This window comes from Streptomyces sp. NPDC007901 (genome assembly GCF_042959465.1).
In the GTDB taxonomy this organism is placed as follows: Bacteria; Actinomycetota; Actinomycetes; order Streptomycetales; family Streptomycetaceae; genus Streptomyces.
Map to the genome: position 1 here is coordinate 55141 of NZ_JBIBKW010000024.1, position 56205 is coordinate 111345.

Below are 56205 nucleotides of genomic sequence, written 5' to 3' on the forward strand. Positions count from 1 at the left end.
GGCAGGCGACGCGGACGATCTGGCAGCCGGACGCGGTGAGTTCGGCGATCTGCTGGAGAGTGGCGCCGACGTCCGAGGTGCGGGTGGTGGTCATCGACTGCACCGACACCGGGGCACCGCCGCCGACCGCCACCGGCCCGACCTGGATCCGCCGGGACACGCGGCGCTCGGCGACCGGGCGGGCCGGGACCTCGGGGAGGCCCAGGGGAATGGCGGTCATGCGGTCACTCCCGGTTCCCGGAGACCGTCTCGCGCATGGCGCGGAGGGACTCCTTGAGGGACCCCATGGTGGCGAGGACGGCGGTGGGCTCGTAGCCGCAGTGCGCCATGCAATTGGCGCACCGCGGGTCCTTGCCGCGGCCGTACTTGTCCCAGTCGGTCTTCTCGATGAGTTCACGGTACGTCGGCACGTACCCGTCGCTCATCAGGTAGCAGGGGCGCTGCCAGCCGAAGAGCGAGTAGTTGGGGATCGCCCAGGCCGTGCAGGGGAAGTCGACCTTGCCCTCCAGGAAGTCCAGGAAGAGCGGGGAGTGGTTGAGCCGCCACTTCTTCCGGTTGCCGCCCGCGAAGGCCTTCTTGAACAGCTCGCGGGTCTGCTCCACGCCCAGGAAGTGCTCCTGGTCGGGGGCCTTCTCGTAGGCGTAGGCGGGCGAGATCATCATCTCGTCGACCTTGAGGTCGTCGTTGAGGAAGTTGAGCACCTCGACGATGGTCTGCGGGGTGTCCGTGTTGAAGAAGGTGGAGTTGGTGGTCACCCGGAAGCCGCGCCGCTTGGCCTCCTTGATGGCCGCCACCGCCTCGTCGAACACGCCCTCCTTCGCCACGGACTCGTCGTGCCGCTCGCGCAGCCCGTCGATGTGCACCGCGAAGGCGAAGTACGGCGAGGGCGTGAACTTGTCCATCTTCTTGCGCAGCAGCATCGCGTTGGTGCACAGGAAGACGTACTTCCGCTTCGCCACCAACTGCCGGACGATCTCGTCGATCTGAGGGTGCATCAGCGGTTCGCCGCCCGCGATGGACACCATCGGCGCACCGGACTCCAGCACCGCCCCGACGGCCTGGGCGACCGGCATGCGCTGCTTCAACACCCCGGCGGGATGCTGGATCTTGCCGCAGCCTTCGCATTTCAGGTTGCATGCGAAGAGGGGTTCCAGCTCCACGATCAGCGGGAACTTGTCCCGCTTGCGAAGCTTCTGTTCAGCCAAGTAGGTAGCGACCTTGATCGACTGGCGCAGCGGCATGGCCATCTGGGCTCACCTCCGGGGGAGCAGCAAAGAACGGTGCCATTCGAAGAAAGCTGGAAGAACGGATCGAAGAACGCGGAAAGCAGATATTCCACCGCGGACCGTGCCGATCCGGACGAGTTCATGTTCAGGAGCGTCCACGACCACCCTGACGGCCGCAACGGGGCGCTCGCCCGCGCGCACGGCGCTCAGGAGTGTGGCCGCCGATTCCATGTCGACCGCGATCGCGCCGGTCGCGAGCAGGTCGGACCGTTCGTGACCGCGGACGACATGGTCGGAGCCGGTGAGGGGGCCGGTGTGGACGGTGCGGCCGGGTACGGTCCGCACGAGCTCCTTGACGAGGAGTTCGGTGGCGACGCAGGGCACGCTGCCGCGCGGGTCCCGGGTCTCCTCGGCGACGACCAGGTCGCCGGGGTGCATCCCGGGGGCGAGGCCCGCGCAGAAGCCGGTGGCCAGCACGGCCGCGCCGGCGAACGCGGGGTCGGCCAGGAGCCGGGTGACGGACCGTTCCGCCGCCTTGGGGCCCATGCCGGTGCGCAGCACGGTGACCGGCCCGTCCGCACCCCCGCGTTCGCCGGCGCGCAGGGCGAGGTGCTCGATGCCGAGCGCGCAGGCGATCAGCAGCGGGGCCGGAACGGGCGTGGTGCTCAATTCAGCTCCTCTCGGCCTCGGGGAACGGCTCGCCGTGGACGTAGCGGCCGAGCGCGGTGAGCGGGAAGACCTGTCGGTAGAGGTGGTAGTTGATGGAGAAGTCCCAGGGGAAGCCGGTGCCGGTGAAGTACGGCTCGTCCCAGGAGCCGTCCTCGGCCTGTGTCTCGGCGAGCCACCGGACACCCCGCTCGACGGCCTTGGAGTCCTTCTCCCCCGCCGCGAGCAGCGCCATCAGCGCCCAGGCCGTCTGGGAGGCGGTGGAGGCGCCGCGCCCGCTCCATTCGCCGACGTACTTGTAGGAGCGCAGGTCCTCGCCCCAGCCGCCGTCGTCGTTCTGGACGTTCTCCAGCCAGGTCACCGCGCGCCGGATCGCCGGGTGCGAGGCGGGCAGCCCGGCCGCGGTGAGCGCGGGCACCACGGAGCCGGTGCCGTAGACGTAGTTGACGCCCCAGCGGCCGAACCAGGAGCCGTCCGCCTCCTGTTCGGCGAGCAGCCACTCGATGCCGCGCCGGGTGCGCGGGTCGTGGGACATGCCCTCGAAGGCGAGCATCTCCACCACGTGCGCGGTGACGTCGGCCGAGGGCGGGTCGATGACCTCGCCGAAGTCGCAGAACGGCAGCCGGTTGGGGAACGGGCTGGTGTTGTCGACGTCGAAGGCGCCCCAGGCCCCGTTCTTCGACTGCATGCCGAGGTTCCAGCGCACCCCGCGTCCGATGGCCTTCTCCATCCGCTCGGGGTCGTGGTGCCGGACCCGGCGCAGCGCGAGGACCACCTCGGCGGTGTCGTCGATGTCGGGGTAGTTGTCGTTGTGGAACTCGAACGCCCAGCCACCCGGCGGGAGTTGGGGGCGCTTCACGGCCCAGTCGCCGCGCCGGACGATCTGCTCGCCGAGCATCCAGTCGGCGGCCCTGACGAGTTGCGGGTGGTCGGCGGGGAGCCCGGCGTCGGCGAGCGCGATGGTCGCCAGACAGGTGTCCCAGACGGGCGACTGGCAGGCCTCGATCATCCGGGCGCCGTCCTCGCGCCACACGGCGTAACGATCCAGCGACTCGAGCCCGGCGCGCATCACGGGGTGTTCGAGGTCGTAGCCGAGCAGGTACAGGGCGATCACCGAGTACACGGCGGGGGGCTGGATACCGCCCCAGGCGCCGTCGTTCTCCTGGCGTTCGACGATCCAGCGGGCGGCGGAGTTCAGGGCGGAGCCGCGCAGCCGGCGCAGCGCGACCTTGCGGTAGCCGCGGACAACCTTGTCGAGCCGCTGGAAGACACCCTCCCAGCTGGCCACCGGGGCCAGGGGCTGCGGCGGGTTCGGAACGGCCGGGTCGGTGTGGAGCTCGTCCAGCGGGAAGGGGGCCGGGCGCACCGGGCGCTTGGCCGAGACGACGGTGAGCGGCACGATCGTCTGCCGGGCCCACTGGCCGAAGTTGTAGATGCTGAGCGGGAACCACTTGGGGAAGTAGAGGAGTTCCGGGGGGAGTTCTGGCAGGTCCTCCCATTTCCACCAGCCGAACAGGGCCAGCCAGATCCGGGTGAACACCCGGGAGGCGGCGATCCCGCCGCGCTCACGGATCCAGGCCGCGGCCTTCGCCATGTGGGGGGCGTCCGGCGCGTCCCCGGCCAGCCGCAGGGCGACGTACGCCTCGATGGTGGTGGAGAGTTCACCGGGGCCGCCGTAGAAGGTGGCCCAGGTGCCGTCCTCGCGCTGCTCGCCGCGGATGAAGAGGGCGGCGGCGGACGCCGTCGACTCGTCGAGGGTGCCGAGGAACTGACGGAGCAGCAGGTCCTCGGCGTCCATGGTGACGTTGGTCTCCAGGTCGCCCTTCCACCAGCCCTGCGCGTCCTGCTGGGCGAGCAGGTGGTCGGTGGCGCGCCGGACGGCGCGTTCGGCGGCTTCTTGTACCCCGGCCGCCACGGGGGTGGTGAGGTCGGTGGTGGCCGAGTCGGCCCGGGGCGGAACGGTGGCCCCGGTGCTTCCGTCGGTCGTCGCTGTCATGGCTTCCCCTTCTTGCAGTCGTACGAAATCGTTCTGCTGTGGGTCCGCCGTCGGCCGGTGCTGGCTGCGCGCTCGCACCGGCCGGCGACTACGCGAGGGCTATTCGACCGATAGTGATCATCTCTTTCGTACGACGACGAAGTCGGCCAGCGCCGTGAACTGCGCCCGTACCCGGTCGGGCATCTCGACCGCGTGCAGGGCCTCGATGGCGATGGTGTGCTGACGACGCGCCTCTTCGGCGGTCCACTCCCGGCCGCCGGCCTCCTCGATGAGGGCGGCGCGGGCGGCGAACTCCTCCTCGGAGAAGTTCTCGAAGTCGCTGCTCTTGGCGTCGGCGGCGAGGATCTCGCCGAGCCGCTCGGAGGCGGGCCCGCCCGCGGCGAGGGCGGCGACGACCGGCAGGGACTTCTTGCGCTGGCGCAGGTCGCTCCAGGTCTGCTTGCCGGTGGCGTCCGGGTCGCCCCAGATGCCGAGCAGGTCGTCGACGGCCTGGAAGGCGAGGCCCAGGTGGTAGCCGTACTTCTCCAGGGTGTCGGCGGTGCGGTCGTCGGCGCCGCCGAGCACCGCGCCGATGGAACTGGAGGCGGCGAGCAGGGCGCCTGTCTTGTTGCCCTCCATCTCCAGGCACTCCTCGACGCTGACCCGGTCGCGGTGCTCGTAGGAGATGTCCTGCGCCTGGCCGTCGATCAGGGCCCGGGTGGCGGTGGTGATCCGGCGGGTGGCGCGGCCGGCCTCGACGGTGCCGAGTTCGAGGAGCACCTCGTTGGCGAGGGCGAACAGGGCGTCGCCGACCAGGATCGCCTGGGCCGGGCCGTGCACCTTCCAGACGGTGTCGCGGTGCCGGCGCTGTTCGTCGCCGTCCATCAGGTCGTCGTGCAGCAGCGAGAAGTTGTGGACGAGTTCGACGGCGACGGCGCCGGGGATGCCGACCTCGGGGGCGGCCCCGGTGACCTCGGCCGACAGGACCGCGAGCGCGGGGCGTACGGCCTTGCCGCCGTCGCCGTCGGCGGGGTTGCCCTCGGCGTCGATCCAGCCGAAGTGGTAGGCGGCCACGGTGTCCATGGGAGATGCCAGGCGGTCCACGGCCGCCCGCAGTACCGGTGTGGCAAGGGTCCGGCCGCGCTCCAGGAGCGCGGTCACGTCCACCGCGTCGGCAGCCGTCTCGGCCGGTGGCACAGTGGGCACAGTTTCTCCTCTTGTTGCGGTACCGGGGGTGCGGGGGCCTGCCGCCTGCTGATCGAGCGTCACGCCGCCTCCTCGAACTCGAAGAGGCGACGGGGGCGGGGCCGACCCAGGGTGTTCAACGCGGCGTCGGCCGCGAGGACACCGCTGCGGACCGCACTCTCCATGGTCGCGGGCCACCCGGTGGCGGTCCACGCTCCGGCCAGGTACAGGCCGGGTGTTCTGGTGCGGGCGCCGGGCCGCAGCCGCCCGACGCCGGGGGTGGGGGCGAACGTCGCGGTGCGCTCCCGGGTCACGAAGAAGTCCGACACCTCGGCGCCGCGCGCGCCGGGCAACAGCCTTTCCAGCTCGGGCAGATAGCGCTCGCGCAGGTCGGCCACGGGGGTGTCGATCTCGTCCTGGGCCGCCGACTGGGACAGCGCGAGGTACTGGCCCGCGCGCAGCCCGGAGGCGTGGGTGCGGTCGAACACCCACTGGACCGGGGTGCCCAGGGCCGCGAAGAACGGCTTGGTGAGCACCTGACGGTCGTAGACCACATGGACGTTGAGGATCGGCGCGGTGCCGATCTCCAGCAGGTTCTCCGGGGCGTCCAGGGCGCCGGCCGGCAGCAGGTCGTGGGCCTCGCGCTGGGCCACGGCGAGCACCACGGCGTCGGCCGTGAGCGTCTCGCCGGGAACCTGAACGCTCCACGTCCCGTTCTCGTTGGTGGAGACGGAGGTGACGCGTGTACGGACCTCGGTACGCACGCCCGCGGAGTCGAGCGCCTTGCGGGCGAGCCGGTCGTGCAGTTCTCCCAGCGGCACATGGGCCCAGCCGATGTCGGCCGCGCCCGGGTCGGACAGCAGACCGGTCTTGAACACCATCGCGGCGAGCCCCAGCGAGGCGTCGCCCGCGACCGCGTTGAGGGTGGCGACCCCGACCAGGTCCCACAGGGCCTCGACGGCACGCGCCGACTGGCCGTGGGCGGCCAGCCAGCTGCCGAAGTCCTGTGCGTCCAGGCTCGGATCGGCGAGGTCGAGCCCCTTGAGCGCGAGCGCGGCACGCCCCACCCTGGCCCGTTCGGCGAGCGAGAGGTGCGGATAGGCGGCCAGGCTGCGCCCCAGATGCAGGGGTACGGGCAGCGGGTCGCGACGGAGCCTGCCCAGGCGCCGCCCCTCCGGCTTGGCGAGGTCGAGCACGGGCACGTCGAGGCGGTCCTGCAGCGGTGCCAGCTCCGTGCCCTCGATGCGGTCGAGGAACCAGCGGTAGGCGGTGCAGCAACGCAGGTACACGTGCTGGCCGTTGTCCACGGTCAGCTCGCCGCGCTGGAAGGAGAAGGCGAGTCCGCCGAGCCTCGGCCTGCCTTCGAGAAGGGTGACCTGGACGCCCGCGTCGGCGAGCGCGAGCGCGGCCGTGATCCCGGCGAGCCCGCCGCCGATCACGACGGCGGTGCGCCCGGACGTGATGTCGTCCTGCGTCCGTCGGGATCCCGTGCCGTCGGTCATCGTGCGCCCTCCCCCGCCTGCCCGCCGCCCCTGCGGAACGGGACAGGGCGGGCCGTCGCAGTCAGGGACGCGGCGCCGCACCGGAGGGTTGCCTGCCGTTTTTCTCCGGTGGAGTCACCTTGGCCCACTTTGTCCATCAGGCGCGCCTCCTGACGGTCAGGCGGGAGGTGTGACGCCGGGTGTCGATCCCGGAGAGGCCGCGCACGGCGACGTACGCCTTCTCGCGCCCGGGCAGCGAGACCCGGCCGCGCAGCACCGCCTCGGGTTCGCGCTCGATGCGGTCGAGCAGGCGGCGGTAGATCCCGGCCATGGCGGCGACACAGGCGCCGCTGCGCCGGTCGAGCATGGGCAGCAGCCGGTAGCCCTCGGCGAAAAGGGCACGGGCGCGCCGTACTTCGAAGTGCACCAGGCCCGCGAAGTCCGAGCCCTCCGGCGGGGTCGGCCCGTGGAACCCGGCCGAGCAGCCGAACTTGGCGAGGTCGTCGGCGGGGAGGTAGGTACGGCCGTTGCCGGCGTCCTCGCGGACGTCCCGGAGGATGTTGGTGAGCTGGAGCGCGAGCCCGAGCGTGTCGGCGTACTCCGGCGCGCGCTCGGCGCCGCGCGCCCCCGGTTCCGTGCCGAACACACCGAGCGAGAGCCGGCCGATGGCGCCGGCCACGCAGCGGCAGTAGACCTTGAGGTCGTCCCAGGTCTCGTAGGTCTCGCCGCGGACGTCCATCAGCACGCCGTCGATCAGCTCGTCCAGGCCGCCCAGCGGGATCGGGAAGGCCTGGGCGGAGTGCGCGAGGGCGACCGCGACCGGGTCGGTGTCGTCCTCGGCGACCGCGCCCTCCTGGACCCGGGCGAGCAGTGCCCGGGTGTCCTCCAGGCGGGCCACCTTCACCTCGTCGGCCAGCGCGCCGTCGCCGATGTCGTCGACGCGCCGGGAGAAGGCGTAGAGCGCGGACATGGCGCGCCGCTTGGACGTCGGCAGCAGCCTGATGCCGTAGGCGAAGTTCCGTGCCTGCTGTCCGGTGACGGTCTCGCAGTAGCTGTAGGCGGCGAGTACCGGTGCGGACACAGGTGTGGGAGAGTCCACGGTCCGGATCACCCCTCTCCTCGCAGAGTCACGCCCACCTCACGCAGCAACCGGCCCTTGCCGGGCTTGGGCGGGCCGGGAAGTACGTCGTATTCGGCGGCGGCGATCGCGTGGACCGCCGCCCTTCCCCCCGCCACGAACCCCGCGAGCAGCAGCTTCAACCTGCCGTGGACGCTACCCACAAGGGGGGCGCCTTCATTCAGGAGATCGCGGGCGCGTTGTGCTTCATATGCAACCAGTGCACGCACCGATGCGCCCGCGGATTTCCTGGCGAGATCCGCCTCCTGGACGTGAAAGCGCTTCATGTCCTCGGCGGGCAGATAGATCCGGTCGCGGCCGAGGTCCTCGGCCACGTCCTGGAGGTGTTCGACGATCTGGAGTGCGGTGCAGATCGCGTCCGAGAGGCCGATCCGCTCGGGGGTCGAGGTGTCGGTGACAGCGAGGACCAGGCGGCCGACGGGGTTGGCGGACAGCTCGCAGTAGGCGAGGAGGTCGTCGTAGGTCTCGTACCGCTTGACGAGCTGGTCCTGGCGGTTGGCGGCGATCAGGCCGAGGAAGGGCTCGGGGGTCAGCGCGCGGCGGCGGACCGTGGGCTGCAGGCGGCGCAGCAGGGGGTGGTGCGGGGTGGCGTCGAAGACGCGGCGCAGATCGGCCTCGAAGGCGTCGAGGAGGACCAGCCGGTCCTCGGCCTGCGCGTCGGGCACTCCGAGCAGGCGGGCGTCGGCGCCGCCGGGGGCCAGGTCGCCGTCGCCGATGTCGTCGACGAGACGGGCGAAGCCGTAGACCGCCATCAGGTCGTCGCGCCAGGCCTTCGGCAGGAAGAAAGGGGCCACCGGGAAGTTCTCGTCCGCGGCCTTGTCGAGGGTGCCGCGCTCCGCGTCCGCGGTGCGCTCCGAGGCGGTCGCCGTCACCGTTCGCTGCCCGGGGCGGGGACGGCGCGGCCTGCGTTGAGCTGGGGAGTTTCCGTAGCCATTGCCGTCACATCTCCCGTTCTACACTGCCGACCCAATACACACTATTTCGGACACGCCGCCCAGCAATCCACGGGGCGGCCCGGCGGAGGGTGTCGCGCATTATCGCCCCACTTGCCGCTTTCCGGGACCGGTACAGCTTACGTTGTACAACGCGTCGAGGTTCGTCGGGGTGTCCCGCAGATCACAACAACACACCGATTGGTGTCAAGATTCCTAAGGCGAGCCGGAGTTGACGTTTCCTTTGCAGACGCCGGGCCCCGCCGGAAAGGTTCCGGCGGGGCCCTGGGCGTGGCGGACTACTTGCCGGTGAACTTCTCGTACTCCTTGAGCACCTCTTCGGTCGGGCCGTCCATGCGCAGTTCACCGCGCTCCAGCCACAGGACCCGGTCGCAGGTGTCGCGGATCGACTTGTTGTTGTGGCTGACCAGGAAGACCGTGCCGGCGTGCTCGCGCAGCTGGCGGATCCGGTCCTCGGAGCGCTTGCGGAAGGCCGCGTCACCGGTGGCCAGCGCCTCGTCGATCATGAGGACGTCGTGATCCTTGGCGGCGGCGATGGAGAAGCGCAGCCGGGCCGCCATGCCGGAGGAGTAGGTGCGCATCGGCAGGGTGATGAAGTCGCCCTTGTCGTTGATGCCGGAGAACTCGACGATCTCCTCGTAGCGGTCCTTGATCTCCTCACGGGTCATTCCCATGGCGAGACCGCCGAGGATGACGTTCCGCTCGCCGGTGAGGTCGTTCATCAGGGCCGCGTTGACGCCGAGCAGCGAGGGCTGGCCATTGGTGTAGACCCGGCCCTTCTCGGCGGGCAGCAGGCCGGCGATGGCCCGCAGCAGCGTCGACTTGCCGGAGCCGTTGGAGCCGATCAGGCCGATGGCCTCGCCGCGGTAGGCGACGAAGGAGACCCCGCGCACCGCGTGCACCTTGCGCACGCCGCGGTCGTCGCCGCGCTTGACGATCCGGCTGAGGGCGGAGGTCGCGCTGCCCTTGCCGCTCTTGGCGCCGTTGACGCGGTAGACGATGTGCACGTCCTCCGCGATGACGGTGGGGATCCGCTCCCCGATGGTCTGCTCAGCCACGGCCGTAGCGCTCCTCAGCCTTCCAGAAGTACACGAACCCGCCCACGAACACGGCCACGGCCCAGGACAGGGCGACGGCCCAGACGTGCGGCGGGAGGTTCGAGGCGCCGTAGCCGTCGATGAGCGCGAAGCGCATCAGGTCCATGAAGACGGTGGCGGGGTTGACCTGGAGGAGCGTGCGCGCCCACTCCGGGCGGCCCTCCATCATCTTGGTGATCGAGAACATCACGCCGGACATGTACATCCAGGTCCGCAGCACGAACGGCAGCAGCTGCGCGAGGTCCGGCGTCTTGGCGCCCAGCCGGGCCACGATCAGGGCCAGCCCGGTGTTGAAGAGGAACAGCAGGAACAGGATCGGGACGACCAGCACCCAGGACAGGCCCGGGCGGCTGCCGAAGCCGACCACCACGGCGACCATGACGATCATCGAGAACAGCAGCTGCTGGAGCTGCTGGAGCGCGAAGGAGACCGGCAGCGCGGCACGCGGGAAGTGCAGCGCGCGCACCAGACCGAGGTTGCCGGAGATCGCGCGCACACCGGTCATGATCGAGCTCTGGGTGAACGTGAAGGTGAACACGCCGGTGACCAGGAACGGGATGTAGATGTCCTGCGGCATACCGCGGCTGGCGTGCAGGATGACGCCGAAGATGAAGTAGTACACGGCCGCGTTCAGCAGCGGGGTGGCCACCTGCCAGAGCTGGCCGAGCTTGGCCTGGCTGTACTGGGCCGTGAGTTTCGCCTGCGAGAAGGCGAGAACGAAGTGCCGGCGTCCCCAGAGCTGGCGTACGTACTCGACGAGCGAGGGCCGGGCGCCGCTCACCGCGAGCCCGTACTTGGCGGCGAGCTGCGCCGCCGTGAGGCCCTCGTCGGGCGACGGCACCGCGCTCACCGCGATCCCGCCGTCATGCGTTGTCTCACTCAAGGGTCGGAGCCTTCGTCCTCAGATTCGTCTTACGTTCGTCTTACGGAATTGTGCTACTGGACGCGACAGGTATCCGCCATCGGACACGGCCCAGGGGCGTCCGCGTGCCACGCACGCGGACGGCGCACACCTTCGAGCTTGTCAGATCACCGGGGGACGGCCCAGTCGCGTGAGCTTCCACACGGTCCGCCAGCGCATCGGGCGGCGGGGTCCGCAGGGGGTGGTCCAGCCCTCCCGGAAGCCGGCGAACCAGGCGTGCAGGGCCGGACGGGAGGGGCGGCGCACCAGGGTGAGCAGCATCCACACGCCGAGGTAGACCGGGACCAGCGGGGCGGGCAGGTTGCGGCGGGCCAGCCAGACCCGGTTGCGGGCGACCATCCGGTGGTAGACCGCGTGCCGGGAGGGGGCGGTGGTGGGGTGGTACAGCACCATGTCGGAGCGGTAGTCGATCATCCAGCCGGCGTCCAGCGCCCGCCAGGCCAAGTCGGTCTCCTCGTGGGCGTAGAAGAACTCGTCCGGCAGGCCGCCGACCTCGGCGAGGACCTGGGTGCGGACGGCGTTGGCGCCGCCGAGGAAGGTGGTGACCCGGGAGGAGCGCATCGGGTCGGAGGCCCGCAGCCGCGGCACGTGCCGGCGCTGGGTGACGCCGGTGTCCGGGTCGGCGATGCGGAAGCTGACGATGCCGAGCCTCGGGTCGGCGTCGAAGGCCTGCCGGCACAGCTCGGCGGTGTCGTGCTCGGGGAGCAGACCGTCGTCGTCGAGGAAGAGCAGTATGTCGACATCGCGGCCGCTGGGGCCGAAGGCCTCTATGCCGACGTTGCGGCCGCCGGGGATCCCGAGGTTCTCGGGCAGTTCCAGGGTACGGACGCCGTCCGGCACCTCCGGGACCGGCGAGCCGTTGCCGACGACGACCACCTGGACCCGCTCGCCGTCCTGCTTGGCGACCGAGTCGAGGAGGGCGCGCAGTTCGTCGGGGCGGTTGCCCATGGTGATGACGACCGCGCCGACCTTCAGCCCGGCGCTCACCGCAGCCTGCTCGACGCGAGGACGGAGACCAGGTGCAGCAGGGTCTGCAGCAGCGCGATCCCGGCGAGCACGGCGGTGCCGAGGCGGGTCCAGAACAGGTCGCCGTGGAAGTGGTCGGCGACGGCCAGCAGCAGGATCAGCAGCGAGGCCTCGATGCCGAGGATCAGCCGGTGGAACCGGAACAGGGCGGCGGCCCGGCGGGCCAGCGCCATCCCGGAGGACCGCATCTCGGCGGCGGCCTCCTTGACCACGGGCAGACCGGCCTGGTGGCGGGCCACGCCGACCAGGTCGGTCTCGGCCTTGATCAGGATCGCGCCGAGCGCGGCCAGGGTGCCGAGGAAGGCCCACAGCCAGTCGATACGGCCGCTGCCGAACAGGTCGGCGGCGCGCAGCCCGAGCCCGACCAGGACGGCCGCGTCGGTCAGATAGGCGCCGACCCGGTCGAGGTAGACCCCGCCCAGCGAGTACTGCTGCTTCCAGCGCGCGACCTCGCCGTCGACGCAGTCCAGGAGCAGGTACATCTGGACGCACACCACGCCGAGGACGGCGCCCCAGACGCCCGGCACCAGCAGGGCCGGGCAGGCGAGGACGCCGAAGAGGGTCATCAGGTACGTGAGCTGGTTGGGCGTGACCCTGGTGTTCACCAGGTAGCGGTCTACCCGCAGGGACACCTCACGCATGTAGAGGCGCCCCATCCAGTGCTCACCGCTGCGCCGGTCCTTGACCCCAGCGGGGTGCACGACCGGACGGAGTTCAGCTACCGATGGCCTTGACATAGTCGACGTAGAAGTCCTTGATCTGGTGGGTCTTGAGGTCGAGGTGTTCGAGGATGGTGTAGCGGCCGGGGCGGGTCTCCGGGGCGTACTCGACGACCCGGACGAACTCGTCCACGGTGAAGCCGATCTCCTCCGGCAGCACCGGCAGTCCGTGCCGGCGCAGCACATCGGCCATGTACGCGGACTCCTCGTGGGCTCCGCGCAGGTACATCGCGAAGGCCGCGCCGAGCCCGCACTGCTCGCCATGGCTGGCGGCACGCCTCGGGAACAGCAGGTCGAAGGCGTGGTTGATCTCGTGGCAGGCGCCGGAGGACGGGCGGGAGTCGCCCGACACCGACATGGCGATACCGCTGAGCACCAGCGCCTCGGCGAGCACCTGGAGGAAGTCGTTCTCCCCGATGCCGCCGGGGTGGCGCAGCACCGCCTCGCCGGCCTGCCGGGCCATGGCGGCCGCCAGACCGTCGATCTTCTCGCCGGTGACGCGGTGGGACAGCTCCCAGTCCGCGATCGCCGAGATGTTGGAGACGGCGTCGCCGATGCCGGAGCGCACGAAGCGCGCCGGGGCCTCCCGGATGACGTCGAGGTCGATGACGACCGCGATCGGGTTCGGCACGCCGTAGGAGCCGCGGCCCGCGTCGTTGTCGAGGGTGGCGACCGGCGAGCACAGGCCGTCGTGGGCGAGGTTGGTCGGCACGGCGACCAGCGGCAGGCCCACCCGGGCCGACGCGAACTTCGCGCAGTCGATGATCTTGCCGCCGCCGAGGCCCACGACCGCGTCGAAGCGGCCGGCCCTGATGTCGCCGGCCAGCCGGATCGCGTCGTCGAGGGTGCCGCCGCCGACCTCGTACCAGGTGGCGCCGGGCAGGCTCGGCGAGACGCGCTCGCGCAGCTTGGAACCGGAGCCGCCGCTGACGGCGACGGCCAGCCGGCCCGAGTGCGAGATGCGTTCGTCGGCGAGCACGCCGGCGAGGTCGTCGAGGGCACCCGGACGGATGTCGACGACGACCGGCGAGGGGATCAGCCGGGTCAGTACTGGCACGCGATCTCCCGTCCCCGGGCGAGATCGTCGTGGTTGTCGATCTCGACCCACCGGACGTCGCCGATGGGCGCGACGTCGATGCGGAAGCCGCGGTTGACCAGCTCCTGGTAGCCGTGCTCGTAGAACTGCTGCGGGTCGGTCTCCCAGACCGTCTTCAGCGCGTCGGCGAGCTCGGGGGCCGCGTCGCCCTCGATGAGGGTGACGCCGATGTACTCACCGGTCGCCTCGGCCGGGTCCATCAGCTTGGTGATCTTCGTCATGCCCTGGCCGTCACCGACGACGACCTTCATCTCCTCGTCCGCCAGCGACTTCACGGTGTCGAGGGCGAGGATGATCTTCTTGCCGTCGCCGCGGGCGGCGAGCAGCGTCTTCTCGACGGAGACCGGGTGCACGGTGTCGCCGTTGGCGAGGATCACGCCGTCCTTGAGGGCGTCCCGGCCGCACCACAGGGAGTAGGCGTTGTTCCACTCCTCGGCCTTGTCGTTGTCGATGAGGGTGAGCGTGAGGCCGTACTTCTGCTCCAGGGCCGCCTTGCGCTCGTAGACGGCCTCCTTGCGGTAGCCGACGATGATCGCGACCTCGGTCAGGCCGATCTCGGCGAAGTTGCCGAGGGTCAGGTCGAGAACGGTGATCGAGTCCTCTATACCGGCAGGCCCCACCGGCACCAGCGCCTTGGGCAGGCTGTCGGTGTAGGGGCGCAGACGCCGTCCGGCGCCGGCCGCCAGCACGAGGCCGATCATGCGGGTTCTCCTTCATCGTGTACGGCGGGGGCCCCTGCGGACACCCAGAAGCGGATGCTCTCGACGAGCACCAGCCCGGCCACGAGCACGGCGAGGACCGTGAGCGCGACCTTGAACTGCGTGGCGGTGAGCGCCGCGGCCACCACGGTGACCAGGAGCGTTCGCCCGTCCTGCCCCCCGATGGCGCGTACCAGCCAGGCCGGCGGCGCCCCGGCGTCACCGCGGATGCGGTACACCGTGTCGTAGTGATGGTAGGCGACGGCGGCCACCAGGCCGAAAGCCGCGGGAAGGGCTCCGTTCACCCCGGCTTTGCTTGCGAGGACCAGGACGGTGCCGTATTCGGCGGCCCGGAAGAGGGGCGGGACCAGCCAGTCGAGGGCGCCCTTGAGCGGGGCGGCGAGGGCCCGGCCGGAAGCGACGGCGTAGACGAACGCGCCCACGACCGGGGCCCAGGTCGCCCCGGAGAAGAGGGAGGCGGTGAGAACCGCCACTCCGCAGAGCGCCAGCAGGAGCGGGGAGCCGAGCGGGGCGCGCCTGGTGCGGGACACGAGTCCCGCGAGGGGGCCGTTGTCGGCCAGGTCGGCCAGCGCCTGGGCCGCCCGGTCGGTGCTCCCCCAGTGCTTAACGCCTGGGGGGACCCCCATCGCCTTCCGGGTCAGCGACCGCAGGACCCGCCCGGCCGTGGTGTAGGTCGCGGCCAGGGCGCAGCCGATCAGGAGGGCGTAGAAGGTGATCCGCGGGGTCGTGGCCGCCGTCAGCACGGCTATCAGTGCCCACCGTTCACCGATGGGCAGGACTATCATCCGGCGCACCCAGACCGTCCAGCCCACGCTGTCGAGCCGGTCGGAGAGCGCGGCGGTGGGGCTGGTGTTGGCGGTGGCGTCGTGGTTGGCCTCGTTGAAGGAGAAGTCGACCACGTGCCGGCAGGCCTGCAGGATCATCGCGCCGAGCGCCAGGGCCCACACGTCGTCGCCGCCGCGGGCGGCGCCGAGGGCGAGGCCGGCGTAGTAGGCGTACTCCTTGGCCCGGTCGAAGGTGGCGTCCAGCCAGGCGCCGAGCGTGGAGTACTGCAGGGAGTAGCGGGCGAGCTGGCCGTCGGTGCAGTCCAGGACGAACGAGCAGATCAGCAGGACGCCCGCGGCGACGAAGCCGATCCGGGTGCCGGTGGCCGCGCAGCCCGCCGCGACCAGCGCGGTGAGCAGGGAGGCGGTGGTCACCTGGTTGGGGGTCAGTCCGCGCCGGGCGCACCAGCGGGCGAGGTAGCGGGAGTACGGGCTGATGAAGAAGGTGGTGAAGAAGCCGTCGCGGGACTTCACGGCCGACTTCAGGCGTACGGCCTCGTCGTCCACGGCGGCGACGGCCTGCCGCGCCTCGTTGCGGGCCTGCGGGTCGGCGGGGACGGCGGCGACGAGACTGCCCAGCTCGGGGCGGTGGACGTCGGCGTCCAGGGCGGTGACGAGACCGTCGACGGCGAGGTCGGTGGAGCCGCCCGCGGCGGCCTCCCGGGTCAGCGCCCGGCTCAGGGCCTGGCGGCCGGCCGGCTGGGCGGTGACGGCGCCGGGGATGGCGGCGAGCGGGAAGCGCGGGTCGGTGAGGCCGAGGCGCAGGGCGTGCAGGTGGCCGACGAAGCGGGCGTCGACGACGGCCACGCGCCGGTCGGCGGGTACGGCCGCGAGGAGGTTCTCGGTGTCGGTGGCGTCGGAGGCCGTGAGCACCTCGAAGCCGAGCGCCCGCAGATCGCTCTCCAGTGACGATCCGGGGACGGGCTGACCGGTGACGATGGCGGTCGACAACCGAACTCACTCCCTGGGTGCGGCGCGTGGGACGCCGGTCTCTCCTGCGTGGTGGGGCGCGATGTGACTGGTGGCCCCCGGGCGGCATTCGGCAGAGGTTAGCGGATGGTGAGGACTGCTTGTTCACCGGCCGTTCATGGCACGGTCGACCCAGTCTGCCCCGGCCTTTGCCGAGATCATCATCCGTGATCCGGGCCCCGGGCCACAAACCGCGCTCGCAGAACGGGCATTGGGGACACCGCGGCGAGGGCCGCGCGGCCGGCCCCGACGGGCCACCCGGAATCCCCGCCCACTCACGGCGGGTAGCTGAGGGTGCCCTGACCTGGGGTTCGTTTCTGCAGGTCAGGGCATATGACAACGGTGTTCAGTGCCGCGTTGCCGGATACCCCCCACCCGTAGTTCACTGTGATCCCGGGCGGCACAGAGGAGCGGAACCGAGGAGGCGTATCCCATGGGGGCAGGGCACGACCACGGCCACACCCACACGCACGCTCCGGCCACCGGCACGGCAGCGGCGGCGTACCGCGGGCGGCTGCGGGTGGCGCTCGCCATCACCCTCGGGGTGATGGTGGTCGAGATCGCGGGCGGCCTGCTCGCCGACTCGCTGGCGCTGATCGCGGACGCAGCCCATATGGCGACCGACGCGCTGGGCCTCGGCATGGCGCTGCTCGCGATCCACTTCGCCAACCGCCCGGCGAGCGCCCACCGCACCTTCGGCCTCGCCCGCGCCGAGATCCTGGCCGCCCTGGCCAACTGTCTGCTGCTGCTCGTGGTCGGCGGCTATGTGCTGTACGAGGCGGTCCAGCGGTTCGTCACGCCCGCGGACACCGAGGGCGGCCTGATGATCGTGTTCGGTCTGATCGGTCTGGTCGCCAACATGATCTCGCTCACGCTGCTGGTGCGCGGGCAGGCGGAGAGCCTGAACGTGCGCGGGGCCTTCCTGGAGGTGGCGGCGGACGCGCTGGGTTCGCTGGCGGTGCTGGTCTCGGCGGTGGTGATCCTGACCACCGGCTGGCAGGCGGCCGACCCGGTCGCCTCCCTCGTCATCGGCCTGATGATCGTGCCGAGGACGCTGAAGCTGCTGCGCGAGACCCTCGACGTGCTGCTGGAGTCGGCGCCCAAGGACGTCGACATGGCGGAGGTGCGGACGCACATCCTGGCGCTGGACGGGGTACGGGACGTGCACGATCTGCACGCCTGGACGATCACCTCGGGGATGCCGGTGCTGTCGGCGCACGTGGTGGTCGGCTCGGACGTGCTGAACGCCATCGGGCACGAGAAGATGCTGCACGAGCTGCAGGGCTGTCTCGGCCACCACTTCGACGTGGAGCACTGCACCTTCCAGCTGGAGCCGAGCGGGCACGCGGAGCACGAGGCCCGGCTCTGCCACTGACGGCCCGGCGGCCACCGTCCGGAACGCATCGGTCCGGACTCCCCCGGCGTCCTTGTGTTCGAGGCCCCCGAGCGGTTCCCGTTCGTACCCGTAGGGCACGATCAACTACCGGGTCCCTCTTCCGGCGTGCCCGTGCCGGGAAGTGCCGGGAGTGTCGGATTCGTACGGCAGACTTGGTGCGAAGACCGAGGCGAAGGATGGGTATGCCGATCACACCTGCCACCGCGACGCACAGCACGTCGGAGGGCACCGCAGACGCGATTTTGCTTGAACTCGTCGACGAGAAGGGTGTGACCATCGGGACCGCGGAGAAGCTGGCCGCGCATCAGCCACCCGGGCAGCTGCACCGGGCGTTCTCCGTCTTCCTCTTCGACGAACACGGCCGGCTGCTGCTCCAGCAGCGGGCACTGGGCAAGTACCACTCCCCCGGTGTGTGGTCCAACACCTGCTGCGGTCACCCCTACCCTGGTGAGGCCCCCTTCGCGGCGGCGGCCCGCCGCACCTTCGAGGAGCTGGGGGTCTCCCCCTCGCTGCTCGCCGAGGCCGGCACGGTCCGCTACAACCACCCGGACCCGGCCTCCGGCCTGGTCGAGCAGGAGTTCAACCACCTGTTCGTCGGCATGGTGCAGGCGCCGCTCGCGCCGGACCCGGAGGAGGTGGAGGCGACCGCCTTCGTGACGGCCGCCGAGCTGTCCGAGCGGCACGCCCGGGACGCCTTCTCCTCCTGGTTCATGACCGTGCTGGACGCGGCCCGTCCGGCGGTCAGGGAGCTGACGGGCGCGTCCGCGGGCTGGTGAGAATCCTCACCCGGCCCCTCAGGGCAGCACCGCGGGTTTGAGCGGCAGGGCGGCCCAGATCACCTTGCCGCCACTCGACGTGTGCTCCACGTCCACGACCCCGCCCGCCTCCCGGGCCACCTCCCGGACGAGCAGCAACCCCCGGCCGCCGAGCTGGCCGTGGTCGGCCTCCAGGGCGGTCGGGCGGTAGGGGTGGTTGTCCTCCACCGACACCCGCACCCACTCGGCGCCGACGGCGACCTCGACGGCGAGCACCGGCGACAGCAGCGCCGCGTGCTTGACCGCGTTGGTGACCAGCTCCGAGACGATCAGCAACAGCCCGTACCCCAGGTCGTCCGAGATCGGGACGCCCTGGCGCTGGAGCAGGTCCCGTACGGCGCGCCGCGCCTGCGGGACCGAGGCGTCCACGGCGGCGGCGGTGAACCGCCAGACTCCTTCGTACGGCAGCGGATCCGGCGGCGCGCCGCCCGCCTCTGGACGCGGGTCGTGCCCGCGCCCGTGGTTCTCCATCGTCCGGTCGCCACCCTCGCGCTCGATTGTCACCACACGTCGAGTGTTGGTAACGACCCGCGCCGCTCCGGATGACTGAACACAAGTCAGCTACTATCGAGCGGATCTGACCGTTGGCGTATGACAACGTCACGTGAGGGACCGATCCTGTCCCTGCAAAAGCCGACTTCGCGAACTATTCGGGTTGTACTGCAACCCCGCCGGGGGTGCGGGGAACTCCCTCCCGGACGCGGATACCATCCCGCATCATGGAGCCTCGCCTCACCCACCGGGTCGAAGACGCCGTTGCCACCGTGGTCATGGGCAACGCCGCCAAACGCAACGCGATGACCGCGGCGATGTGGCGAGCCCTCCCGCCCCTCCTCGACGAGCTGTCCGCCGACCCCGCCGTACGGACCCTCGTGCTGACCGGCGAAGGGGACACCTTCTGCGCCGGCGCCGACATCTCCACCCTCCGGGACTCCCCCGCCGAGGCGCAGCACCTCGCCGGCGCCGCCGAGGAGGCGCTCGCCGCGTTCCCCAAGCCGACGCTCGCGGCGGTGCGCGGCCACTGTGTCGGCGGCGGCTCGCAGCTCGCCGCCGCCTGCGATCTGCGGTTCGCCGAGGAGGGCGCGCTGTTCGGGGTGACACCGGCCAAGCTCGGCATCGTCTACCCGGCCTCCTCCACCCGGCGCCTGGTCTCCCTCGTCGGCCCCGCCACCACCAAGTACCTGCTCTTCTCGGGCGAGTTGATCGACGCGCAGCGGGCGCTGCGCACCGGCCTGGTCGACGAGGTGCTGCCCGAGGGCGAGCTGGACAAGCGGGTGGCCGAGTTCACCCGGACCCTGGTGGCGCGCTCCCAGCTGACGCAGGCCGCCGCGAAGGAGTTCGCGAACGGCCGCACCGACCGGGACGCCCACTGGAGCGAGCAGGCGCGGGGCAGCGGCGACACCGCCGAGGGCGTCGCCGCGTTCCTGGAGCGCCGTCGGCCGCGGTTCAGCTGGGCTGTTCCCGGCCGAGGATGAACCGGCTCGACGAGCGGAGCAGGCCGACGACCTCGGCGGGCGCCTTCTCGGGGGATCCCGCGTCGTAGGGCGGCTGCGGGTCGTACTCGATGCCCAGCTGTACGGCCTGGGCGACGACGTCCCCGGCGATCCGGCCGATCAGGGTGAGCCCCATGTCGATGCCGGAGGAGACACCGGCCGCGGTGACGTACTTGCCGTCGAGGACGACCCGCTCCCCCGTCGGCTCCGCGCCGAACCTCCGCAGCTCGTCGAGGGCCAGCCAGTGCGAGGTCGCGCGGCGCCCGGCGAGGAGCCCGGCGGCGGCGAGCAGCAGGGAGCCGGTGCACACCGAGGTGGTCCAGGTGCTGGTGGCGTCGGCGGCACGGATCCACTCCAGGAGGGCCTGGTTCTCCATCTGCGGGGTCTGTCCGGGGCCGCCCGGGACGACCACGACATCGGGGCCGGGCACCTCGGCGAAGGTCTTCTCGGCGGTCAGCGCGAGGTTGCCGTTGTCCGTGCGGACCGGGCCGGCCCGCTCGGCGACGAAGACGAGCTCGGCGTCCGGGAGACGGCCCAGGGTCTCGTAGGGTCCTACGGCGTCCAGGGCGGTGAAGCGGTCGTAGAGGACGATCGCGATCTGCATGGCTCTCCTAACCGGGTTGGCTGACGGGGGCCGGGCGGAACCTGCGCCGGTACTCGGCGGGGGTCGCGCCCAGGGCCTTGAGAAAGGCGCGGCGCATCGCCTCGGGCGTGCCGTAGCCGCTGGCGCGGGAGACCGCCTCGACGCCGTCGCCGGTGTCCTCCAGGAGCCGGCGGGCGTGCTCCAGCCGGACCCGGTCGACATAGCGGCCGGGGGTCGTCCCGGTCTCGGCCTGGAAGGCACGGGCGAAGTGGCGGGGCGAGAGGGCGGCACGGGCGGCCAGGGCCTCGACGCCGAGGTCGCCCTCCGGGTGCTCGGTGATCCACTGCTGGACTTCCCGGAGCGGCTCGCGCCGCGCGGTCTGGGCGGCGAGCTGGGCGCTGAACTGGGCCTGGTTGCCGGGCCGGCGCAGGAACACCACCAGGTGCCGGGCGACGGTGAGCGCGACGGCCCGGCCCAGGTCCTCCTCGACGAGGGCGAGCGACAGGTCGATGCCCGAGGTGACGCCGGCCGAGGTGGAGATCTGCCCGTCCCGGACGTAGATCGGGTCGGGGTCGACCTCGACGGCCGGGTGGTCACGGGCGAGCTTGTCGCAGTACGCCCAGTGGGTGGTCGCCCGGTGGCCGTCGAGCAGTCCGGCCTCGGCGAGCAGGATGGCGCCCGTGCAGACGGAGACGAGCCGTCCGGCGCGCGGCCCGTGCACCCGCAGCCACTCCACCAGTTCCGGGTCGGGGCGCCGGGTGCCCTGCCCGCCGGGGACGAGCAGCGTGTGCGGCTCGGGTGCCGCTTCGGTCAGCGCCGCGTCCGGTACGACGGTGAGCCCGCTGGAGGTGCGCACGGGTGCGCCGTCCAGGGAGGCCGTACGGATGCGGTAGCTGCCCGGGGTCTGGGTCTCGGCGCCCGTGAACACCTCCACGGGGCCGGTGACGTCGAGGCTCTGGACGCCGTCGAAGAGGACGACGAGGACGGTTCGCTGCGCCATGCCGTCGATTCTTCGCGGGCCGCCCGATGGCCGCAACGACGAGTTCCCCACCTTTTCTGCCATGACTTCCGCCCTGACGGGCCGAGCCCTGGAGGACGTACCGACCAGTCAGTAACCTGTTCGCCATGACTACCGCCGCCCTGGAGCCGCGCGCCGGCCGCCGCTGCCACACCATGCTCAACTCGCTGCACGCGACCCACTTCTTCAGCCCCGAGCTGGCCGAGGAGCTGGCCGCGCTCGGGGTCACCCATCCGCGCGCCGTCAACTTCGCGGTGCGGGCGGCCGCGCTGGGGCCGGTCGGGCCGGGCACGGTGACGGCGACGTTCTACAACTACAAGTACGAGCTGGTGGCCCGGCACGTACCGGCGGTCTGGGAGATCGCCGCCCCCGAGGACGTCCTCGCCGCGCGCCTGCGTGCCGTCGACGCGTCGCTGCGACGGCTGCTCGGCGCCGACGCGGTGGTCTCCGACGGGATGGCCGAGGCCGCGCGGCTCGCGCTGCGCGCCACCGAGGCGTGCTCCCGCTCGGGCCGCCCGCTGTACGCGGCCCACGCGGACCTGCCGGCGCCAAAGCAGCCGCACCTCGCCTACTGGTACGCGGGCACGCTGCTGCGCGAGCACCGCGGCGACGGCCATCTCGCGGCGCTGCTCGCGGCCGGGCTCGACGGTCTGGAGGCGGTGGTGACCCACACGGCGACCGGCAAGGGCATGAACCCGAAGTGGGTCTTCGCCACGCGCGGCTGGAGCCAGGACGACTGGGACGCGGCGGTACGACGGCTGCGCGAGCGCGGCATCCTCGATGCGGCGGGCGAGCTGACGGAGGCGGGGGTGGCCCTGCGGGCCCACGTCGAGTCGGAGACCGACCGCCTGGACCGCGCCCCCTACGAACACCTCGGCCCCGAGGCCGTGACCCGACTCACCGAACTGGCGGCCGGTTTCACGGGTGCGGCGGTGGCCACGGGAGCGTTTCCCGCGGACCTGATCGGAAAGGGCTGACGGGGGCGTTCGGGGCACGGGCCGGATCGGCACCGCCGGACAGCGTCGTCGTGGTCCCCGCAGCGCGGTGGGAGAGCCACGGGTTCGGGGGCGGGGCGGGTTTTGTGGGGAGTCCGTGTCGTGGAGGGGCGCCCTGCGGCCCGGTTGTCGGTGTCACCTGCCACAATTGCCGCGCAACCTCAGTGGAGAAGGCGGTACGGGATCGTGACGACACCCGGGTCCCTGGTTCCAGGGTCCATCGAAGGCAGGATCGCCGAGGAGCTCGGCGTACGGGAGCGGCAGGTCAAGGCTGCCGTGGAGCTGCTCGACGGCGGTTCGACGGTGCCCTTCATCGCCCGCTACCGCAAGGAAGCGACCGAGATGCTCGACGACGCGCAACTGCGCACGCTCGAGGAACGGCTGCGCTACCTGCGGGAGCTGGAGGAGCGGCGGACGGCGATCCTGGAGTCGGTGCGCGAGCAGGGCAAGCTCACCGACGAGCTGGAGGCACAGATCCGGGGCGCGGAGACCAAAGCGCGCCTGGAGGACATCTACCTGCCGTACAAGCCGAAGCGGCGGACCAAGGCGCAGATCGCGCGGGAGGCCGGCCTCGAACCGCTGGCCGAGGGACTGCTCGGCGACCCGACGGTGGAACCGCTGGCCGCGGCCGCCGCGTTCGTGGACGCCGACAAGGGCGTCGCCGATCCGCAGGCCGCCCTGGACGGCGCCCGCGCGATCCTCACCGAGCGCTTCTCGGAGGACGCGGACCTGATCGGCGAGCTGCGTGAGCGCATGTGGGTGCGCGGCCGGCTCGCCGCGAAGGTGCGGGACGGCAAGGAGGAGGCGGGCGCGAAGTTCGCCGACTACTTCGAGTTCGCCGAGCCGTTCACCGACCTGCCCTCGCACCGCATCCTCGCGATGCTGCGCGGCGAGAAGGAGGAGATCCTCGACCTCGTCCTGGAGCCGGAGGAGCCGACGGAGGGGCCGTCCTCGTTCGAGGGCATCATCGCCCACAAGTTCGAGATCACCGACCGGGGGCGGGCCGCCGACAAGTGGCTGTCGGACACGGTCCGCTGGGCCTGGCGCACCCGCATCCTCGTCCACCTCGGCATCGACCTGCGGCTGCGGCTGCGCACGGCCGCCGAGGACGAGGCGGTCAACGTCTTCGCGGCGAACCTGCGCGACCTGCTGCTCGCCGCCCCGGCCGGCACCCGCGCCACGCTGGGCCTGGACCCCGGCTTCCGCACCGGCGTGAAGGTCGCCGTGGTCGACGCGACCGGCAAGGTCGTCGCCACCGACGTCATCTACCCGCACGTCCCGGCGAACAAGTGGGACGAGGCGATCGCCAAGCTGGCCCGCCTGGCCAAGGAGCACGCGGTCGACCTGGTCGCGATCGGCAACGGCACGGCGTCCCGCGAGACCGACAAGCTCGCGGGTGAACTCATCACCAAGCACCCCGAGTTGAAGCTCACCAAGGTGATGGTGTCCGAGGCCGGCGCCTCCGTGTACTCGGCGTCCGCCTTCGCCTCCCAGGAGCTGCCCGACATGGACGTGTCGCTGCGCGGCGCGGTCTCCATCGCGCGGCGGCTCCAGGACCCCCTGGCCGAGCTGGTGAAGATCGACCCCAAGTCGATCGGTGTCGGCCAGTACCAGCACGACCTCTCCGAGGTGAAGCTGTCGCGCTCGCTGGACGCGGTGGTCGAGGACTGTGTGAACGGTGTCGGGGTGGACGTCAACACCGCCTCCGCTCCGCTGCTCGCCCGGGTCTCCGGCATCACCTCCGGGCTCGCCGAGAACATCGTGGCCCACCGCGACGCCAACGGCCCGTTCACCTCCCGCGGCCAGCTGAAGAACGTGGCCCGGCTCGGCCCGAAGGCGTACGAGCAGTGCGCGGGCTTCCTCCGCATCCGCGGCGGCGAGGACCCGCTGGACGCGTCGAGTGTCCACCCGGAGGCGTACCCCGTCGTCCGGCGGATGGTGAAGACGTCCGGGCAGGAGGTGGCCGCGCTCGTCGGCAACACGGGTGTGCTGCGCTCGCTGCGGCCGGCGGACTTCGTGGACGAGACGTTCGGTCTGCCGACGGTCACCGACATCCTCAAGGAACTGGAGAAGCCGGGGCGCGACCCGCGTCCGGCCTTCAAGACGGCGACCTTCAAGGAGGGCGTCGAGAAGCTCTCCGACCTGTCGTCCGGGATGGTCCTGGAGGGGGTCGTCACCAACGTGGCGGCGTTCGGCGCGTTCGTCGACATCGGTGTGCACCAGGACGGCCTCGTGCATGTCTCCGCGATGTCCAGGACGTTCGTCAAGGACCCGCGGGACGTCGTGAAGCCGGGTGACATCGTCAAGGTGAAGGTCCTCGACATCGACATCCCGCGCAAGCGGATCTCGCTGACGCTGCGGCTGGACGACGAGGCGGCGGCGCCGGCCTCCGGCGGTGAGCGCCGACCGCAGCGGGGCGGCGGTGGACGTCCGCCTCAGCAGCGGCAACAGCAGCAGCGCCAGGGGGGCGGCGCACGTCAGGCGGCCGCGCCGCCGCCGGCGAACAGTGCGATGGCTGACGCGTTGCGCCGGGCCGGGTTGCTGGACGGGAAGAACGGGAAGCGCTGACGACAGCTAGAGGAGGTCGTGGGGAGCTGCGGGGCCGTTGTGGCTGGTCGCGCAGTTCCCCACGCCCCTCACGGGGCGCGTTGACCCGGGGCCCCTTAATGGGGTGGACGAAGATCCATGGGTCCGGAGACTGGGCTCATGACGACATCCGACTTCAAGGCCGATCTCCAGACCTACCTCCAGGACGCCCGTGCCGTGCTGGTGTGGAAGCTGGAGGGGCTGTCCGAGTACGACATACGACGGCCGCTGACTCCCACGGGTACGAATCTGCTCGGCCTGGTCAAACATCTCGCCGGGGCCGAGGCCTGGTACTTCGGGGCGACCTTCGGGCGGCCCTTCGCCGGGACCGCCCTGTGGATCACCGGGGATGCGGAGCCCAACGCGGACCTGTGGGCGCGCGCCGACGAGACGCGCGAGGAGACGGTCGGGCTGTACCGGCGGGCCTGCGCCCACGCGGACGAGACGATCGGCGCGCTGCCTCTGGACGCGGTCGGGCAGCTGCCCGGTGACCGGCCGAAGGAGATCACCCTGCACCGCGTCCTCACCCACATGGTCGCGGAGACCCAACGGCACGCCGGTCACGCCGACATCGTGCGCGAACTCGTCGACGGGGCGACCGGACAGCGGGCGAGCGGCGCCAACATGGCCCCCGGCGACGCGACGGCCTGGGCCGAGCACCGGGACCGGGTGGAGCGGGCGGCCACGGAGGCCGGGCGGCGCGGACGGTGAACGGGAGACGACGAGGGCCTGTGGACTCCCACGACCGACGAGGATGTGGTCGGGGCGCAGCGCCAGGGTGTCGGTGGGTTGCTCGGCGGCACCGAGCGGTGCCCGCTCGCCGGGGTCGGCGGGGTGGCGCAGCAGGACACGCCGAGCAGTGTGCCGCACGGGCCGGGCGGCAGCGCGGTGGCGGCGGGGCCTCGACGAGGAGTGGCGTCCCGTCGGTCCCAGCTCCGGGCCCGCCGACGGATCACTTGCCTTCGGGCGGCTGGGGGGTGGCGTTCGTCGCGGTGCCGTTCATCCGGGCGCGGTTCTCCGCGAGCAACTCCTGGACGCGCCGCTCCACTTCGACGGGGTCGACGCCGAGGGCACGGCCCATGTGGATGGACCACACCTCCGAGCGCACGTTGGTCTCGAAGTCCAGGTCGGCGCGGACGTTCTCGCGGGCGGCCTGGCGGTTCTGGCTCACCATCACGAAGGTGGACAGGAAGATCGCCTCCAGGCTGACGATCATGGTGAGCAGTCCGAAGGGGTACGGGTCCCAGATCGCGCCCTCGCCGAACACGCCCTCGTTGCAGACGATCCAGACCGTGAACCACAGGGCGTGCAGGTACACGAAGGTCATGGTTCCGGCGAAGGCGGTGATCGCGTCCGCGATGCGGTCCTGGGTGCCGCGCAGTTGTACGAGGACGTCCTGTTCGTTCACGATCCGCAAGGCCGGGCGCTTCGGTGTGCCCATGGTCCCTCCCTGCCGTTGTCCGACGGTGATCGCAGCGTACGGGGAGGGCGCCGTGGAGGGTGCCTCGACGGGTTGTGTGGCGGGTGCGGGTTCGTTGTGGCTGAGCGCGCAGTTCCCCGCGCCCCTGACGGGGCGCTTTCAGCGTTCCGTGACTTTGCCTGCCGCTACCTCCAGGCGGCGGGTGACGTGGATGGCGTCGAGCATGCGGCGGTCGTGGGTGACGAGGAGGAGGGTTCCCTCGTAGGCGTCGAGGGCCGACTCGAGTTGTTCGATGGCGGGCAGGTCGAGGTGGTTGGTCGGCTCGTCCAGGACGAGGAGGTTGACGCCGCGGCCCTGGAGGAGGGCGAGGGCGGCGCGGGTGCGTTCGCCCGGGGAGAGGGTGGTCGCCGACCGGAGTACGTGGTCCTGTTTGAGGCCGAACTTGGCCAGCAGGGTGCGGACTTCGACCGGCTCGGTGTCCGGTACGGCCGCGCAGAAGGCGTCCAGCAGGGATTCCGTGCCGTGGAACAGCTTGCGGGCCTGGTCGACCTCGCCGACCAGTACACCGGGGCCGAGGGCCGCGTGCCCGGCGTCCAGCGGCAGCCGGCCCAGCAGGGCGGCGAGCAGGGTGGACTTGCCCGCGCCGTTGGCGCCGGTCACCGCGACCCGGTCCGCCCAGTCGATCTGGAGGGAGACCGGCCCGAAGGTGAAGTCACCGCGCCGGACCTCGGCGTCCCGCAGGGTGGCGACGACGGCGCCGGAGCGCGGGGCCGCCGCGATCTCCATGCGCAGCTCCCACTCCTTGCGAGGCTCCTCGACGACGTCCAGGCGCTCGATCATGCGCTGGGTCTGGCGGGCCTTCGCGGCCTGCTTCTCACTGGCCTCGCTGCGGAACTTGCGGCCGATCTTGTCGTTGTCGTTGGACGCCTTGCGCCGGGCGTTCTTGACGCCCTTGTCCATCCAGGAGCGCTGCATCTGCGCGCGGTCCTGGAGGGCGGCGCGCTTGTCGGCGTACTCCTCGTAGTCCTCGCGGGCGTGCCGGCGGCCCACGTCGCGTTCCTCCAGGTAGGCCTCGTAGCCGCCGCCGTAGAGGTTGATCTGCCCCTGGGCCAGGTCGAGTTCGAGGACCTTGGTGACCGTGCGGGTGAGGAACTCGCGGTCGTGGCTGACGACGACCGTGCCGGCACGGAGGCCGGTCACGAACCGTTCGAGGCGTTCCAGGCCGTCGAGGTCCAGGTCGTTGGTCGGCTCGTCGAGGAGGAAGACGTCGTAGCGGGAGAGGAGGAGGGAGGCGAGGCCGGCGCGGGCGGCCTGGCCGCCGGAGAGGGAGGTCATCGGCTGGTCGAGGTCGACGGCCAGGCCGAGGGAGTCGGCGGTCTCCTCGGCGCGTTCCTCCAGGTCGGCGCCGCCGAGGTCGAGCCAGCGCTCCAGAGCGGTGGCGTACGCGTCGTCGGCCCCCGGCGCCCCGTCGACCAGGGCCTGGGTCGCCTCGTCCATCACGCGCTGGGCCTCGGCGACGCCGGTGCGCCGGGCGAGGAAGGCGCGGACGGTCTCCCCCGGCCGCCGTTCCGGTTCCTGGGGCAGGTGGCCGACGCTGGCGGTCGGCGGGGAGAGCCGCAGTTCGCCCTGCTCGGGGGCGGTGAGCCCGGCGAGCAGCCGGAGCAGGGTGGACTTGCCCGCGCCGTTGGCACCGACCAGACCGATCACGTCTCCGGGCGCGACGACGAGGTCGAGCCCGGAGAAGAGCGAGCGGTCGCCGTGCCCGGCGGCGAGGTTCTTGGCGACGAGGGTGGCAGTCATCAGAACGCCGATCCTAGTGTGCCGGGCGGGGCGCCCTCAGCCCGGTTTCGCCCCGGTCAGCGCGCCATCGCCTGCACGAGGACGCTGCCGGAGGTCCGGGCCACGACATAGGACGCGCCCTTGACCGCCCGGCCGTCGAGGGGGATGCGGTGGCTGCCGGGTTCGAGGACGCCGTCGAAGAGCTCGTGGGTGCGGGGCCGGGACAGCCGGTCGAGGCGGTACGCGGTGAGCCGTACCCGGCAGGGCGAGGTGACCTCGACGCCGGCCGTGCCGTCGGTGGCGACCAGGCGGGTCAGCCGGCGCTGCGGGAGCGGGCTGCGGTCCAGGGCGTGCTCGATCTGGGCGACGAGGAGGGGGACGATCGGGGCGAGTCCCTCGACGTAGGTGGCCTCCACGCCCGCCCGCGCGAACGCCTCGCGGACGGCGGCCCGCTCGGCCTCGCCGACCGCGGGGCCGAAGGCGACGGCTCCGTAGCCGCGCAGTTCCTCGGCGGGGACGCCGTCGGCGTCGCGGGTGATGTCGGCGCCGATGCCGATGGTGCGCAGGGCGGCGGCCAGCTTGGCGAGGAGGGCGACGCGGGCGCCGATCAGCAGGACCCGGCGGGCGGGCGCGGGACCGGAGTCCGCCAGGAGGGCGCCGAGCGCCTCGCGGTACTCGGGCCCGTGGAAGCGGAACGGACCGATGCCGTGGTAGCCGTTGAGCTCCAGGTCGGCGTGCTCGGCGGTCTGCCAGGCGAAGTCGCGCCAGATGTAGTCGTCGCCGTCGTGTTCGATGACCGCGGTGACCGCGCCGCAGGCCAGGTCCTCGCACTCGGGGCAGCCGTAGATGACGTACCGGTCGTCGGGCAGGGGGGCGTCGGACTCCAGTAACAGGCTGCGGACCTGGGCGGTGAAGATCGCGGGTGGGACGTCGGAGGCGAGGGGGGAGACGGCGTCCAGGTCGGAGAGCTGGAACAGCAGCGGACGTCCGTCGACGAGGAAGTCCACGAAGTCCCGGTGGACCTGGTAGCCGCCGTCGGCGCGGACACCGCCGGCGCGCATCGCCGGGGCCAGGCCGAAGGTCGCGTATGCGGCAGACATGCTGTGAGTATCCCCAGAGCGGGACGATCTGAGCGCGGCATGACATATTCCGCTAACGTCCCGGCATGGGCAGTGACCGGAGTGACGAGGTGATCGTGGTCGGCGCCGGGGTGGTCGGGCTGGCCACGGCGGTGGTGCTGGCCGAGGCCGGGCGCCGGGTGCGGGTGTGGGCGCGGGAGACCGGCGGGCGTACGACCTCGGCGGTCGCCGGTGCGCTGTGGTGGCCGTACCGCATCGAACCGGAGGCGTCGGTCGGGGAATGGGCGCTCACCTCGCTCGCCGTGTACGGGGAGCTGGCGGACCGGCCGGAGGAGACGGGCGTACGCCTGGTCGAGGGCGTACACGGCGGACTGCGGCTGGACGGGCTGGGTCCGTGGGCGGCCCGGGTGCCGGGGCTGGCCGAGACGGGGGAAGGTCTCTCGGCGCGGCTGCCGTTGATCGACATGCCGGTCCATCTGGCCTGGTTGCGTGAGCGGTTGGGCAAGGCGGGCGGGACGGTCGAGGAGCGGGTGGTGAGCGGGCTGGCCGAGGTGCCCGCGCCGGTCGTGGTCAACTGCACCGGGCTCGGGGCCCGTTCGCTCGTGCCGGATCCGGCGGTGCGTCCGGTGCGCGGGCAGCTGGTCGTGGTGGAGAACCCGGGGATCACCACCTGGTACACGTCCGAGGAGGAGGACGAGGGGGAGGACGAAGGGGGCGCCTCCGCCTACTTCTTCCCGCAGCCCGGCGGTCTGCTGCTCGGGGGTACGGCTCAGGAGGACGCCTGGTCCCTGGAGCCGGATCCGGACATCGCGGCGGGGATCGTGGCGCGTTGTGCGGCGGTGCGGCCGGAGATCGCGGGGGCGCGGGTGCTGGGGCACCGGGTGGGGCTGCGGCCGGTCCGGGACGCGGTGCGCATCGCGCGTGAGGTCCGGCCGGACGGCGGGGTGCTGGTGCACAACTACGGGCACGGCGGGGCCGGTGTCACGGTGGCCTGGGGGTGTGCCCGGGAGGCGGCCGGGCTGGTGGATCCGGGCCCGGCCGCCTGAGGGAGGGTCAGCTCGCGGGGACGCGCTGGACGGCGCGCGGGGTACGGACCCCGTCCAGGGAGTTCGCCCGGGGGGCTGTCCAGGTGCTGCCGGAGGTGGCCCGGTCGAACGCGGCGGCGCCGCCGACCAGCGGGACCCGGGCCGCCGTACGGGACAGGTCCAGGGTGAGCGTCGGGGTGGTGGACGGCGGATCGATGAGGTCCTTGTCCGTGCCCGCGACGATCAGGGCCAGGCGGTGCCCCTTGGGGACGACGTGGTCGGTGGCGGCCAGGTCGAGGGTGATCGTGTAGGCCTTGCCCGGGGTGAGCGGGACGCCCTTGCCGGGGTCGGCGTAGGTGCCGAGGTCGGCCCAGCCGCGGCTGAAGACGGTGTAGCCGACGGCCTTGGTCCTGGCCTCGGTCTTCTTGAAGCAGGCGCTGTCACCTGCCGTGCTCTCGCCCCAGCAGGTGCGGTCGGCGAGGGTGGTGATGCCCTCGGCGTCGTCCGCGTAGTCCCGGATGGTGTCCGGGCCGAGGTCGACCAGGACGGCGGTCAGGTGGGCCGTCGAGGTGGTCGGGGTGGCGGTGACGGTGACCTTGGAGGAGCCGGACAGGCGCAGGTCGTGGGTGAGCGGCGCGGTGAGGAAGCCGGCCTTGTCCGCGGTCGGGGTGGCGAGTTGGGCCGCCCAGTCCGTCTCGCTCTGCTTCGGGTCGTCGGTGAAGGTCTCGGTGCCCGAGCCGCGGCGCAGGCCGAGGGTGCCGACGCCGGCCTCGGTGCCGGTGGCCGGGCGCAGGGTGGTGGTCCGGGTGCCGCTCGGCGGCCAGACGGCGGAGGTCACCCACTGGTCGGGGTGGCGCTCGACGTCGGCCATCGGCTCGCGGTCGATGCCGTTGTCGTAGCCGAGGAGTTCATGGTCGAACCAGCGGTGCAGGGTGTCGACCCAGGCGCCGCGCCGGTAGTCGAAGGGGTCGACGTGTCCGGTCTGGGAGAGCCAGATCTTGCGCTCGACGCCGTTCTTGGCGAGGGCGTCCCACCACTGGCCGAAGTGCTTGGTGCGGACGTTGAGGTCCTGCATGCCGTGCACGAGGAACACGCTGGCCTTCACCTTGGCCGCGTCCTTGACGTAGTCCCGCTCGGTCCACAGACCGGTCCAGTCACCGCTGCGCGGGGCGCCGTCGATCAGTTTCTGCTGGACGGCACCGCATTTGGCGTAGGCCGCGTCGCTCTCCACGGCGCCGGCCAGCCAGTCCGGCCCGGAGTCGTACAGCGGGGCGCCCTGGGCGAAGTAGTAGTCGTACCAGGAGGAGATGGCGCTGATCGGGACGATGGTCTTCAGGCCCTTGACGCCGGTGGCGGCGACGCCGTTGGCGATGGTGCCGTCCCAGCTCTTGCCGATCATCCCGGTCCTGCCGTTGGTCCAGCTCGCCTTGACCGCGGTGGTTCCGGTGCGGCTGCTGTACGCCTTGGCGCGGCCGTTCAGCCAGTCGACGACGGCCTTCGCGGACTGGATGTCGGAGCGGCCGCCGACGTCGACGCAGCCGTCGGAGCGGTTGGTGCCGGCCAGGTCCACGCCGACGAAGGCGTAGCCGCGGGGCACGAAGTAGTTGTCGTAGAACAGCGGCATCTGGACGACGTTACCGGCGGCGTCGTACGTCTTGAGCTGGCTCTCGTTGCCCCGGCCGCAGCACGAGTAGTAGGGGCTGGCGTCCATGATGACGGGCACCTTGTGGCCCTGCGCGGCGGGTTCGGCGGGCCGGACGATGTCGGCGGCGACCCGGTCGGTCTTCCCGTCGCCGTCGGAGTCGAGCCCGGTGTCCACCCAGACGGCCTCGCGGATGGCGTTCGCGTACGAGTAGACGGGCCGGCTCTCGCGCGGGGCGCCGCCGGCGGCCTGGGCCGCGGCCGGGCTGAGGAAGGCGGCCATCAGGGTGGCGACGGCGGCGAGGACGAGCGGTCTCCAGATCGTGAAGCGCGTGCGTTTCGGCATGCGGCGGACGCTACCCCGGTCAACTCCCGTACAGAAGGGGGCACCTGAGGGACACGCGGAGCTGATTGCGGCCGAATGGCGATCGTGTGACAGCAGGGGCCGTGGACAGGTAGAGGGACACAGGGACTGAATAGGCTCCGAACAGTTTGGTGCTCCATCGACTTGGCGTTCCCCGTCGCGGTGTGGCGGGTGCGTCTCGGCCCCCCTACCGATCTGGAGTTCTCTTGCACCGCAGAATCCTCGCGCCGGGTGTCCTCGCGGCGGCCTCCCTGCTGCTGGCGATCCCGGCGTCGGCCGCGAGCCACAGCCCCGGCGCGCCGGGCATCGGCGACCCCTACTACCCGGACTACGGCAACGGCGGCTACAACGTCTCGCACTACGACCTCCGGCTGCAGTACCAGCCCGCGACCGACGAACTGTCGGGCACGGCGACGATCCTGGCGCGGACCACGGAGGACCTGTCCAGCTTCGACCTGGACTTCCTGCTGGACGTCAGCGAGGTGCGGGTCAACGGGACGACGGCCGGTTTCGCCACCTCCGGTCAGCACGAACTGGTCGTCACGCCGAAGACCCCGCTGGCGAAGGGCACGCCGATCACCGTCGTCGTCCGCTACAGCGGGGTGCCGTCGACGAAGAGCGCGTACGGCTTCACCACCTGGCACCGCACCCCCGACGGGGCGGTCGCGGCGGACGAGCCGGAAGCCGCGTGGTGGTGGTTCCCGAGCAACGACCACCCGCTGGACAAGGCGACGTACGACGTCTCGGTGGCCGTGCCGGACGGCACCCAGGTCATCTCCAACGGGCTGCTCCAGTCGACGAGTTCGAAGCTCGGCTGGACCCGCTGGAACTGGCGGCAGAACAAGCCGCAGGCGACCTATCTGGCCACTCTCGCGGTCGGGAGGTTCGACATCACGACGAGCACCTCCGAGGGCGGGGTGCCGGTCGTCAACGCCTACAGCAAGGACCTCGGCGACAACGACGGGGCGGCGCGGGCGAGCGTGGAGCGGACCGGGGAGCTCGTCGACTGGCTGAGCGGCTATTTCGGGCCGTATCCCTTCAGCTCGGCCGGCGGGTACGTGCCGAACACCACCACCGGGTACGCGCTGGAGACGCAGACCCGCGTGTACTACAGCCCCAAGCAGTTCGCCAACGGCTCCAACACGTCGGTGGTCGTGCACGAGCTGGCGCACCAGTGGTACGGCGACGACGTCTCCCTCAAGGGCTGGAAGGACATCTGGCTCAACGAGGGGTTCGCGCGGTACGCGCAGTGGCTGTGGTCGGAGCACGAGGGCGAGGGCACGACGCAGGAACTCGCCGACTACGTGTACGCGTCGCATCCGGCCGACGACGCGTTCTGGACGGTCAAGCCGGGGGACCCGGGGCCGGACGACCAGTTCGACATCGCCGTGTACGACCGGGGGGCGCTGGCCGTGCAGGCGCTGCGGAACGCGGTCGGTGACGACGCGTTCTTCGCGATTCTGAAGGGGTGGCCCAAGGAGCATGCGTATGGCAATGCTTCGGTGAGCGACTTCGAGGAGTACGCCGAGAAGGTGTCCGGCAAGTCGCTGTCGGCCTTGTTCGACGCGTGGCTGTTCCAGCCGTCGAAGCCGGTGGCGCCTGCGGCGAAGGCATTGGGTGCCGTTGCTCAGCCGAAGTCCTGGAAGAAGATCGAGGCTACGAACGACGTGCACTAAGCGTCTGCCGGGTTCGGTGGTGGGGGGCTGCGAGTCCGTTGGGGCTGGTCGCGCCCACGCGGCGGAGCCGCAGATCGAACACGGCCCCGCGCCCTACGGGGCGCTGAGGAACCCTTCGCGTAGTTGCAGCGGCGCCATGCCGTGCCATCTGCGGACTGCCCTCCGAAGGGCTCTCTCGTCGGAGAAGCCGGCCTGGCGGGCCACCTCTCGGAGGGTCAGGTGAGGACGGTGCAGGAGTTGTTCGACGCGTTCGCGGCGGACACCCTCGACGATCGCCTCGTAGGAGGTGCCGCAGTCGGCCAGGCGGCGGCGCAGGGTGCGTTCGCTCGACGCGTGTGTGCGGGCCTGTTCGGAGAAGGAGGGGACGACCGGGAGGCTCTGCGCGACGGAGATCTCCAGTACTTCCAGGAGGTCCTGCTGCCGGCGCCGCGAGGCCATCTGCGCTTCGAGCAGTTCGAGCGTCGAGGCGTAGGTGACGGGATCGCGGCCCGGCATCGGCCGGTTGATCCATGCCTGCGGCACCACCATCCGGTTGCGGGAGGCGCCGAAGTGCAGGGGGCAGCGGAAGAGGTCGCGGAACGGCTGGACGTCCTGCGGAGCGGGGAAGGCGAAGTGGATCTCCTGGGGTGCGAGGCCGGCGCCGGCGGCGAGGCGGCCGAGGGTGACGACGCTGGAGAACGCCTCCTCGACGAGGAAGACGGCGACGTTCGGGTCGACCACCGGATCCGGGAGGTCGGCCCGCACCACGTAGTCGGGGCCCTCCCGGCCGGCCGACCAGACCGTCATGGCCCCGGACAGGTTCTGGAAGCGCACGCCCGTCTCGATGGCCATCTGGAGTGTGTCGCTGGCGAGCATGGCGAAGCCCGCGAGACCGATGGCGGTGAGGTGCTGTGCTGCTCCTACCCGCAGGCCCAGGTTCTCGTCCCCGGTGAGTTCGACGGCGCGTCGGATGACGGCACTGCCCTGGCGGTAGGAGACGCGCAGGGCCGCCGATCGCAGCAGGGTCTCGGTGAGACCGACCTGTGTCAGTTCCGGCCGCAGGTCGACGCCGTACTCCCTGGAGATCTGGCTGAGGTAGCGCAGGATGCCCGGGGCGATCGTCGCCGACGTGCTGCGTGTGGTGCCGTTCTCCGGACGGGGTGCCTCGGGCATGGCTTCTCTCCAGGGCCGTACTGGCGACCACTTTAGGCATTCGCGTCCGGTTTCGGCCGTACTAGCGGGTGCGGATCCATACCGTCTTCTCCCTGGTCCACTGGGCGAAGGCGTCGGTGGATCGCTCCGCCCCGCCGAATCCGGACTGCTTCCAGCCGCCGAAGGGGGAGGTGATGTCGCCCTCGCTGTAGGCGTTGACGGAGACCACCCCGGCCTGGATGCCGCGGGCGAGGCGGAAGGCGGTGTCGAGGTCGTGGGTCCATATGGAGGCGGCGAGGCCGTAAGGGGTGGCGTTCGCCGTCCGGATCGCTTCCTGCTCGGAGGCGAAGGTCTGGACGGTGACCACGGGTCCGAACAGTTCTTCGGTGAGGACTCTGCTGCCGTCGGGAGCGCCGACGACCACGGTGGGCGGGTAGTAGGCGCCGTGCGGGTGCAGGCCTCCTGGCAGCCCGGCGGTGTGTGCCACGGCTCCGGCGCCGACCGCCTCGTCCACTGCGCCGGCGACCCGGTCTCGTGCCGCGATGCTGATCAGCGGTCCCGTCCGGGTGTCCGGCTTGGCGGGGTCACCGATGACCAGGGCCCCGGCGGCGGCCGTGAACCGCGTGACGACCTGGGCGGCGATGTCCTCGTGGACCAGGATCCGGGAGCCGGCCGTGCAGTTCTGGCCCATCGTCAGGAACGCGGCGTCGATCATGTCGTCGATGAGTTCCACGCCGAAGTCGAGCGCGTCCGGCATCAGGACCTGGGGGCTCTTGCCGCCCATCTCCAGGGAGACCCGTTTGAAGTTGGTCTCCGCGGCATCGGCCAGGATCCGCCGTCCGGTCGACGTCGAACCCGTGAACGACAGTGCGCCGACCCCGGGGTGGCGGGCGAGCCCCCGGCCGGCTTCCGTGCCGTAGCCGGGCAGGACGGTGAGCGTGCTGTCCGGCAGACCCGCCTCCGTCGCCAGCCGAGCCACGTGGAGGACCGAGCGGGGTGTCGCCTCGGCGGGCTTGAGCAGCAGGCTGTTGCCCGCGGCGAGGGCGGGGCCGATCTTCCAGGCGGCCATGGCGAGCGGGTAGTTCCAGGGGAGGATCGCGGCGGCCACCCCGACGGGTTCCCGGCTCATCAGGCCGAAGTGGTCGGGGCCGGTGGGGGCGACGCGGCCGAAGACCTTGTCGGCCGCCTCCGCGAACCAGCGGATCGACTCGATCGCGCCGGGCACGTCACCGGTGCGGCACTCCGTGATGGGTTTGCCCGCGTCCTCGCAGTCCAGGCGGGCCAGGATCTCGGCGTCGCGTTCCATCAGGTCGGCGAGGCGCAGCAGCACCGCGGCCCGCTCCCGAGGCGGCAGGCCCGACCACACCCCGCTGTCGAAGACGCCGTGGGCCCGCTCCACGGCTGCGTCCACCTCGTCCACGGTGGCGGCAGGCAGGGTGTCGAGCGTCTCTCCGGTGGCCGGGTTGACGACCCTGAGCAGGCGGTCGTTCGTGTCCGTGGTCACGGTCATGCCTCCTTCACCAGTTCCCAGCGGCCGTCGACGTGCCGGGCCAGTCCTCTGCGACGCAGGTCCTCCAGGTACCTGGCCAGGCCGCGCTCGCCGCGCTTGCGGAAGAGCGGAAGGAGCCTGGGGAGGAGGTTCGGCACCAGCATCGAGAAGCGGACCAGGCGTGATTCGCCGGCGCGTGGATACGCTTCGAGCCGCGGTCGCTCCAGCAGGCTCACCACTGCGGCGACGACGTCGGACGGCTGCTGCGGCGGGTCCTGGAACTGCAGGGAGTTGCCGCCGTCGACGGCCTCCTGGCGCAGCATCTGGGTGTCGGTGGCCGACGGCAGGACGGAGCCGACTCGGATGCCCTTGTCGCCCAGGTCGAGCGCGATGGACAGCATGGCGCCGCGCAGCCCGAACTTCGACGCCGCGTAGATGGGGGTCTCGCCCTGGGGGAAGATGCCTGCGAGGGACACCGTGGTGATGACTCGGGGGTCCGCGGAGGCCCTCAGCAGGGGGATGGCGAGCCGGGTCGCGACGAGCGGGGAGACCAGGTTCAGGTCGATCTCCCGCTCGATGGTCTCCACCGCGCGCACGTCGAATCGCTCGCTGCTGGTCATTCCGACGTTGTTGACCAGCACGTCGAGGCGGCCGAAGGCGAAGGCGACGCGCTCGAACAGGTCCGCCACCCCGGCCCGGTCCAGCAGGTCGCAGCCGAGGCCCAGGTGGCCGGCGCCGGGCAGGGTGTCCGCGACCTGGTGCGCGCGCTCACCGTCGATGTCGACGACGACGCACACGGCTCCGCCGACCGCGAACCGCCTGCACAGCGCGCTGCCGATGCCGCCCGCGCCGCCGGTCACCAGCATCACCTTGCCGGTGTAGTCGTAGCCGCTCATGCCACCGTTTCCTTGCTGCGGACGGCCGGCACGGCCGGGGGGCGTCCCTCGGCGGGCCAGCCCATGGCGGCGGCGACCTTGGTGAGGTACTTGGTGAACGCGGCGCTGTCGACGTAGCCGGTGTGGCGCGGGGAGTCCACGAACTTCAGGCCGCCGGACAGGTCCGGGCGGTCGTCCCGGATCATGCGGGCGAACCGCTCTGCGTTCGGCATGCCCCGGCGCTTGTCCTGGACGAATCCGGCGATCATCTGCGCCTGGGCGTCGAAGAGCTTGTAGGCGGCGGCGTTGGTCTCGACGAAGCCGACGCCGAACAGCCCCTCGTGCTCGCGGGAGAACGACGACAGGTACAGATCGGGGTGCTGCTCGTCGCCGAAGTAGCGCTGCGCGACGGGCACTTTGTGGACGTAGCCGGTCGCCAGCAGGATCAGGTCGAAGTCGTTGCTGCTGCCGTCGGCAAAGTGGACGGTGCGGCCCTCGGCGCGCACGATGCCGGGCCTCGCGGTGATGTCGCCGTGCTGCAGGTGGTGGAGCAGCATCGAGTTGACCGACGGATGGGTCTCGAAGAGCTTGTGGTCCGGCTTCTGCAGGCCGAGGCGCCGTGGATCACCGTTGACGATCCGCAGGAGTGTGCCGAACAGCTTCTGCTCGAGCCACTTCGGCAGCCGGGGGCCGACGCCTTCGAGGGTGTCCACCGGCCTGCCGAACAGATGCTTGGGGATGAACCAGTAGCCGCGGCGCATGCTGATCTCCGCGTGGTCGGCGGCGCGGGCCGCGTCGCAGGCGATGTCGCAGCCGGAGTTGCCCGCACCGACGACGAGGACCCGCTTGCCACGCAGTTCGTCGCTGCTGCGGTAACCGACCACGTGCCGGATCTCGCCGCCGAAGTCACCTGGGATATCGGGGATGTTGGGGTGCCACTGCGAGCCGGTGCAGACCACGACCTGCCCGTGTCGGCTGGTCGTTCCGTCGGACCGGGTGACCGTCCAGGTGCCGTCCGGGTTCTTCGCCACGTCACGGACCTCGGTGCCGAACTCGATCCGCTCCGTCAGGCCGTACGCGTCGGCGAAGGACGTCAGATACGACAGGATCTGCCGCCGGGAGGGGTAGTCGGCGAAGTGGTCGGGCATCGGCAAGCCGCCGAAGCCCGAGAGGGTCTTGCTGGAGATGAAATGGGCCGACTCGTACATAGGGCTGCCCGGGTTGTCGATGTCCCACAGACCGCCCGGACGCGTGTGACGCTCGATGTGCGTGTAGGGAAGCCCCCGCTCGCCGAGCGCCCGTGCCACTGCCAGCCCCGCAGGACCCGCACCGATGACACACGTGTCGTATTCGGACTCCTTCACGAGTCCACCTCCTCTCGTCGCCACGTTCGGCGTGAGAGGAACTTAGGCAGCGTGCAAGCGCCCGCGGACTGGCCTGTGCGGCCACAAAGGGGGCCGCAGCGGCCAGCCCGTTGACCGCCCTGGCCATACCCGCCTGGCCGCCAGGGTCCTCCGTGTGGCCGTCGGCGTCCTCCGGCGTGCCGGTCCGCCTTCCTACGGTTGCTCCAATTCGCGCACCCCGGCCCGCCCACGGTCCGTGACAGGAAGAGGCCACCATGACCGCGTCCCTCGGAGCGACGGCTCCGCCTCGGCCCGTGAGAAGAGGCCCGCTCGCAGGAGCCCGTCGGGTCACAGCCACCGTGTTCGCCGCCCAGGGCGTGGCGGTGGCCGCCGTGTCCACCACCGTGCCCGCCGTGGAGAGCCATCTGCGGCTGTCGTCCCTGGCGATGACCGCGCTCACGATCGCCCTGACGCTGGCCGCGGGCGCCGGCAGCTTCGCAGGCCTGGCCGCCGTACGCCGCTCGGGTCCCGTCGCCGTCATGCGTGCGGCGGTACTGACCGCGGCCGCGGCCCTGCTGTCTGTGGCCTGGGCGCCGGGCCGGCTCACCGCCTCGGCGGCCTATGTCCTCCTCGGGCTGGCGCTGGGCGCCATCGACGTGTCCGTCAACACCCGCGCGGCCACCCTGGAACGCCACTACGGGCGCAGCATCCTCTCCTCGTTCTACGCCGCCTGGAGCGCCGCGGGCGTGGCGGCCGCGCTGCTCACGGCGGGCGTCTCCCGGCTGGGCTGGCCGGTCCAGTACGTCCTGACCGCGCATGCCGCGCTCGTGGCCCTTCTGGCGCTGACCGTCCGGCCCCATGGTCTGGTCTCGCCACATGGCGAGGGGCCGGCACCGGCTCAGGAGGTCCTGGGCCGACGGGTGTGGGCGCGGCTCGTCCCCTTCGGTGTCGTTCTCCTCGTCGCCTACGTAGTCGACTCCACGGTCTCGGCATGGTCGACCGCCTACCTGCATCAGACCCTCGCCGCGTCCCTGGCGGCCGCGCCGCTCGCGTACGCGGCCTACCAGGCGGGCACGGTGACCGGCCGGGCGAGCGCCGACCGCATGGTCCGCCGGATCGGGCCGGTGGCGGTGGTCCGCGCCGCCACCCTGCTCGCGGCCGCCGCCCTGGCCGGTCTGGCGGCGGCCCCGAGCTGGCCGTACGCGGTCGTCGCGGCAGGCTGCGCGGGCCTGGGGACCGCTGCTCTCATCCCGTTGTGCGTCGCCTCCGCCGGCCGGCTGCGGCCCGGTGCACCCGAGACGGTGCTGGCCAGGCTCAACGTCTTCAACTACGTCGGCGTGCTCGTCGGAGCCGGTGCGAGCGGGGGCCTTGGGGCGACGGGCCACTTCCGGATCGCCTACGCCGTACCAGCTGCCCTCGCCCTGACTCTGCTGACCACGGCACGCTTCTTCCGGCCGGCCTCTGCGGGTGTGGACGCCACGGTGTCCGAACTCAACTCCCGTCCTCTCCGTGGTCGTACACCGTGACCGCGATCCCCCGCCCGACCAGCCGCTCCTTTATCAGCGGCTCGACACGGGACCACTTTCCGCCCGCCAAGCCACACCCGATGCGGGGCATGTGCACGGACGCGCCGAGTTCGATCACCTCGTCGGCCAAGTTGCCCAGCGCCGTGTCGATCGCCTCGTAGCGGACCGGCACGCCCTTGCTGCCCGTCCTGGTCCCCCGCTGGCCGATCATGTTGGCCACCCATATGTACCGCTCGACGCGCACCAGCTGCGTCGCGCCCAGGCCGAAGTCGTTGTTCGCACGGCCGCGGTGCCAGGCGCGGTACGCCTTCTCCGGCTCCGGCCAGCGGCGCGACAGCGCCAGCACGAAGCCCCTTCCCCAACCCCCCAGGTCGTTGCAGACGTGGGCGATCACCTTGACGCCCTTGCCCGACGGCACGGTGGCGTCACCCCGGATGTAAGTGATCTCCGACATGACGCCACCGTAGGCGATGCCACTGACAGTGGCTCTGACCTGCTACTTCGTGAGCTGCGACAGCTCCTTGTCGGTCTCCTGGGAGACCCGGCGGCGGACGGCGAACCAGTCGGCCACCAGCAGCGCCGCGATCACCGGGATGAGCACGGCGACGGCCTGTGCCGTGTTCACGGCGTCCTTGCTCACAGGTGGTTCCACTCTCTGGTGCGCCCGAGCGGGTCGCGCTCGGGTGTCCGGACGTACTCGGTCGGCGCGCTCGGTGGTGGGCACAGACCAAGGCGCCACCTTCCCCCGGTGACCAGGGAGCATGCGATGGCCCAGTTCACAGAGCGGCGCTTCTCACAAGGTCACGATCATGACGGACAGGCGAACATCGGCCGAACAAATGCTCACGCATCTCGCGTGAGCCCCCGGTGTCACAGTGTCGGTGTGACAGCGATACTGCTGCGCATGACGACCGACACCGACAGCGATTCCGGGGAGCCTGCGCTCACGATCGACGAGCTGGCCGCGCGGGCCGGCACCACGGTCCGCACGGTCCGGTTCTACGGCACCAAGGGGCTGCTCCCGCCGCCGGTGATCGGTCCGCGCCGGGTCGGCCACTACGGGCGGGAGCATCTGGCCCGGCTGGCGCTCATCGAGGAGCTCCAGCACCAGGGCATGACGCTGGCGGCGATCGAGCGCTATCTGAACCAGCTGCCGCCCGGCCTCAGCCACCACGACCTGGCCATCCACCGGGCCGTGGTCGCCTCCTGGGCGCCGGACACCGAGGAGACGGTGACGGCGGAGGAGCTACGGCGACGGGCCGGATGCCCCCTGGGCGCGGACGACGTCGAGCGGCTCGCGGCCATGGACGTGGTACGGCCCGACGGCGACGCCTACCGCATCGATCCAGGCCTGCTCCGGCTCGCCGTACAGCTCCTCGACGTACCGCTGTCCGAGAAGGCGATCCTCGCGGCGCGCACGGTGCTGATCGAGCACTCGCGCGCCGCCGCCCACGAGCTGTCGCAGCTGTTCCGGGCCGAGGTGGCGGAGCGGGCCGAGGAGGACGTGAAGTCCCTGTCCGCGCACATGCAGCCGCTGATCGTGCAGGCCCTGCTGACGACCTTCCAGCGGTCCCTCAGGGCCGAGGTCCACCAGTGGCTCCCGGACTCAGAGGAAGGCCGATCCTCCTGACACGTTGAGCGTCTGCCCGGTCAGGAAGCCGCTGCCCTCGTCCACCACGTACAGGAGCGTCGAGACCAGGTCGGGCGTCTCCTGGGTGCGGGGCACGACCTGCCCGGCGCGGACGGTCTCGAAGCCGCCGTCCGCGCCGACCGTGCGCTCGGCGGTCGCGGTGCGCACCATGCTGGGCGCGATCGCGTTGACGGTGATGTCGTACGGGCCCAGCGCCCCGGCCAGCGCGCGCGTGAAGCCGATCAGGCCGGCCTTGGAGGCGACGTAGGGGACCATGTCGGGCGGCGCGGTGAACACGGCCGCCGACACGATGTTGACGATCCGGCCCCAGCCGGCCGTCTTCAGGTACGGCAGCGCGGCCCGGGTGACCAGGAACGGCGCCTCCAGGTTGACGCGCATGACCCGCCGCCACTCCTCGGCGGTGGTCTCCTCGAAGGGCCGCGCCGGGTAGACGCCGGCGTTGTTGACGACGACGTGCAGGGTGCCGAACGCGTCGCTCACGTGCCGCAGTGCTGCTTGTACCTGCTCCTCGTCGGTGACATCGGCGACCAGCTCCAGATAGTCCAGGACCTTCCCGGCGGTCCCGGTCTGCGGGGCGAGGTCGAGGCCGGCCACCCGGTAGCCGCGCCCGGCGAGGGCGACGGCGAACTCCTGCCCGAGCCCTTGTGCCGCTCCGGTCACCAGTGCGGTCCGAGTCTCCATGCGGTGAGTGTGAGGACCCGTCGGGGCGGCGGGCAAGGCCTCATTCCACTCGCCGGAACGGGCCGGTTGCCGTGCCCGGCCGGGGGATCGACGCTGCAGGCCCCACCCAGCGTGAGCCGTACGGGAGCCGTGCCCGATGACCGAGACCGAGCGTGCCGTGGACGACGCCGAGCGCGGCCGTGACCAGGGCGGTGGGCCGCGCCGCCGCCCTCCCCCAGGGCCTAAGGCCTGGGGGCACCCCCATCCGGGCCGGCTGGTCCGGGACGAGCTGGGCGTGCTGCTGGTGCTGGGGTTGCTGGTCGCCGCGATCGGCATCCCGTATCCGGACTTCCTGAGCAGCGGGAACCTGCTGTCCACCGCGCACAACTCGGTCTACATCTCGCTGATGGCGTGCGGGATGGTGTTCGCGCTGTCGATGCGCGAGGTCGACCTGTCGGTGGGCGGGACGTACGCGATGGTCCTGGTGGTCGGGGCGCTGCTGGTGCGGGCCGGGGTGGAGGCCTGGCTGGCGGTGCCGGTGATGCTGGTGACCGGTGCGGTGCTGGGGGTGTTCAACGCGCTGGTGACGACGCTGCTCGCGCTGCCGTCGTTCATCGTGACGCTGGGCACGCTGATGCTGTACCGGGGTGTCGGGCTGGCGCTCGCCGACGGCAAGCAGATCACCGATCTGCCGCTGGACGACTCGTTCTTCACGTTCGCGGGCGGGGATCCGGGCGGGGTGCCGTTCGCGCTGTGGGTGCTGCTGGCGGTGGCCGTGGTGCTCGCCGTGGTGCTGTCGCGGACCCGGTTCGGGGCGCGGGTGCGGGCGATCGGCTCCAATCCGGACGCGGCCGGGTTCAGCGGGATCCCGGTGGTCCGCACCCGGGTCCAGGCCCTGGCGCTGTCCGGCCTGACCACGGCGTGCGCGGCCGCGCTGGCGCTCGCGTTCTACGGGGCAGGCGACCCGACCCTGGGCCAGGGCTACGAGTTGCAGGCCATCGCCGCCTGCATCATCGGCGGCACCCCGCTGGCCGGCGGGCGGGGTTCGGTGGTCGGTGCGGTGGCCGGGGCGATGATCCTTTCGGTCGTGGCGGCAGGGCTCGTGTTCTTCGAAGTACCCATCAACTGGACGTCGTTCGCGACCGGCGGGGTCATCCTCGTCGCGGTCGCGGCGGACAGCGCGCTGCGCCGCACGGGGCGCCGACGCAAATGAGCCCCGAGAGCCTGGGAGGCCGTGATGCACCCCCGATTCCGTACGGTGTCCGCCGCGCTCGGCGCGCTGCTGCTGCTCGGCGCGGCCGGCTGTGGCAGCTCCGGCCCCGGCAAGGGCGACAAGCTGCACATGGGCATCGCGGTCGCCAACATCTCGCTGAACTTCGCCCACGAGATGGTGCTCGGCGCCGAGAGCGCCGCGAGCCACGCGGGCAGGGTCGACTTCCAGGCGGTGGGCCCGCCCAACACGGACGGCCCGGCCGAGGTGCAGCTCTTCCAGAACCTCACCACCCGCGCCAAGGACGGCATCGTCCTGGAGAACCTGGACCCGCCGATCTTCACCCGCCCCGCGGCCCGCGCCGTCGACCAGGGCATCCCGATCGTCGCCCTGGACACCTCCCCCACCGACGGCAGCAAGGTGGACTTCTATGTGGGCAACGACAATTACGCCCTCGGCGAGCTGATGGCGAAGGAGGCGCTGAAGCGGCTCGGCGCAAACCCGAAGGGGGAGGTCGTCATCGGGGTGCCGAACCCGGGCACGCCGGTGCTGGACAACCGGGCCAAGGGGATCTCCGACACCTTCGCGAAGGAGGCGCCGGGCGTGAAGGTGCTCGGCCCCTTCCAGACGTACAGCGATCCCGGGCAGAACTACAGCTCCTGGTCGGCTCAGGTCAACGCGCATCCGGACGCGCTCGCGTTCCTGGGCGTCGGGGACGCCGACAGCTACAACCTCGCCAAGATCAAGAAGGCCGAGGGCGGGAAGTGGCTGACGGCGGGCTTCGACGTCGACCCGAAGACCCTGGAGGCGGTCAAGGACGGCTCGAACTTCGTCACCATCGACCCTCAGCACTTCCTCAAGGGCTATCTCTCCACGGCGATGCTGATCGAGGCGGTCCGCGACAAGGACGGGAAGCTGCCGCAGGGCTGGTTCCTCTCCCCCGGCGCGGTGGTCGACTCCTCGAACATCGACGCGATCATCGCCCGGCAGAAGTCGGCGAAGGCGGCGTACGACTGGTACAAACCGACGATCGACAAGCTGCTCGGCGACGAGCAGGCCACCCTCAAACCGCTCAAGGACGCGCGCTGACATGGGCGATGTCCTGGTGGCCGAGGATGTGATCAAGTCCTACGGCGGGGTACGGGCCTTGGACGGGGCGTCGATCGCGCTGCGCGGCGGCGAGGTGCACGCCCTGGTCGGAGAGAACGGCGCGGGCAAGTCGACGCTGGTACGGATCCTGTCGGGGACGCTGACGGCGGACGCGGGCACGGTACGGCTGGCGGACGACACCCGGATCGCCGTCGTCTCCCAGGAGTTGAGCCTGTTCCCCGACCTGACCGTGCGGGAGAACCTCTTCCCGGACGGCGGGCCGCGCCGGTTCGGACTCGTCGACCGGGCCGCGGCGGACCGCGCGGCCGAGCCGGTCCTCGCCGAACTGGGCCTGCACGTCGACCCGGGCACCCGCCTCGCCGAACTCCCCCTCGCCGACCAGCAGTTGACGGAGATCGCCCGGGCCCTGCTGCGCGGCCCCCGCCTCCTCGTCCTGGACGAGCCGACGTCCGCGCTGCCGAAGGAGGCGGTGGACCGCCTGGAACGCGTGCTGCGCACGCTCACCGCCCGGGGCATCGCGGTCCTCTATGTCACGCACTTCCTGGACGAGGTGAAGCGGTTCGCGCAGCGGGTGACGGTGCTGCGGGACGGCCGGGTGGCGCTGTCCGGCGTACGGCAGGCGGAGGTGGGCGTGCCGGAGTTGGTGGCGGCAATGCTGGGCGGCGGGGGCCAGGAGCGACCGCAGCGCCGAGCCCGGGTGGTGGCCGAGGGGCCGCCGCCGGTGGTGCTGTCGGCGGTGAGCGTCCCCGGCCGGCTCGCGGACGTGACGTTCACGGTCCGGGCGGGCGAGGTGGTCGGGGTGGCGGGGCTCCAGGGGGCGGGCCACCTCGACGCGCTGGAGGTGGTGTGCGGTCGTACGGCCGTGTCGGCGGGCCGGGTCGACGTCGGCGGCCGGGGACTGCCGCGCTCGCTGCGGGCCGCGGTCCGGGCCGGGGTCGCCTTCGTGCCCAGCGACCGCAAGCGGTACGGGCTGATGACGGACCGGACGGTGTGGGAGAACACGACGTCCGTGAGCTGGCTCGCGCTCGGCCGGGGCGGCGTGCTGCCCGCACGCGCCGGACTCGTGCGCCGCACGGCCGACCTGACCGAGCGGCTGCGGCTGCGCGGCGGGCCGTACGACGTGGTGGCGCGGCTGTCCGGCGGCAACCAGCAGAAGGTCGTCTTCGCGAAGTGGCTGGCCACCGACCCGAAGATCGTCGTCCTGGACGATCCGACGCGCGGTGTCGACATCGGGGTGCGGGCCGAGATGCACCGGATCGTCGGCGAGCTGGCGGCGGGCGGCGCGGCCGTGCTGGTCGCCTCGACGGATCTCGCGGAGCTGACGGAGGTGTGCGACCGGGTGCTGGTGTTCGTGCGCGGGCGGATCGCCGGGGAGCTGTTCGGCCAGGGGCTCACGGAACGGGCGCTGGCGGTGGCGGTGCAGCAGGCCTCAGGCTGAGAGCTTCCGGGTCAGCGCCCGCGCCGCCGCGCAGACCCGGGCGCCTACCCGGTCCACGTCCAGGCGGCGGGTCCCGCCGGTCACCGAGAGCGCGGCGACGGGACGTTCGCCCCGGCCCGGCGCGTACACCGGCGCCGCGACCGCCGAGATCCCCACCTCGGCCTCCTCCAGGTTGACGCCGAAGCCCCGGGCCCGGGTGAGGGCGAGGTCGCGGGCGAGCTGGCCGGGCAGCACCAGGGTGCGCGGGGTCAGCCGGAGCAGGACGCGGTAGGGCGGGCAGGGGTCCTGGGCGAGGAAGACCTTGCCGGTGGCGGTGCAGTGGGCGGGCAGCCGGCCGCCGCTGCGGGAGACGATCGGGGTCGCGCGCCGACTGGTGATCTTCTCCAGGAAGAGGGTGTCGGCGCCGTCCGGCACGGCCAGGTGCACGTTCTCCCGGGTCACCTCGTGCAGATCGCCGAGATAGGGCAGCGCCGTGTCCCGCAGCTCCCGCACGGTCGGTGCCGACTGGCCGAGGACGAACAGGGCGAGCGCGAGCCGGTAGCTCCCCTCGGTGGTCCGCTCGACCAGCCCCAGCCGCACCAGCTCCCCGACCAGCCGGTGCACGGTGGGCTTGGGCAGGCCGCTGCGCTGGGCGAGTTCGGCGAGCGAGAGCGCGGTTCCGGCGTCACCGCAGGCCCGCAGGAGGAGAGCGCCGCGGGCGAGCACGGACTTCGGAAGCCGACGGTCCGTCATGCAGCGATGGTGGTCGTCGTGGGGGCGGGACGACAAGGTGTAGGGCACGGGGAGTTCATGAGCGCAGGGGGACGTCCACCAGGAGCGGCGCGCGCAACTCTCCTGCCCCGGCGACTAGTTCGCGGAGGTGGTCGGCGCTCTCGGCCCGTACCGCCGCCACCCCGAAGAACTCCGCGGCCGTGGTGAAGTCGAGCCGGCCCAGTTCCGTCCCCGGGCAGGTGCCCTTGCCGCCCATCGACGCGTAGGTGTCCTGGAGGGTGCGGTAGGCCCCGTTGCCCATGACCACGAAGAGCACCGGTACCGACTCGCGGGCGGCGCTCCACAGCCCCTGGAGGCCGAAGAGCGCGCAGCCGTCGCCGAGGACCGCCACCACGGGTCGGCCCGGTTCGGCGAGGGCGCGGCCGACGGCGGCGCCGATGCCCCAGCCGAGGCCGCCGCCGACGGCGTGGGTGTAGCTGCCGGGACGGTCCAGGCGGGCCAGGCGGCGCAGCAGCAGGCCGACGGTGATGGCCTCCTCGACCACCACGGCGTCCGGCGGCAGTCCGGCGGCGACGGCGTGAGCGGCTGCCCAGGGGGCCAGGGGCGCCGGGGAGTAGGCGGCGCGGGCGGCGGCCTCGGCGTCCGCCCGCTCGGCGGTGTGCCGGTCCCCCGCCTCCTTGATACGGGCCGCCGCCCCGGGCACCCGGTCGCGCAGCAGGCCGGCCAACCGGTGCAGGGAGGGCGCCAGGGCGCCGACCAGTCCGGCGTCGGCGGGGAAGTTGCGGCCGATCTCGTCGGGGTCGGAGTCGAGCTGGACGACCGTCAGGCCCGGGGGCAGGGCGGGGCCGGGGCTGTAGTGGTGGGGCGTGAAGGCGTGGGCACCGGCGATCAGGACCGTGTCGTAGCGGGCGAGGGTCTCGCGGATGACGTCGTGGCGGGGCGGCAGCATCCCGGCGTACAGGGGGTGGGTGGCCGGGAAGTTCAGGCAGTCGGCCATCGGCTGGTGGTGGACCGGGGCGCCGCAGGCCTGCGCCACCAGGATCAGGTCGGCGAGCGCGTGCTCGCGACCGACGCCGTCCCCGGCCACGATGGCGGGCCGGTCCGCGGCGGCCAGCAGCGCGGCCGCACGGTCCAGGCCGGTGGCCGGGCCGAGGCGGGGCAGGGTCGTGCGGGGCGGGATCTCGACCTCCGCCTCCTCGGCCATCAGGTCCATCGGGACGGACAGGAACACCGGCCCGGCGGGCGGACGTACGGCGAGGGCGAAGGCGCGGCGCAGGGCCAGCGGGAGGTCGCGGGCGTGCTGGATGTCGTACGCCGCCTTCACTGCCGGGCGGGCGAGGCCGACCAGGTCGCCGGAGAGCATGGGGTCCTGCTGGAGGTGGCGGCGGTCCTGCTGGCCCGCGGTGACCACCAGCGGGGTGCGGGAGCGGCGGGCGTTCAGGAGGCCGAGCAGGCCGTTGGCGAGGCCCGCGGCGATGTGCAGGCTGACGAAGGCGGGGCGGCCGGTGCCGCGCGCGTAGCCGTCGGCCATCGAGACGACCGCGCCCTCGTGGACGCCGGGGACGTACTCGGGGGCGTCGGCGGCCTCGGACAGGGCGGCCAGGAAGGGCAGTTCGGTGGTGCCCGGGTTGCCGAAGACCCGGTCCACGCCCTCGCCGCGCAGGATCTCCAGCAGGGCGAGGGCGGGACGGTATCCCATGGGGGCTCCTAGGCGGGGAGGCGGTACCGGTGACCGGTTCGGTCAGCGTCCGGTTCCGCCTCCCCGGGGAGCAAGCGCGGCGTGTCGCTCAGCGACACAGCACGGCCGTGGGAGCGGTGCGCCCGGCTCAGCGCCCGTCGGTGAAGGTCTCCCCCTGCTCCGCCTTGGCGACCAGCAGTGCGGGCGGGGTGAACCGCTCGCCGTACGTCTCGGCGAGTTCGCGCGCGCGGGCCACGAAGCCCGGCACCCCGCCCTCGTAGCCGTTGATGTACTGGAGCACGCCACCGGTCCAGCCGGGGAAGCCGATGCCGAAGATTGAGCCGATGTTGGCGTCGGCGACCGAGGTCAGGACGCCCTCCTCCAGGAGGCGGACGGTGTCGAGCGCCTCGGAGAAGAGCATGCGCTCCTGCATGTCCCGGAACGGGATCCGGCGGCCGGGCTCGGTGAAGTGCTCGCGCAGCCCCGGCCACAGACCGGCGCGCTTGCCGTCCTCGGCATAGTCGTAGAAGCCCGCTCCGCCGCTGCGCCCGGGGCGGCCGAACTCGTCGACCATGCGGTCGATGACGGCCTCGGCCGGGTGCGCCTGCCAGGTGCCGCCGGCCTCCTCGACGGCCAGCCGGGACTCCCGGCGGATCTTCTGGGGCAGGGTGAGGGTCAGCTCGTCCATCAGGGAGAGCACCTTGGCCGGGTAGCCGGCCTGGGCCGCCGCCTGCTCGACCGAGGCGGGCTCGATGCCCTCGCCGACCATGGCGACGCCCTCGTTGATGAAGTGGCCGATCACCCGGGAGGTGAAGAAGCCGCGCGAGTCGTTGACGACGATCGGCGTCTTGTTGATCTGCCGGACCAGGTCGAAGGCGCGGGCGAGGGCCTCGTCGCCGGTGCGCTCGCCCTTGATGATCTCGACGAGCGGCATCTTGTCGACGGGCGAGAAGAAGTGCAGGCCGATGAAGTCGCTCTGCCGCTCGACGCCCTCGGCGAGGGCGGTGATGGGCAGCGTGGAGGTGTTGGAGCAGAGCAGCGCGTCGGGGGCGACGACGGACTCGATCTCCTGGAAGACCTTGTGCTTGAGGGCGGTGTCCTCGAAGACGGCCTCGATGACGGCGTCACAGCCGGCGAGGTCCTGCGGGTCCCCGGTGGGCGTGATGCGGGCGAGCAGCGCGTCGGCCTTCTCCTGGCTGGTGCGGCCCTTGGCTACGGCCTTGGCGCACAGCTTCTCGGAGTAGCCCTTGCCCTTCCGGGCCGCCTCGGTCGAGACGTCCTTGAGGACGACGTCGATGCCCGCGCGGGCGCACGAGTAGGCGATGCCGGCGCCCATCATGCCGGCGCCGAGGACGGCGACCTTGGTGACCTTGCGGGGCTCGACGCCCTTGGGGCGGTTGGCGCCGGAGTTGACGGCCTGGAGGTCGAAGAAGAACGCCTGGATCATGTTCTTCGAGATCTGCCCGGCGGCCAGCTCCACGAAGTAGCGGGCCTCGATGACCTGGGCGGTCTCGAAATCGACCTGGCTGCCCTCGACAGCGGCGGCGAGGATGCGGCGCGGCGCCGGGTAGGGGGCGTTGTTGGTCTGCTTGCGCAGGGACGCCGGGAACGCGGGCAGGTTGGCGGCGAACTTGGGGTTGGCGGGCGTGCCGCCGGGGATCCGGTAGCCGGGCTTGTCCCAGGGCTGCTGGGACTCGGGGTTGGCGTCGATGAACGCGCGCGCCTTGGCCAGCAGTTCGTCCGGGGTCGCGGCCACCTCGTGGATCAGGCCGTTCTGCAGCGCGCGCGTGGCGTTGTACTGGGTGCCCTGGAGGAGGACCTTCAGCAGCGCGTCGGCGATGCCGAGGAGGCGGACGGTGCGGACGACTCCGCCGCCGCCCGGGAGCAGGCCGAGGGTGACCTCGGGGCAGCCGATCTTGGTGCCGGGGGTGTCGAGGGCGACCCGGTGGTGGCAGGCGAGGGCGAGTTCGAAGCCGCCGCCGAGGGCCGCGCCGTTGATGGCGGCGACGACGGGCTTGCCGAGGGTCTCGATGCGGCGCAGGTTGCGCTTGATGGCGAGGCCGCCGTCGAAGAGGTCCTGGGCGGTCTCGGGGGTGACCCGGATGAGGTCGCGCAGGTCGCCGCCGGCGAAGAAGGTCTTCTTGGCGGAGGTGAAGACGACGCCCCGGATCGAGTCCTTCTCTGCCTCCAGGCGGTCGGCGATCGCGGCGATCGACTCGACGAAGGCCGCGTTCATGGTGTTGGCGGACTGGTTGGGGTCGTCCAGGACGAGGGTGACGACACCGGTGTCGTCCTGTTCCCAGCGGATGGTGGTGCTCTCGGTCATGGCTCGTGTCTCCGTGAGGTCTCTTGGTTCCGCCGGGGTTTCAGACGCGCTCGACGATGGTCGCGATGCCCATGCCGCCGCCCACGCACAGGGTGGCGAGGCCGTAGCGCTTGTCCTGGCGCTCCAGTTCGTCGACGAGCGAGCCGAGGATCATCGCGCCGGTGGCGCCGAGCGGGTGGCCGAGCGCGATGGCGCCACCGTTGACGTTGACCTTGTCCAGGGACAGGCCCATGTCCTTCACGAAGCGCAGCACGACCGCCGCGAACGCCTCGTTGATCTCGACGAGGTCGATGTCGTCGATGGTCAGGCCGGCCTTGGCGAGAGCCTTGCGGGTGGCGGGGGCGGGGCCGGTGAGCATGATGGTCGGCTCGGAGCCGGAGACGGCGGCCGAGACGATCCGCGCGCGCGGGGTGAGGCCGTAGCGCTCGCCGATCTCCTTCGAGCCGATGGCGACCAGGGAGGCGCCGTCGACGATGCCGGAGGAGTTGCCCGCGTGGTGGACGTGGTCGATCTTCTCGACCCAGTGGTACTTCTGCAGGGCGACCGCGTCGAAGCCGCCCAGCTCGCCGATGTCGGCGAAGGAGGCCTTGAGCTTGGCGAGGGAGTCGGCGGTGGTGCCGGGGCGCAGGTGCTCGTCGTGGTCGAGGACGGTGAGTCCCGCGCGGTCCTTCACGGGGACCACAGAGCGGTCGAAGCGGCCTTCCTTCCAGGCCGTCGCCGCGCGCTCCTGGGAGAGCGCCGCGTACTCGTCGACGTCCCGGCGGGAGAAGCCCTCGATGGTGGCGATCAGGTCGGCACCGATGCCCTGGGGCACGAAGTTGACGGCCAGGTTGGTCATCGGGTCGTTGAACCAGGCGCCGCCGTCCGAGGCCATCGGCACCCGGGACATCGACTCCACGCCACCGGCCAGGACCAGGTCCTCGAAGCCGGAACGGACCTTGGCGGCGGCCATGTTGACGGCCTCGAGACCGGACGCACAGAAGCGGTTCTCCTGGACGCCGGCCACCGTGTCCGGCAGTCCGGCGGCGATCGCGGCGATCCGCGCGATGTCGGAGCCCTGGTCGCCGACCGGGCCGACCACACCGAGCACGATGTCGTCGATGGCGGCCGGGTCGAGGCCGGGGAAGCGGTCACGGATCTCGTGGATGAGGCCGACGACCAGGTCGATGGGCTTCGTGCCGTGCAGGGCGCCGTTCGCCTTGCCGCGGCCGCGCGGGGTGCGGATCGCGTCGTACACGTACGCTTCGGTGCTCACTGACAAGCCTTTCAACGAGGGTTTGTGCGAGGTGGGGATCAGCGGGGGCTCAGAGCCAGTTCTTGACGGTCTCGACCAGGCGGGCCGGGTCCGGGCCGACCGGGGTGATGTCCAGCATGGTCACGCCGGCCTCGCGGTAGGCGGCGATGCGGTCGCGGACGTACCCCTCCGGGCCGCACAGGGATATGAGCTCGCAGAACTCGTCCGGTACGGCCGCCGCGGCGTCCCGGTGCCGGCCGTCGAGGTACAGCTCCTGGATGAGCCGGGCCTCCTTCTCGTAGCCGTAGGCGACGGCGAGGTCGTTGTAGAAGTTCTTGCCGGGTGCGCCCATGCCGCCGACGTACAAAGCGATCCTGGGGCGGACCTGGTCGCGGACGGCGGCCGCGTCCTCGCCGATGGCGAGCAGCCCGCCGGCGACGATCTGCAGCGGTCCGAGGGCCGGGTCGCGGCGGGCGGCGCCCTCCGCCAGGGGCGTGCCCCAGACCTGGTGGGCCTTCTCGGGGATGAACAGGGTGGGCAGCCAGCCGTCGGCGATCTCGGCGGTCATCCGGACGTTGGCGGGGCCGAGCGAGGCCACGTACAGCGGGACCTCGGCGCGGACCGGCCTGGTGAGGATCTTCAGGGGCTTGCCGAGGCCGCCGGGGCGGGGCATGTCTGTGATGCCGTGATGGTCGATGGTCTCGCGACGCAGGATCCGCCGGGTCAGCTCGATGGTCTCGCGGGTACGGCCGAGCGGCTTGTCGTACGCCTTCCCATGCCAGCCCTCGACCACCTGGGGGCCGGAGGCGCCGAGCCCGATGATCGCCCGGCCGCCGGAGATCGCGTCGAGGCCCGCGGCCGTCTGGGCGATCAGGGCGGGGGTGCGGGAGTAGACGTTGAGGATCGCGGAGCCGATCTTCATCCGCTCGGTGCGGGCGGCCAGGTAGCCCATGATCGTGGGCGAGTCGAAGCCGTAGGCCTCCGCGACCCAGACCGTGTCGAGACCCGCCGACTCCAGCGTGGCCGCCCGGTCCGCGGCCGTGCGCGGGTCGCCCGCGTAGTCGAGGAAGGTCGAGAGCTCCATCAGATGGGGTCCTTGTCGTGGTCGTCGAGGAGCGCGGGTACGTCCCAGTCGCGGGCCACGCCCGTGGTGTCCGCGCCCGGCTGGGCGGGGGCGGCGCGCACGGCCGTGGGGGTCGCCGAGAAGCGGGGGGCGGGGGCGGGCTGGGTGATGCCGCCGTGGTCGGTGAAGGTGCCGCGGGCCGCGAGGTGGGGGTGGTGCGGGGCCTCGCGGAGGGAGAGCACGGGGGCCACGCAGGCGTCGGAGCCCTCGAAGACGGCCGTCCACTCGTCGCGGGTGCGGGACTTGAAGCGGGCGGCGACCCGCTCGCGCAGCTCGCCCCAGCGGGTCCAGTCCTTGCGGGCGTCGGCCAAGTCGTCCAGGCCGCCCAGCAGCTCCAGGAACTCGGCGTAGAACTGCGGTTCCAGGGCGCCGACCGCCATGTACCCGCCGTCGGCGGTCTCGTAGGTGCCGTAGTACGGGCAGCCGCCGTCCAGCAGGTTGGCGGCGCGCCGGTCCTGCCAGCCGCCGGCGGCCACCATGCCGTGGATCATCGCGGCGAGGTGCGCGGTGCCGTCCACGATGGCGGCGTCCACGACCTGGCCGGTGCCGGTGGCGCGCGCGTGGTGGAGGGCGGCCAGGACGCCGACGACGAGGTAGAGGGAGCCGCCCGCGTAGTCGCCGAGCAGGTTGGCGGGGACGGCCGGGGGCTCGTCGGGGCGGCCGATCATGCCGAGGGTGCCGGTGAGGGCGATGTAGGCGATGTCGTGGCCCGCGCGGTGGGCCAGCGGTCCCTCCTGGCCCCAGCCGGTCATCCGGCCGTAGACCAGACGGGGGTTGCGGGCGTGGCAGTCCCCGGGGCCGACGCCGAGGCGCTCGGCGACGCCGGGGCGGTAGCCCTCGACCAGGATGTCGGCGCGCTCGACGAGGTCGAGGACGCGGGCGGGGCCGTCGGGGGACTTCAGGTCGACCAGCACCGAGCGCTTGTTGCGGTTGGTGACGTCGTACGCCGGGTCGATCGCGAGTCCCTGGCCGCCGGGGCGGTCCACGCGGACCACGTCGGCGCCCAGGTCGGCGAGGAGCATCGCGGCGAACGGGCCCGGTCCGATGCCGGCCAGCTCGACCACGCGCACGCCGGAGAGCGGGCCGTGTCCTGGCGTCCCTGCCGTGGTCATGCCGCCCCCAGTCATGTGACACAACTGATGTAACACCGATGATGCTAAGAACAGGTTCCACCGGGCACAAGGGTGGACGAGCAAGCGCTTAGTCAAGATACCCGGTGGGGGTGCGTCCGCACCCTTCACGCTAGCCTCAGCCACCGACAACGGCGCGGGTTGCAGGACCGAGAGGTGTCATGAGCAGGCTGAAAACGACGGACCGTCCCTACGACATCGTGCTCTTCGGGGCCACCGGCTTCGTCGGCGAACTCACCGCCGAGTACCTCGCCGCCCACGCTCCCGAGGGCCTGCGCTGGGCGATCGCCGCCCGGGACGAGGCCAAGCTGGCGGCGCTGCGCGAGCGGCTGCCGGGCGGCGCGGAGGTCGGTGTGCTGCGCGCCGACGTCACGGAGCCCGCCACGGTCCGTGCCCTCGCCGAGCACGCGCGCGTGGTGGCCTCTACGGTCGGTCCGTACGGCCGGTACGGCGAGGACCTGGTCGCGGCCTGCGCGGACACCGGGGCGGACTACCTGGACCTGTGCGGCGAGCCCGAGTTCGTGGACCTGATGTACGTCCGGCACGACGCACGCGCGCGGGAGACGGGCGCCCGTCTGGTGCACGCCTGCGGCTTCGACTCGGTCCCGCACGATTTGGGCGCGTACTTCACGGTCCGGCAGCTGCCGGAGGGCGTGCCGCTGACCGTGGACGGGTTCGTGACCGCCGACGCCACCTTCTCCGGCGGCACCTTCGCCTCCGCGCTGGACCAGTTCGCGCGCCCCCGGCAGATGATCGCCGCCGCCCGGGACCGCGCCCGGCACGAGCCCCGGCTGGTGAGCCGCCGGGCGGCCGCGCCGACGGGGGCCCCGCGCTTCGCGTCCGAGGTCGGTGCCTGGGCGCTGCCGCTGCCCACCATCGACGCCCAGATCGTGCGCCGTTCGGCGAAGGCCCTGGACCGCTACGGCCCCGACTTCCGCTACCGGCACTACGCGGCCGTCAAGCACCTGCCGGTCGCCCTCGGCGGGCTCGCCGCCGTCGGCGCGGTCGCCGCGGCCGCCCAGGTGCCGCCCGCCCGGCGCTGGCTGTCGGACCGGCTCAAGCCCGGGGACGGGCCGAGCGCGGAGAAGCGGGCCCGCAGCTGGTTCGCGGTGCGGTTCGTCGGCGAGGGCGGCGGACGGCGCGTCTTCACGGAGGTCTCGGGCGGGGACCCGGGCTACGGCGAGACGGCGAAGATGTTCGCCGAGGGGGCGCTGTCCCTGGCCCTCGACGACCTGCCCCCGACGGCCGGCCAGGTCACCACCGCGCAGGCGATGGGCGACGCGCTGACCGAGCGGCTGCGCGCGGCCGGGATCGGCTTCCGGGTGGCGGCGACCCGCTGAACCCCTAGGACTGCCACTGGATCACGGTGTAGAGCATCCCGGCCACCCATCCGAACCCCACCACCACGGCGAGGACCAACGCGGCCGTCACCGAGCGCCCGACGGGCTGGGCGGAGGCGGCAACGGACTCGGAGGCACGGTATGTGGTCATGCGGCAAGCCTGCCGTCGGACTGTAACGGCGGCATCCGTACTCGTACTCAGAATCGCTACTCAGGCCTGAGCTTCACGCAGCGCACTCCGGCACAGGGCGTCCGCGCGGCGGGTGGTCTCCGGCAGCCGGTACTCGGGGGTGAGCGCGAGCGTGTGGGCGCAGGCGTTGTCCAGGCTCACCCGGTGGCCCACCGACACGAACACGGGCTTGAC

General features: G+C 71.9%; 51 protein-coding genes and 1 pseudogene (2 of these 52 cut by a window edge). 14 read left to right on the forward strand and 38 right to left on the reverse strand.

All coding sequences use genetic code 11. The features are described 5' to 3' along the window. From ispG to ACFZDK_RS46560, 16 genes and pseudogenes are all read right to left on the reverse strand, one after another. Positions 1-220, reverse strand: the beginning of a protein-coding gene (gene ispG, locus ACFZDK_RS46485; RefSeq protein WP_390982745.1) for a flavodoxin-dependent (E)-4-hydroxy-3-methylbut-2-enyl-diphosphate synthase. The gene continues 938 nt to the left of window position 1, outside the view; the window shows 220 of its 1158 coding nt (coding positions 1-220); its start codon is at positions 218-220; its stop codon lies off the left edge, out of view. Positions 221-224: 4 nt separating this feature from the next. Then, positions 225-1247 carry an adenosyl-hopene transferase HpnH gene (gene hpnH / locus ACFZDK_RS46490; protein WP_123972052.1) on the reverse strand — a complete coding sequence of 341 codons (1023 nt, stop codon included), beginning with the start codon at positions 1245-1247 and terminating at the stop codon, positions 225-227. A gap of 6 nt (positions 1248-1253) precedes the next feature. After that, positions 1254-1895 carry a 1-hydroxy-2-methyl-2-butenyl 4-diphosphate reductase gene (locus ACFZDK_RS46495; protein ID WP_365688144.1) on the reverse strand — a complete coding sequence of 214 codons (642 nt, stop codon included), beginning with the start codon at positions 1893-1895 and terminating at the stop codon, positions 1254-1256. 1 nt (position 1896) lies between these two features. Next, a complete protein-coding gene (gene shc / locus ACFZDK_RS46500; RefSeq protein WP_390982749.1) occupies positions 1897-3888 on the reverse strand; it encodes a squalene--hopene cyclase in 1992 nt (663 codons plus the stop codon). Between the two features lie 117 nt (positions 3889-4005). Then, entirely contained in the window at positions 4006-5073 is a 1068-nt protein-coding gene (locus tag ACFZDK_RS46505) for a polyprenyl synthetase family protein (RefSeq protein WP_390982752.1), read from the reverse strand. 59 nt (positions 5074-5132) lie between these two features. Beyond that, entirely contained in the window at positions 5133-6635 is a 1503-nt protein-coding gene (gene hpnE, locus ACFZDK_RS46510; protein WP_390982755.1) for a hydroxysqualene dehydroxylase HpnE, read from the reverse strand. After that, positions 6614-6691: pseudogene (locus tag ACFZDK_RS46515) on the reverse strand (DUF6380 family protein); the annotation flags it as partial. The gene hpnE and the pseudogene ACFZDK_RS46515, both read right to left, overlap by 22 nt. Then, positions 6691-7644 (reverse strand): presqualene diphosphate synthase HpnD, encoded by a 954-nt coding sequence (hpnD, locus tag ACFZDK_RS46520; protein ID WP_365688141.1) that lies wholly within the window; start codon positions 7642-7644, stop codon positions 6691-6693. The pseudogene ACFZDK_RS46515 and the gene hpnD, both read right to left, overlap by 1 nt. Then, positions 7641-8543 (reverse strand): squalene synthase HpnC, encoded by a 903-nt coding sequence (gene hpnC, locus ACFZDK_RS46525; protein WP_390982758.1) that lies wholly within the window; start codon positions 8541-8543, stop codon positions 7641-7643. The genes hpnD and hpnC overlap by 4 nt, the downstream gene beginning before the upstream one ends. Before the next feature lie 359 nt (positions 8544-8902). Beyond that, on the reverse strand, positions 8903-9682 hold the full coding sequence (locus ACFZDK_RS46530; RefSeq protein ID WP_390982761.1) for an ATP-binding cassette domain-containing protein: 780 nt from the start codon (positions 9680-9682) through the stop codon (positions 8903-8905). Next, the gene (locus ACFZDK_RS46535) at positions 9675-10604 is read right to left on the reverse strand and encodes an ABC transporter permease (RefSeq protein ID WP_390982764.1); all 930 of its coding nucleotides are present in this window, start codon (positions 10602-10604) and stop codon (positions 9675-9677) included. Before ACFZDK_RS46535 ends, ACFZDK_RS46530 begins: the two co-directional genes overlap by 8 nt. A gap of 141 nt (positions 10605-10745) precedes the next feature. Further along, the gene (locus ACFZDK_RS46540; RefSeq protein ID WP_390982766.1) at positions 10746-11630 is read right to left on the reverse strand and encodes a glycosyltransferase; all 885 of its coding nucleotides are present in this window, start codon (positions 11628-11630) and stop codon (positions 10746-10748) included. After that, positions 11627-12370, reverse strand: coding sequence for a CDP-alcohol phosphatidyltransferase family protein (locus ACFZDK_RS46545; protein WP_355714700.1), 744 nt, complete (start codon positions 12368-12370; stop codon positions 11627-11629). The genes ACFZDK_RS46540 and ACFZDK_RS46545 overlap by 4 nt, the downstream gene beginning before the upstream one ends. Positions 12371-12383: 13 nt before the next feature. Beyond that, positions 12384-13445 (reverse strand): iron-containing alcohol dehydrogenase, encoded by a 1062-nt coding sequence (locus ACFZDK_RS46550; protein WP_390982770.1) that lies wholly within the window; start codon positions 13443-13445, stop codon positions 12384-12386. Continuing rightward, on the reverse strand, positions 13433-14185 hold the full coding sequence (locus ACFZDK_RS46555; RefSeq protein WP_355714696.1) for a phosphocholine cytidylyltransferase family protein: 753 nt from the start codon (positions 14183-14185) through the stop codon (positions 13433-13435). Before ACFZDK_RS46555 ends, ACFZDK_RS46550 begins: the two co-directional genes overlap by 13 nt. After that, positions 14182-15978 (reverse strand): DUF5941 domain-containing protein, encoded by a 1797-nt coding sequence (locus ACFZDK_RS46560; protein WP_390982773.1) that lies wholly within the window; start codon positions 15976-15978, stop codon positions 14182-14184. Before ACFZDK_RS46560 ends, ACFZDK_RS46555 begins: the two co-directional genes overlap by 4 nt. Before the next feature lie 451 nt (positions 15979-16429). On the opposite strand from ACFZDK_RS46560, the gene ACFZDK_RS46565 reads away from it, so the two are divergent. Further along, the gene (locus ACFZDK_RS46565; RefSeq protein ID WP_390982776.1) at positions 16430-17371 is read left to right on the forward strand and encodes a cation diffusion facilitator family transporter; all 942 of its coding nucleotides are present in this window, start codon (positions 16430-16432) and stop codon (positions 17369-17371) included. A 203-nt stretch (positions 17372-17574) separates the two neighbouring features. Then, positions 17575-18168 carry an isopentenyl-diphosphate Delta-isomerase gene (gene idi / locus ACFZDK_RS46570; RefSeq protein ID WP_390982779.1) on the forward strand — a complete coding sequence of 198 codons (594 nt, stop codon included), beginning with the start codon at positions 17575-17577 and terminating at the stop codon, positions 18166-18168. An 18-nt stretch (positions 18169-18186) separates the two neighbouring features. Here the strand turns inward: idi and ACFZDK_RS46575 are convergent, their stop codons facing one another. Continuing rightward, complete coding sequence (locus ACFZDK_RS46575) at positions 18187-18678, reverse strand: ATP-binding protein (protein WP_390982947.1); 492 nt, start codon at positions 18676-18678, stop codon at positions 18187-18189. A gap of 248 nt (positions 18679-18926) precedes the next feature. Between ACFZDK_RS46575 and ACFZDK_RS46580 the strand changes: the two genes are divergently transcribed. Next, on the forward strand, positions 18927-19682 hold the full coding sequence (locus tag ACFZDK_RS46580; protein ID WP_390982782.1) for an enoyl-CoA hydratase-related protein: 756 nt from the start codon (positions 18927-18929) through the stop codon (positions 19680-19682). On the opposite strand, the gene ACFZDK_RS46585 is transcribed toward ACFZDK_RS46580, so the two are convergent. After that, positions 19654-20304: a DJ-1/PfpI family protein gene (locus tag ACFZDK_RS46585; protein WP_390982785.1), complete on the reverse strand. Its 651-nt coding sequence runs from the start codon at positions 20302-20304 to the stop codon at positions 19654-19656. The two genes, ACFZDK_RS46580 and ACFZDK_RS46585, sit on opposite strands and share 29 nt — an antisense overlap. 7 nt (positions 20305-20311) lie before the next feature. After that, positions 20312-21283, reverse strand: a complete 972-nt coding sequence (locus ACFZDK_RS46590; RefSeq protein ID WP_390982788.1) for a DJ-1/PfpI family protein — start codon at positions 21281-21283, stop codon at positions 20312-20314. A 125-nt stretch (positions 21284-21408) separates the two neighbouring features. Between ACFZDK_RS46590 and ACFZDK_RS46595 the strand changes: the two genes are divergently transcribed. The 3 genes from ACFZDK_RS46595 to ACFZDK_RS46605 all read left to right on the forward strand — a co-directional run bounded on the left by ACFZDK_RS46595 (position 21409) and on the right by ACFZDK_RS46605 (position 25593). Next, positions 21409-22278, forward strand: a complete 870-nt coding sequence (locus tag ACFZDK_RS46595) for a hypothetical protein (protein WP_390982791.1) — start codon at positions 21409-21411, stop codon at positions 22276-22278. A 204-nt stretch (positions 22279-22482) separates the two neighbouring features. After that, the gene (locus tag ACFZDK_RS46600; protein WP_390982794.1) at positions 22483-24864 is read left to right on the forward strand and encodes a helix-hairpin-helix domain-containing protein; all 2382 of its coding nucleotides are present in this window, start codon (positions 22483-22485) and stop codon (positions 24862-24864) included. 138 nt (positions 24865-25002) lie between these two features. Continuing rightward, positions 25003-25593, forward strand: coding sequence for a DUF664 domain-containing protein (locus tag ACFZDK_RS46605; RefSeq protein WP_390982797.1), 591 nt, complete (start codon positions 25003-25005; stop codon positions 25591-25593). 241 nt (positions 25594-25834) lie between these two features. On the opposite strand, the gene ACFZDK_RS46610 is transcribed toward ACFZDK_RS46605, so the two are convergent. The 3 genes from ACFZDK_RS46610 to ACFZDK_RS46620 all read right to left on the reverse strand — a co-directional run bounded on the left by ACFZDK_RS46610 (position 25835) and on the right by ACFZDK_RS46620 (position 29181). Beyond that, on the reverse strand, positions 25835-26323 hold the full coding sequence (locus ACFZDK_RS46610) for a DUF1003 domain-containing protein (RefSeq protein WP_390982800.1): 489 nt from the start codon (positions 26321-26323) through the stop codon (positions 25835-25837). Between the two features lie 138 nt (positions 26324-26461). Further along, entirely contained in the window at positions 26462-28102 is a 1641-nt protein-coding gene (locus ACFZDK_RS46615) for an ATP-binding cassette domain-containing protein (RefSeq protein ID WP_390982803.1), read from the reverse strand. A 56-nt stretch (positions 28103-28158) separates the two neighbouring features. Then, complete coding sequence (locus tag ACFZDK_RS46620; protein ID WP_390982806.1) at positions 28159-29181, reverse strand: oxidoreductase; 1023 nt, start codon at positions 29179-29181, stop codon at positions 28159-28161. A gap of 65 nt (positions 29182-29246) precedes the next feature. Here ACFZDK_RS46620 and ACFZDK_RS46625 point away from each other — a divergent pair, with 65 nt between their 5' ends. Continuing rightward, entirely contained in the window at positions 29247-30206 is a 960-nt protein-coding gene (locus ACFZDK_RS46625; protein WP_390982809.1) for an FAD-dependent oxidoreductase, read from the forward strand. A gap of 7 nt (positions 30207-30213) precedes the next feature. Here ACFZDK_RS46625 and ACFZDK_RS46630 read toward each other — a convergent pair whose 3' ends face one another. After that, positions 30214-32172, reverse strand: coding sequence for a Xaa-Pro dipeptidyl-peptidase (locus ACFZDK_RS46630; protein WP_390982812.1), 1959 nt, complete (start codon positions 32170-32172; stop codon positions 30214-30216). Positions 32173-32396: 224 nt separating this feature from the next. On the opposite strand from ACFZDK_RS46630, the gene ACFZDK_RS46635 reads away from it, so the two are divergent. Next, positions 32397-33866 (forward strand): M1 family aminopeptidase, encoded by a 1470-nt coding sequence (locus tag ACFZDK_RS46635; protein ID WP_390982815.1) that lies wholly within the window; start codon positions 32397-32399, stop codon positions 33864-33866. 93 nt (positions 33867-33959) lie between these two features. Here ACFZDK_RS46635 and ACFZDK_RS46640 read toward each other — a convergent pair whose 3' ends face one another. The 4 genes from ACFZDK_RS46640 to ACFZDK_RS46655 form a co-directional block, all read right to left on the reverse strand. Next, on the reverse strand, positions 33960-35018 hold the full coding sequence (locus ACFZDK_RS46640; protein ID WP_390982818.1) for an AraC family transcriptional regulator ligand-binding domain-containing protein: 1059 nt from the start codon (positions 35016-35018) through the stop codon (positions 33960-33962). 61 nt (positions 35019-35079) lie between these two features. Then, on the reverse strand, positions 35080-36507 hold the full coding sequence (locus tag ACFZDK_RS46645; protein ID WP_390982821.1) for an aldehyde dehydrogenase family protein: 1428 nt from the start codon (positions 36505-36507) through the stop codon (positions 35080-35082). Continuing rightward, complete coding sequence (locus ACFZDK_RS46650; protein WP_390982824.1) at positions 36504-37382, reverse strand: SDR family NAD(P)-dependent oxidoreductase; 879 nt, start codon at positions 37380-37382, stop codon at positions 36504-36506. The genes ACFZDK_RS46645 and ACFZDK_RS46650 overlap by 4 nt, the downstream gene beginning before the upstream one ends. Beyond that, on the reverse strand, positions 37379-38725 hold the full coding sequence (locus tag ACFZDK_RS46655; protein ID WP_390982828.1) for an NAD(P)-binding domain-containing protein: 1347 nt from the start codon (positions 38723-38725) through the stop codon (positions 37379-37381). Before ACFZDK_RS46655 ends, ACFZDK_RS46650 begins: the two co-directional genes overlap by 4 nt. Before the next feature lie 338 nt (positions 38726-39063). On the opposite strand from ACFZDK_RS46655, the gene ACFZDK_RS46660 reads away from it, so the two are divergent. Continuing rightward, the gene (locus ACFZDK_RS46660; protein WP_390982831.1) at positions 39064-40230 is read left to right on the forward strand and encodes an MFS transporter; all 1167 of its coding nucleotides are present in this window, start codon (positions 39064-39066) and stop codon (positions 40228-40230) included. On the opposite strand, the gene ACFZDK_RS46665 is transcribed toward ACFZDK_RS46660, so the two are convergent. Beyond that, positions 40196-40684, reverse strand: a complete 489-nt coding sequence (locus ACFZDK_RS46665; RefSeq protein ID WP_390982834.1) for a macro domain-containing protein — start codon at positions 40682-40684, stop codon at positions 40196-40198. The genes ACFZDK_RS46660 and ACFZDK_RS46665 overlap by 35 nt on opposite strands. A 42-nt stretch (positions 40685-40726) precedes the next feature. Then, positions 40727-40870 carry a hypothetical protein gene (locus tag ACFZDK_RS46670; protein WP_390982837.1) on the reverse strand — a complete coding sequence of 48 codons (144 nt, stop codon included), beginning with the start codon at positions 40868-40870 and terminating at the stop codon, positions 40727-40729. A 264-nt stretch (positions 40871-41134) separates the two neighbouring features. Between ACFZDK_RS46670 and ACFZDK_RS46675 the strand changes: the two genes are divergently transcribed. Next, entirely contained in the window at positions 41135-41860 is a 726-nt protein-coding gene (locus ACFZDK_RS46675) for a MerR family transcriptional regulator (protein WP_390982840.1), read from the forward strand. Here ACFZDK_RS46675 and ACFZDK_RS46680 read toward each other — a convergent pair. After that, positions 41837-42562: an SDR family NAD(P)-dependent oxidoreductase gene (locus ACFZDK_RS46680; RefSeq protein ID WP_390982843.1), complete on the reverse strand. Its 726-nt coding sequence runs from the start codon at positions 42560-42562 to the stop codon at positions 41837-41839. The genes ACFZDK_RS46675 and ACFZDK_RS46680 overlap by 24 nt on opposite strands. 136 nt (positions 42563-42698) lie before the next feature. On the opposite strand from ACFZDK_RS46680, the gene ACFZDK_RS46685 reads away from it, so the two are divergent. Genes ACFZDK_RS46685 through ACFZDK_RS46695 form a run of 3 tightly spaced genes read left to right on the forward strand, consistent with a single transcriptional unit; the run spans position 42699 to position 46299 of the window. Then, a complete protein-coding gene (locus ACFZDK_RS46685; RefSeq protein WP_390982846.1) occupies positions 42699-43754 on the forward strand; it encodes an ABC transporter permease in 1056 nt (351 codons plus the stop codon). 24 nt (positions 43755-43778) lie between these two features. Beyond that, a complete protein-coding gene (locus ACFZDK_RS46690) occupies positions 43779-44840 on the forward strand; it encodes a substrate-binding domain-containing protein (RefSeq protein WP_390982848.1) in 1062 nt (353 codons plus the stop codon). A 1-nt stretch (position 44841) separates the two neighbouring features. Continuing rightward, positions 44842-46299 carry an ATP-binding cassette domain-containing protein gene (locus tag ACFZDK_RS46695; protein WP_390982851.1) on the forward strand — a complete coding sequence of 486 codons (1458 nt, stop codon included), beginning with the start codon at positions 44842-44844 and terminating at the stop codon, positions 46297-46299. On the opposite strand, the gene ACFZDK_RS46700 is transcribed toward ACFZDK_RS46695, so the two are convergent. The 6 genes from ACFZDK_RS46700 to ACFZDK_RS46725 form a co-directional block, all read right to left on the reverse strand. Further along, entirely contained in the window at positions 46291-47031 is a 741-nt protein-coding gene (locus tag ACFZDK_RS46700) for an IclR family transcriptional regulator C-terminal domain-containing protein (RefSeq protein WP_390982853.1), read from the reverse strand. The genes ACFZDK_RS46695 and ACFZDK_RS46700 overlap by 9 nt on opposite strands. 55 nt (positions 47032-47086) lie before the next feature. Further along, positions 47087-48709 carry a thiamine pyrophosphate-binding protein gene (locus tag ACFZDK_RS46705; RefSeq protein WP_390982856.1) on the reverse strand — a complete coding sequence of 541 codons (1623 nt, stop codon included), beginning with the start codon at positions 48707-48709 and terminating at the stop codon, positions 47087-47089. Between the two features lie 127 nt (positions 48710-48836). Beyond that, a complete protein-coding gene (locus ACFZDK_RS46710; RefSeq protein ID WP_390982858.1) occupies positions 48837-51014 on the reverse strand; it encodes a 3-hydroxyacyl-CoA dehydrogenase NAD-binding domain-containing protein in 2178 nt (725 codons plus the stop codon). Positions 51015-51054: 40 nt separating this feature from the next. After that, positions 51055-52269, reverse strand: coding sequence for an acetyl-CoA C-acetyltransferase (locus ACFZDK_RS46715; RefSeq protein ID WP_390982860.1), 1215 nt, complete (start codon positions 52267-52269; stop codon positions 51055-51057). 49 nt (positions 52270-52318) lie between these two features. Continuing rightward, the gene (locus ACFZDK_RS46720; protein WP_390982862.1) at positions 52319-53332 is read right to left on the reverse strand and encodes an LLM class F420-dependent oxidoreductase; all 1014 of its coding nucleotides are present in this window, start codon (positions 53330-53332) and stop codon (positions 52319-52321) included. Next, on the reverse strand, positions 53332-54483 hold the full coding sequence (locus tag ACFZDK_RS46725; protein ID WP_390982865.1) for a CoA transferase: 1152 nt from the start codon (positions 54481-54483) through the stop codon (positions 53332-53334). Before ACFZDK_RS46725 ends, ACFZDK_RS46720 begins: the two co-directional genes overlap by 1 nt. 179 nt (positions 54484-54662) lie before the next feature. Here ACFZDK_RS46725 and ACFZDK_RS46730 point away from each other — a divergent pair, with 179 nt between their 5' ends. Then, on the forward strand, positions 54663-55841 hold the full coding sequence (locus ACFZDK_RS46730; RefSeq protein WP_390982867.1) for a saccharopine dehydrogenase NADP-binding domain-containing protein: 1179 nt from the start codon (positions 54663-54665) through the stop codon (positions 55839-55841). Between the two features lie 4 nt (positions 55842-55845). Here the strand turns inward: ACFZDK_RS46730 and mmpA are convergent, their stop codons facing one another. Together mmpA and ACFZDK_RS46740 are read right to left on the reverse strand one after the other, a co-directional pair. Beyond that, positions 55846-55992 carry a morphogenic membrane protein MmpA gene (gene mmpA, locus ACFZDK_RS46735; RefSeq protein ID WP_390982869.1) on the reverse strand — a complete coding sequence of 49 codons (147 nt, stop codon included), beginning with the start codon at positions 55990-55992 and terminating at the stop codon, positions 55846-55848. Positions 55993-56052: 60 nt separating this feature from the next. Further along, positions 56053-56205, reverse strand: partial view of an endonuclease V gene (locus tag ACFZDK_RS46740; protein ID WP_390982871.1) — the 3' portion only. 537 nt of this gene lie beyond the right edge of the window; only the last 153 of its 690 coding nucleotides appear in the window; the start codon falls outside the window, past its right edge; it ends in the stop codon at positions 56053-56055.

Excerpts from the sequence above, each read along its gene's own strand:
- hpnH (WP_123972052.1), bottom strand. The coding sequence starts at position 1,247 with ATGGCCATGCCGCTGCGCCAGTCGATCAAGGTCGCTACCTACTTGGCT.
- shc (WP_390982749.1), bottom strand. The coding sequence starts at position 3,888 with ATGACAGCGACGACCGACGGAAGCACCGGGGCCACCGTTCCGCCCCGG.
- ACFZDK_RS46555 (WP_355714696.1), bottom strand. The coding sequence starts at position 14,185 with ATGATCGGCCTCGTGCTGGCGGCCGGCGCCGGACGGCGTCTGCGCCCC.
- ACFZDK_RS46565 (WP_390982776.1), top strand. The coding sequence starts at position 16,430 with ATGGGGGCAGGGCACGACCACGGCCACACCCACACGCACGCTCCGGCC.
- idi (WP_390982779.1), top strand. The coding sequence starts at position 17,575 with ATGCCGATCACACCTGCCACCGCGACGCACAGCACGTCGGAGGGCACC.
- ACFZDK_RS46575 (WP_390982947.1), bottom strand. The coding sequence starts at position 18,678 with ATGGAGAACCACGGGCGCGGGCACGACCCGCGTCCAGAGGCGGGCGGC.
- ACFZDK_RS46580 (WP_390982782.1), top strand. The coding sequence starts at position 18,927 with ATGGAGCCTCGCCTCACCCACCGGGTCGAAGACGCCGTTGCCACCGTG.
- ACFZDK_RS46585 (WP_390982785.1), bottom strand. The coding sequence starts at position 20,304 with ATGCAGATCGCGATCGTCCTCTACGACCGCTTCACCGCCCTGGACGCC.
- ACFZDK_RS46590 (WP_390982788.1), bottom strand. The coding sequence starts at position 21,283 with ATGGCGCAGCGAACCGTCCTCGTCGTCCTCTTCGACGGCGTCCAGAGC.
- ACFZDK_RS46595 (WP_390982791.1), top strand. The coding sequence starts at position 21,409 with ATGACTACCGCCGCCCTGGAGCCGCGCGCCGGCCGCCGCTGCCACACC.
- ACFZDK_RS46605 (WP_390982797.1), top strand. The coding sequence starts at position 25,003 with ATGACGACATCCGACTTCAAGGCCGATCTCCAGACCTACCTCCAGGAC.
- ACFZDK_RS46610 (WP_390982800.1), bottom strand. The coding sequence starts at position 26,323 with ATGGGCACACCGAAGCGCCCGGCCTTGCGGATCGTGAACGAACAGGAC.
- ACFZDK_RS46615 (WP_390982803.1), bottom strand. The coding sequence starts at position 28,102 with ATGACTGCCACCCTCGTCGCCAAGAACCTCGCCGCCGGGCACGGCGAC.
- ACFZDK_RS46620 (WP_390982806.1), bottom strand. The coding sequence starts at position 29,181 with ATGTCTGCCGCATACGCGACCTTCGGCCTGGCCCCGGCGATGCGCGCC.
- ACFZDK_RS46625 (WP_390982809.1), top strand. The coding sequence starts at position 29,247 with ATGGGCAGTGACCGGAGTGACGAGGTGATCGTGGTCGGCGCCGGGGTG.
- ACFZDK_RS46630 (WP_390982812.1), bottom strand. The coding sequence starts at position 32,172 with ATGCCGAAACGCACGCGCTTCACGATCTGGAGACCGCTCGTCCTCGCC.
- ACFZDK_RS46640 (WP_390982818.1), bottom strand. The coding sequence starts at position 35,018 with ATGCCCGAGGCACCCCGTCCGGAGAACGGCACCACACGCAGCACGTCG.
- ACFZDK_RS46645 (WP_390982821.1), bottom strand. The coding sequence starts at position 36,507 with ATGACCGTGACCACGGACACGAACGACCGCCTGCTCAGGGTCGTCAAC.
- ACFZDK_RS46650 (WP_390982824.1), bottom strand. The coding sequence starts at position 37,382 with ATGAGCGGCTACGACTACACCGGCAAGGTGATGCTGGTGACCGGCGGC.
- ACFZDK_RS46665 (WP_390982834.1), bottom strand. The coding sequence starts at position 40,684 with ATGTCGGAGATCACTTACATCCGGGGTGACGCCACCGTGCCGTCGGGC.
- ACFZDK_RS46675 (WP_390982840.1), top strand. The coding sequence starts at position 41,135 with ATGACGACCGACACCGACAGCGATTCCGGGGAGCCTGCGCTCACGATC.
- ACFZDK_RS46680 (WP_390982843.1), bottom strand. The coding sequence starts at position 42,562 with ATGGAGACTCGGACCGCACTGGTGACCGGAGCGGCACAAGGGCTCGGG.
- ACFZDK_RS46685 (WP_390982846.1), top strand. The coding sequence starts at position 42,699 with ATGACCGAGACCGAGCGTGCCGTGGACGACGCCGAGCGCGGCCGTGAC.
- ACFZDK_RS46690 (WP_390982848.1), top strand. The coding sequence starts at position 43,779 with ATGCACCCCCGATTCCGTACGGTGTCCGCCGCGCTCGGCGCGCTGCTG.
- ACFZDK_RS46695 (WP_390982851.1), top strand. The coding sequence starts at position 44,842 with ATGGGCGATGTCCTGGTGGCCGAGGATGTGATCAAGTCCTACGGCGGG.
- ACFZDK_RS46700 (WP_390982853.1), bottom strand. The coding sequence starts at position 47,031 with ATGACGGACCGTCGGCTTCCGAAGTCCGTGCTCGCCCGCGGCGCTCTC.
- ACFZDK_RS46705 (WP_390982856.1), bottom strand. The coding sequence starts at position 48,709 with ATGGGATACCGTCCCGCCCTCGCCCTGCTGGAGATCCTGCGCGGCGAG.
- ACFZDK_RS46710 (WP_390982858.1), bottom strand. The coding sequence starts at position 51,014 with ATGACCGAGAGCACCACCATCCGCTGGGAACAGGACGACACCGGTGTC.
- ACFZDK_RS46720 (WP_390982862.1), bottom strand. The coding sequence starts at position 53,332 with ATGGAGCTCTCGACCTTCCTCGACTACGCGGGCGACCCGCGCACGGCC.
- ACFZDK_RS46725 (WP_390982865.1), bottom strand. The coding sequence starts at position 54,483 with ATGACCACGGCAGGGACGCCAGGACACGGCCCGCTCTCCGGCGTGCGC.
- ACFZDK_RS46730 (WP_390982867.1), top strand. The coding sequence starts at position 54,663 with ATGAGCAGGCTGAAAACGACGGACCGTCCCTACGACATCGTGCTCTTC.
- mmpA (WP_390982869.1), bottom strand. The coding sequence starts at position 55,992 with ATGACCACATACCGTGCCTCCGAGTCCGTTGCCGCCTCCGCCCAGCCC.